General features: G+C 69.2%; 55 protein-coding genes (2 of these 55 only partly in view). 29 read left to right on the top strand and 26 right to left on the bottom strand.

Annotated features, from left to right (window positions below; translation table 11 throughout):
* Both ACQFZP_RS05730 and ACQFZP_RS05735 read right to left on the bottom strand, forming a co-directional pair.
* On the bottom strand, positions 1-815 hold the 5' portion of the coding sequence (locus ACQFZP_RS05730; RefSeq protein WP_211890575.1) for a hypothetical protein. The gene continues 325 nt to the left of window position 1, outside the view; only the first 815 of its 1,140 coding nucleotides appear in the window; its start codon is at positions 813-815; its stop codon lies off the left edge, out of view.
* A 1,101-nt stretch (positions 816-1,916) separates the two neighbouring features.
* Positions 1,917-2,459 carry a hypothetical protein gene (locus tag ACQFZP_RS05735; protein ID WP_307852751.1) on the bottom strand — a complete coding sequence of 181 codons (543 nt, stop codon included), beginning with the start codon at positions 2,457-2,459 and terminating at the stop codon, positions 1,917-1,919.
* Between the two features lie 275 nt (positions 2,460-2,734).
* Here ACQFZP_RS05735 and ACQFZP_RS05740 point away from each other — a divergent pair, with 275 nt between their 5' ends.
* Entirely contained in the window at positions 2,735-4,060 is a 1,326-nt protein-coding gene (locus ACQFZP_RS05740) for an alpha/beta hydrolase (protein ID WP_211890576.1), read from the top strand.
* Between the two features lie 276 nt (positions 4,061-4,336).
* Here ACQFZP_RS05740 and ACQFZP_RS05745 read toward each other — a convergent pair whose 3' ends face one another.
* From ACQFZP_RS05745 to ACQFZP_RS05770, 6 genes are all read right to left on the bottom strand, one after another.
* Positions 4,337-5,683, bottom strand: coding sequence for an alpha-L-fucosidase (locus tag ACQFZP_RS05745; RefSeq protein ID WP_211890577.1), 1,347 nt, complete (start codon positions 5,681-5,683; stop codon positions 4,337-4,339).
* A gap of 65 nt (positions 5,684-5,748) precedes the next feature.
* Positions 5,749-6,627, bottom strand: coding sequence for a carbohydrate ABC transporter permease (locus ACQFZP_RS05750; protein WP_104311755.1), 879 nt, complete (start codon positions 6,625-6,627; stop codon positions 5,749-5,751).
* Complete coding sequence (locus ACQFZP_RS05755) at positions 6,620-7,570, bottom strand: carbohydrate ABC transporter permease (RefSeq protein WP_211890578.1); 951 nt, start codon at positions 7,568-7,570, stop codon at positions 6,620-6,622. Before ACQFZP_RS05755 ends, ACQFZP_RS05750 begins: the two co-directional genes overlap by 8 nt.
* Positions 7,567-8,793: an ABC transporter substrate-binding protein gene (locus ACQFZP_RS05760; RefSeq protein ID WP_211890579.1), complete on the bottom strand. Its 1,227-nt coding sequence runs from the start codon at positions 8,791-8,793 to the stop codon at positions 7,567-7,569. The genes ACQFZP_RS05755 and ACQFZP_RS05760 overlap by 4 nt, the downstream gene beginning before the upstream one ends.
* Before the next feature lie 137 nt (positions 8,794-8,930).
* Positions 8,931-9,662, bottom strand: a complete 732-nt coding sequence (locus tag ACQFZP_RS05765) for an SDR family NAD(P)-dependent oxidoreductase (protein WP_211890580.1) — start codon at positions 9,660-9,662, stop codon at positions 8,931-8,933.
* Between the two features lie 8 nt (positions 9,663-9,670).
* Positions 9,671-10,513, bottom strand: a complete 843-nt coding sequence (locus tag ACQFZP_RS05770; protein WP_211890581.1) for a fumarylacetoacetate hydrolase family protein — start codon at positions 10,511-10,513, stop codon at positions 9,671-9,673.
* Positions 10,514-10,626: 113 nt separating this feature from the next.
* Between ACQFZP_RS05770 and ACQFZP_RS05775 the strand changes: the two genes are divergently transcribed.
* Positions 10,627-11,925, top strand: coding sequence for an enolase C-terminal domain-like protein (locus ACQFZP_RS05775; protein WP_211890582.1), 1,299 nt, complete (start codon positions 10,627-10,629; stop codon positions 11,923-11,925).
* On the top strand, positions 11,922-12,881 hold the full coding sequence (locus tag ACQFZP_RS05780) for an aldo/keto reductase (RefSeq protein WP_211890583.1): 960 nt from the start codon (positions 11,922-11,924) through the stop codon (positions 12,879-12,881). The genes ACQFZP_RS05775 and ACQFZP_RS05780 overlap by 4 nt, the downstream gene beginning before the upstream one ends.
* Before the next feature lie 93 nt (positions 12,882-12,974).
* Here the strand turns inward: ACQFZP_RS05780 and ACQFZP_RS05785 are convergent, their stop codons facing one another.
* The 6 genes from ACQFZP_RS05785 to ACQFZP_RS05810 form a co-directional block, all read right to left on the bottom strand.
* Entirely contained in the window at positions 12,975-13,859 is an 885-nt protein-coding gene (locus ACQFZP_RS05785; protein ID WP_211890584.1) for an amidohydrolase family protein, read from the bottom strand.
* Position 13,860: 1 nt separating this feature from the next.
* The gene (locus ACQFZP_RS05790; RefSeq protein ID WP_211890585.1) at positions 13,861-14,193 is read right to left on the bottom strand and encodes an L-rhamnose mutarotase; all 333 of its coding nucleotides are present in this window, start codon (positions 14,191-14,193) and stop codon (positions 13,861-13,863) included.
* Positions 14,190-14,861 (bottom strand): FadR/GntR family transcriptional regulator, encoded by a 672-nt coding sequence (locus tag ACQFZP_RS05795; protein ID WP_211890586.1) that lies wholly within the window; start codon positions 14,859-14,861, stop codon positions 14,190-14,192. The genes ACQFZP_RS05790 and ACQFZP_RS05795 overlap by 4 nt, the downstream gene beginning before the upstream one ends.
* A 131-nt stretch (positions 14,862-14,992) precedes the next feature.
* On the bottom strand, positions 14,993-15,790 hold the full coding sequence (locus ACQFZP_RS05800; protein ID WP_211890587.1) for a tryptophan-rich sensory protein: 798 nt from the start codon (positions 15,788-15,790) through the stop codon (positions 14,993-14,995).
* A 123-nt stretch (positions 15,791-15,913) separates the two neighbouring features.
* Positions 15,914-16,438, bottom strand: a complete 525-nt coding sequence (locus ACQFZP_RS05805) for a pyridoxamine 5'-phosphate oxidase family protein (protein WP_211890588.1) — start codon at positions 16,436-16,438, stop codon at positions 15,914-15,916.
* A 169-nt stretch (positions 16,439-16,607) separates the two neighbouring features.
* Positions 16,608-17,651 carry an NUDIX domain-containing protein gene (locus tag ACQFZP_RS05810; RefSeq protein WP_307852752.1) on the bottom strand — a complete coding sequence of 348 codons (1,044 nt, stop codon included), beginning with the start codon at positions 17,649-17,651 and terminating at the stop codon, positions 16,608-16,610.
* Positions 17,652-17,880: 229 nt separating this feature from the next.
* On the opposite strand from ACQFZP_RS05810, the gene ACQFZP_RS05815 reads away from it, so the two are divergent.
* Positions 17,881-18,306 (top strand): hypothetical protein, encoded by a 426-nt coding sequence (locus tag ACQFZP_RS05815; protein WP_104311742.1) that lies wholly within the window; start codon positions 17,881-17,883, stop codon positions 18,304-18,306.
* Between the two features lie 35 nt (positions 18,307-18,341).
* On the opposite strand, the gene helR is transcribed toward ACQFZP_RS05815, so the two are convergent.
* Positions 18,342-20,507 (bottom strand): RNA polymerase recycling motor ATPase HelR, encoded by a 2,166-nt coding sequence (gene helR / locus ACQFZP_RS05820; RefSeq protein WP_307852753.1) that lies wholly within the window; start codon positions 20,505-20,507, stop codon positions 18,342-18,344.
* A 52-nt stretch (positions 20,508-20,559) separates the two neighbouring features.
* The gene (locus ACQFZP_RS05825; protein ID WP_211890589.1) at positions 20,560-21,759 is read right to left on the bottom strand and encodes an FUSC family protein; all 1,200 of its coding nucleotides are present in this window, start codon (positions 21,757-21,759) and stop codon (positions 20,560-20,562) included.
* Positions 21,760-22,017: 258 nt separating this feature from the next.
* Here ACQFZP_RS05825 and ACQFZP_RS05830 point away from each other — a divergent pair, with 258 nt between their 5' ends.
* The 8 genes from ACQFZP_RS05830 to ACQFZP_RS05865 all read left to right on the top strand — a co-directional run bounded on the left by ACQFZP_RS05830 (position 22,018) and on the right by ACQFZP_RS05865 (position 30,035).
* Complete coding sequence (locus ACQFZP_RS05830; protein ID WP_211890590.1) at positions 22,018-23,034, top strand: siderophore ABC transporter substrate-binding protein; 1,017 nt, start codon at positions 22,018-22,020, stop codon at positions 23,032-23,034.
* Positions 23,035-23,166: 132 nt separating this feature from the next.
* Positions 23,167-24,180, top strand: coding sequence for an ABC transporter permease (locus ACQFZP_RS05835; protein WP_211890591.1), 1,014 nt, complete (start codon positions 23,167-23,169; stop codon positions 24,178-24,180).
* Positions 24,173-25,222, top strand: coding sequence for an iron chelate uptake ABC transporter family permease subunit (locus ACQFZP_RS05840; protein WP_211890592.1), 1,050 nt, complete (start codon positions 24,173-24,175; stop codon positions 25,220-25,222). Before ACQFZP_RS05835 ends, ACQFZP_RS05840 begins: the two co-directional genes overlap by 8 nt.
* Before the next feature lie 34 nt (positions 25,223-25,256).
* Entirely contained in the window at positions 25,257-26,015 is a 759-nt protein-coding gene (locus ACQFZP_RS05845) for an ABC transporter ATP-binding protein (protein WP_211890593.1), read from the top strand.
* A 76-nt stretch (positions 26,016-26,091) separates the two neighbouring features.
* Complete coding sequence (locus tag ACQFZP_RS05850; RefSeq protein WP_211890594.1) at positions 26,092-27,036, top strand: ABC transporter substrate-binding protein; 945 nt, start codon at positions 26,092-26,094, stop codon at positions 27,034-27,036.
* Positions 27,033-28,079, top strand: coding sequence for a FecCD family ABC transporter permease (locus ACQFZP_RS05855; protein ID WP_307852754.1), 1,047 nt, complete (start codon positions 27,033-27,035; stop codon positions 28,077-28,079). The genes ACQFZP_RS05850 and ACQFZP_RS05855 overlap by 4 nt, the downstream gene beginning before the upstream one ends.
* Positions 28,076-29,140: a FecCD family ABC transporter permease gene (locus tag ACQFZP_RS05860; protein ID WP_307852755.1), complete on the top strand. Its 1,065-nt coding sequence runs from the start codon at positions 28,076-28,078 to the stop codon at positions 29,138-29,140. The genes ACQFZP_RS05855 and ACQFZP_RS05860 overlap by 4 nt, the downstream gene beginning before the upstream one ends.
* A gap of 55 nt (positions 29,141-29,195) precedes the next feature.
* Positions 29,196-30,035 (top strand): ABC transporter ATP-binding protein, encoded by an 840-nt coding sequence (locus ACQFZP_RS05865; RefSeq protein ID WP_211890774.1) that lies wholly within the window; start codon positions 29,196-29,198, stop codon positions 30,033-30,035.
* Here the strand turns inward: ACQFZP_RS05865 and ACQFZP_RS05870 are convergent.
* A complete protein-coding gene (locus ACQFZP_RS05870; RefSeq protein WP_307852756.1) occupies positions 30,032-30,736 on the bottom strand; it encodes a glutamine amidotransferase in 705 nt (234 codons plus the stop codon). The two genes, ACQFZP_RS05865 and ACQFZP_RS05870, sit on opposite strands and share 4 nt — an antisense overlap.
* An 83-nt stretch (positions 30,737-30,819) precedes the next feature.
* Complete coding sequence (locus ACQFZP_RS05875) at positions 30,820-31,488, bottom strand: GntR family transcriptional regulator (RefSeq protein ID WP_104311734.1); 669 nt, start codon at positions 31,486-31,488, stop codon at positions 30,820-30,822.
* Between the two features lie 181 nt (positions 31,489-31,669).
* Here ACQFZP_RS05875 and ACQFZP_RS05880 point away from each other — a divergent pair, with 181 nt between their 5' ends.
* The 5 genes from ACQFZP_RS05880 (at position 31,670) to ACQFZP_RS05900 (ending at position 37,706) form a co-directional block, all read left to right on the top strand.
* The gene (locus ACQFZP_RS05880; RefSeq protein WP_211890596.1) at positions 31,670-32,962 is read left to right on the top strand and encodes an NRAMP family divalent metal transporter; all 1,293 of its coding nucleotides are present in this window, start codon (positions 31,670-31,672) and stop codon (positions 32,960-32,962) included.
* A 29-nt stretch (positions 32,963-32,991) separates the two neighbouring features.
* Entirely contained in the window at positions 32,992-33,804 is an 813-nt protein-coding gene (locus ACQFZP_RS05885; RefSeq protein WP_211890597.1) for a LamB/YcsF family protein, read from the top strand.
* 9 nt (positions 33,805-33,813) lie between these two features.
* Positions 33,814-35,463 (top strand): 5-oxoprolinase/urea amidolyase family protein, encoded by a 1,650-nt coding sequence (locus ACQFZP_RS05890; protein ID WP_211890598.1) that lies wholly within the window; start codon positions 33,814-33,816, stop codon positions 35,461-35,463.
* Positions 35,460-37,247 (top strand): acetyl/propionyl/methylcrotonyl-CoA carboxylase subunit alpha, encoded by a 1,788-nt coding sequence (locus ACQFZP_RS05895; protein WP_249312042.1) that lies wholly within the window; start codon positions 35,460-35,462, stop codon positions 37,245-37,247. Before ACQFZP_RS05890 ends, ACQFZP_RS05895 begins: the two co-directional genes overlap by 4 nt.
* A 78-nt stretch (positions 37,248-37,325) precedes the next feature.
* Positions 37,326-37,706 (top strand): VOC family protein, encoded by a 381-nt coding sequence (locus ACQFZP_RS05900; RefSeq protein WP_211890599.1) that lies wholly within the window; start codon positions 37,326-37,328, stop codon positions 37,704-37,706.
* A 51-nt stretch (positions 37,707-37,757) separates the two neighbouring features.
* Here ACQFZP_RS05900 and ACQFZP_RS05905 read toward each other — a convergent pair whose 3' ends face one another.
* A complete protein-coding gene (locus tag ACQFZP_RS05905) occupies positions 37,758-38,753 on the bottom strand; it encodes a Gfo/Idh/MocA family protein (RefSeq protein WP_211890600.1) in 996 nt (331 codons plus the stop codon).
* Between the two features lie 172 nt (positions 38,754-38,925).
* Here ACQFZP_RS05905 and ACQFZP_RS05910 point away from each other — a divergent pair, with 172 nt between their 5' ends.
* Positions 38,926-39,492 carry a dihydrofolate reductase family protein gene (locus ACQFZP_RS05910; protein WP_211890601.1) on the top strand — a complete coding sequence of 189 codons (567 nt, stop codon included), beginning with the start codon at positions 38,926-38,928 and terminating at the stop codon, positions 39,490-39,492.
* Between the two features lie 22 nt (positions 39,493-39,514).
* Here the strand turns inward: ACQFZP_RS05910 and ACQFZP_RS05915 are convergent, their stop codons facing one another.
* Positions 39,515-40,156 carry a response regulator transcription factor gene (locus tag ACQFZP_RS05915; protein ID WP_211890777.1) on the bottom strand — a complete coding sequence of 214 codons (642 nt, stop codon included), beginning with the start codon at positions 40,154-40,156 and terminating at the stop codon, positions 39,515-39,517.
* Between the two features lie 89 nt (positions 40,157-40,245).
* Positions 40,246-41,451: a sensor histidine kinase gene (locus ACQFZP_RS05920; RefSeq protein ID WP_211890602.1), complete on the bottom strand. Its 1,206-nt coding sequence runs from the start codon at positions 41,449-41,451 to the stop codon at positions 40,246-40,248.
* A gap of 117 nt (positions 41,452-41,568) precedes the next feature.
* On the opposite strand from ACQFZP_RS05920, the gene ACQFZP_RS05925 reads away from it, so the two are divergent.
* Positions 41,569-42,366 (top strand): GAP family protein, encoded by a 798-nt coding sequence (locus ACQFZP_RS05925; protein WP_211890603.1) that lies wholly within the window; start codon positions 41,569-41,571, stop codon positions 42,364-42,366.
* Between the two features lie 60 nt (positions 42,367-42,426).
* On the opposite strand, the gene ACQFZP_RS05930 is transcribed toward ACQFZP_RS05925, so the two are convergent.
* Genes ACQFZP_RS05930 through ACQFZP_RS05940 form a run of 3 tightly spaced genes read right to left on the bottom strand, consistent with a single transcriptional unit; the run spans position 42,427 to position 43,855 of the window.
* Positions 42,427-42,867 (bottom strand): thioredoxin family protein, encoded by a 441-nt coding sequence (locus tag ACQFZP_RS05930; protein WP_211890604.1) that lies wholly within the window; start codon positions 42,865-42,867, stop codon positions 42,427-42,429.
* A 53-nt stretch (positions 42,868-42,920) separates the two neighbouring features.
* Positions 42,921-43,352 carry a thioredoxin family protein gene (locus ACQFZP_RS05935; protein ID WP_211890605.1) on the bottom strand — a complete coding sequence of 144 codons (432 nt, stop codon included), beginning with the start codon at positions 43,350-43,352 and terminating at the stop codon, positions 42,921-42,923.
* 11 nt (positions 43,353-43,363) lie between these two features.
* The gene (locus ACQFZP_RS05940) at positions 43,364-43,855 is read right to left on the bottom strand and encodes a DUF4395 domain-containing protein (RefSeq protein WP_211890606.1); all 492 of its coding nucleotides are present in this window, start codon (positions 43,853-43,855) and stop codon (positions 43,364-43,366) included.
* 194 nt (positions 43,856-44,049) lie between these two features.
* Here ACQFZP_RS05940 and ACQFZP_RS05945 point away from each other — a divergent pair, with 194 nt between their 5' ends.
* Positions 44,050-44,979, top strand: a complete 930-nt coding sequence (locus ACQFZP_RS05945) for an aldo/keto reductase (RefSeq protein WP_211890607.1) — start codon at positions 44,050-44,052, stop codon at positions 44,977-44,979.
* A gap of 229 nt (positions 44,980-45,208) precedes the next feature.
* Here ACQFZP_RS05945 and ACQFZP_RS05950 read toward each other — a convergent pair whose 3' ends face one another.
* Positions 45,209-46,672, bottom strand: a complete 1,464-nt coding sequence (locus ACQFZP_RS05950; protein WP_249312044.1) for an ABC transporter permease — start codon at positions 46,670-46,672, stop codon at positions 45,209-45,211.
* On the bottom strand, positions 46,669-47,418 hold the full coding sequence (locus ACQFZP_RS05955; protein WP_211890608.1) for an ABC transporter ATP-binding protein: 750 nt from the start codon (positions 47,416-47,418) through the stop codon (positions 46,669-46,671). Before ACQFZP_RS05955 ends, ACQFZP_RS05950 begins: the two co-directional genes overlap by 4 nt.
* A gap of 130 nt (positions 47,419-47,548) precedes the next feature.
* Here ACQFZP_RS05955 and ACQFZP_RS05960 point away from each other — a divergent pair, with 130 nt between their 5' ends.
* The 9 genes from ACQFZP_RS05960 to ACQFZP_RS06000 all read left to right on the top strand — a co-directional run.
* Positions 47,549-48,910, top strand: a complete 1,362-nt coding sequence (locus ACQFZP_RS05960; protein ID WP_211890609.1) for a cryptochrome/photolyase family protein — start codon at positions 47,549-47,551, stop codon at positions 48,908-48,910.
* Positions 48,911-49,033: 123 nt separating this feature from the next.
* Positions 49,034-49,453 (top strand): VOC family protein, encoded by a 420-nt coding sequence (locus ACQFZP_RS05965; protein ID WP_211890610.1) that lies wholly within the window; start codon positions 49,034-49,036, stop codon positions 49,451-49,453.
* Positions 49,454-49,507: 54 nt separating this feature from the next.
* On the top strand, positions 49,508-49,894 hold the full coding sequence (locus tag ACQFZP_RS05970; protein ID WP_104311719.1) for a DUF4342 domain-containing protein: 387 nt from the start codon (positions 49,508-49,510) through the stop codon (positions 49,892-49,894).
* Positions 49,895-50,010: 116 nt separating this feature from the next.
* On the top strand, positions 50,011-50,838 hold the full coding sequence (locus tag ACQFZP_RS05975) for an NAD-dependent epimerase/dehydratase family protein (protein ID WP_211890611.1): 828 nt from the start codon (positions 50,011-50,013) through the stop codon (positions 50,836-50,838).
* Between the two features lie 67 nt (positions 50,839-50,905).
* Positions 50,906-51,706, top strand: a complete 801-nt coding sequence (locus ACQFZP_RS05980; RefSeq protein ID WP_307852758.1) for a helix-turn-helix domain-containing protein — start codon at positions 50,906-50,908, stop codon at positions 51,704-51,706.
* Between the two features lie 266 nt (positions 51,707-51,972).
* Entirely contained in the window at positions 51,973-53,010 is a 1,038-nt protein-coding gene (locus ACQFZP_RS05985) for an iron-siderophore ABC transporter substrate-binding protein (protein ID WP_211890612.1), read from the top strand.
* The gene (locus tag ACQFZP_RS05990; RefSeq protein ID WP_104311717.1) at positions 53,007-54,053 is read left to right on the top strand and encodes a FecCD family ABC transporter permease; all 1,047 of its coding nucleotides are present in this window, start codon (positions 53,007-53,009) and stop codon (positions 54,051-54,053) included. Before ACQFZP_RS05985 ends, ACQFZP_RS05990 begins: the two co-directional genes overlap by 4 nt.
* A gap of 50 nt (positions 54,054-54,103) precedes the next feature.
* Positions 54,104-55,162, top strand: coding sequence for a FecCD family ABC transporter permease (locus ACQFZP_RS05995; RefSeq protein WP_249312223.1), 1,059 nt, complete (start codon positions 54,104-54,106; stop codon positions 55,160-55,162).
* Positions 55,159-55,497, top strand: partial view of an ABC transporter ATP-binding protein gene (locus tag ACQFZP_RS06000; protein WP_211890613.1) — the 5' portion only. The gene runs 522 nt beyond the window's last position; the window shows 339 of its 861 coding nt (coding positions 1-339); its start codon is at positions 55,159-55,161; its stop codon lies beyond the right edge, outside the window. Before ACQFZP_RS05995 ends, ACQFZP_RS06000 begins: the two co-directional genes overlap by 4 nt.

The raw sequence follows: 55,497 nt of genomic DNA on the forward strand, positions 1-55,497 counted from the left end.
TCGATGGAGGAGTAGTCTGCGCCCACTCGCAAGTAATGAAGGATCACAGGCAGTACAGCGACCGTCGCAGCCCCACCTAGAACGACCAGGCCTGACAGCCATGCTCCTCGCGATTCCTTGGCATTTCGTTCCGCGTCTTCGAGGAAGAGCGCATTGGTCGCGTCCGAAGTCGCCGTTGTGATAAGAAGACCGGCCTGTTTAGCACTAGTTTCGAGCTCCAGCGTTGCCTTGTTCATCGCAGCGCGTCCCTCTGCAGAGGCAACCTCGACGGACCTTTGCTGCTCTCGAATGGAGGCTAGGATCCTGTTCAATTCATTCGTACGATCCTGAGCATCGGCTACGAGCGCGGCCAGGTGGGTATCTGTCAGGGTATAAGGTAGCTTCATTTGAAGCATCATGATCTGCAGACCGAGTTCCGGTTGGCCGCTTTGGGCGATATTCCATCCCTGTCCAACCGCGTCCACACCAGAACTCCACGGCAACCCGAGCTCCGCTAGCTCAGGCAACCGCGAGGATAGCTGTGGATACGACGATAGATTCGATATCACATTGTTAAACGTCGTTGCGAGCTGGGCAGGGTGGCCCCGGTGGGCGGCGGTGATGGCCCAGGTAATGCTCTCCTCGAGAGCCGGATAGCCCTGCTGCATGAGCAACCACGAAAGTAGCGAGGCGGCCCACGCTTGTCCCTCGTCCGCACGAGGACGAATGAGATTTAGGGCGACGTCCTGGCTTCCCTGGTTCCAGTTCTGCTGCACCTGTTGGAGCAGAAGCACGTCCTGGGAGTCCGGAGCTGGGAGCGGCGAGTCAAAGTTCATGATTGAGAATCTACTGCTTTCTTCACGCCTCGTAACGGGACCTTGCGCCCTGGTGCTGCAGTCCAGTTATTGGGTCCATCAAGGATGTGTATGACCTCGAGGTCGGGAGTAGCGAAACCTAGCACTAGACGAGGTGAGGACTGCGCAGGTGAAGGCTCGTCGACGATGGCCTCCGTTTCCCAGCGGTCGCAGTCTTGCTGAGCAGGTCGTCCACCGCACTCTCCCTAGCACGCCCCAGGGCCGCGATCCCCTAGAGGGATCTTTCTTTCAACCGATCGCTGCCGCTAGTCCCAAGTGTCTAGGTGTTCGAACATTCGAACCGGCAGCTGCCGCTGCGATTCGTTCGCACACGTCAATCGCCGCATTCCGCTCGTAGTAGGACGTACCGCCCTGGCGAGGCCAGAGTATTCTTCGCGGAAGAGCACGGTGCCATCGCCGAAGAGATTTCATCAAATTCTGCCTCGAAGGTCGCATCAAGGCACCATTCCTCTGTGACGTCAGTAGCCTGGCATTCGCCACCCGTTGCTAGGCCGGCAGATTTTGCCCGGATGGTAGTGCAAGCCGCGGGGTCCTTAGTTTTGCCGCTCGAAGCCTAGCTCCCTCCTTTCGGTCAGTTCTCGTGCCAGACTTTTGGGTTAGGCGTTCTCCGAAGATCAACTGCCCCAATGTCCCGCAGTTGATCTGGAGCGCACAAGACACCGACCGAGCCCGATAGTCGCACCCCAGGGAATGGTCCACGCTGTTCAGCGGTGCCGCCCTCGCGGCGATGGACCGTGATCAGCACATCTGCCGGTCTGAGCTGCGCATACAGATCGAGGCAAGCTCCGGAACATTCCCGATGGGGCTCACGCTCCGACTGCGACCGGCTCGTAGAGTACATACTGCCGCGCCTCCGCTAGCGTCAAGCCAACACGAGCTTTACCAGGAGCGGAAACAGATCGACCCACTTTCAGCCGTAAGAGCCATGAGACGCACTCTGGCGCGCTGAGGAGCTGCTAGATCCCCACCTCCTGTTCGAGGCTCCACGCACGACCGTCGCGTATGAAAGCACTTCGGCACCTCGAGGTCTGATCCCCGACTTGGACGGGGCCAAAGCCCTAGTCAGCCGCCGCTACCCTGCACGCACCCCGCCGGCAGCGAGTTCCCGCTGATCGAGAAGTCGTCGCAGGTGAGGAAGTGGGCTTGGTTGAGGCCGAGCACGTAGGCGATGACGACGATGCCTCCAACGACGGCGACGATCAGCCAGCGGCGGCGCTTCGTGGTGGTGGCCGCGAAGTCCGGCCAGACGATGCGCAGCAGCACCCACAACGTGAACGGCACGCAGATGAGCACCACCAGCAGCGCCGCGAGGTCGACGAGCGCGGTAGCGACGTCATCCGAGTCGTCGTCGACGAGGAAGTTCAGGACCAACCACGCCGTCGGCACCAGCAGCACAGCCGCACGACCGATTCGGCCCCACACAGGTCGCCGCTCGAGCAGCACGAACACGAACGCCGCAGTCGACGCCGCCCAGAAGCCAAGGATGTCGTCGAAGAACACCTCACCCCACGCACCAAGCGTGAACGCCGGCCACCAGGCCACCGCCGCCATACCCACCATGACGACACCGAGCGGCACGTCCCGCTGACGATCGACCAGGGTCACTGCGACATTCTCGGGGGTGCTCACCCCCGAAACGTAGCGCCCAACCGGGCGACGCGGAAGCCTCCCAACGGCCCACGGCCCACGGCCCACGCCGAGCCGCCGTGCACAAGCCGCGCCGCACATCCGCCCGCCGCCACCCAGCCAGGCACCCCGCAACCGCGTGTAGCTTTCTCTCACCCCGTGTGAGAAGTTGAGTCGACCAGCGCCGCAGCTTCGCCGGAATCCCCCGTCACGCTTCGCCTGAAGGAGCACCCGATGTCGTTCCCCGCACGCGCATGAGCGCCATCCTCGAGTTGCCCATCATCAACTCGCCGGCGATGTGGATCATCTACCTCGTCGCCATCGCCTTCACGGTCACGCTGCTCATCCGCAAGAACAGCAAGAGCAAGCACGGCAAGACGAAGAGGTGGCTGCCGCGCGCGCTCATCGGCATCGTCGGCGGCGCCATCGTCGGGTTCCTCATCTACCTCGGCGGCAACGCCCTCGACCTGTTCGGCGTCGAGCTTCCAGGCCCCGTCGGCACGTGGGCCGCCGCCACCTTCGCCGGCATCGGCCTCGCCATCGCGTCCTTCCCCCGCTCGAAGCCCTGGCGCAAGATCGTCGCGGCCATCTCGATCCTCGCCTACCTCGTCGCCGGCGCAACCGGCATCAACGCGCTCTACGGCCTCAACCCAACCCTCGGCTCCGTGTTCGGCATCGTCGAAGAAGACCAGATCACGCTCCCCGACTTCAACGCCGACAACCGGCAAGCCCCGACGCAGCCCCTCGCTTCGACCTGGCAGGCCCCCGCAGATATGCCCTCGGTCGGCGAACGCGGCTCCGTCCCCATCCCCGGCACCGCATCGGGCTTCGTCGCCCGGGACGCGGGCATCTACCTGCCCCCGGCGGCCCTCGTCGAGAACGCACCCGCCCTCCCCGTCGTCATCATGATGATGGGCTACGTCGGCAACCCCGATCCCACGATCATCAGCGACGTCCTCGACCAGTTCGCCGCCGACCACAACGGCCTCGCACCCATCGTCGTCGTCGCCGACCAGCTCGGCGGCCAAGGTGACGTCGACCCTGCCTGCGCCGACTCCGCCAAGTACGGCAACGCCGAAACCTACGTCACGACCGACGTCGTCAACTGGGTCAACGCGAACCTCAACGTCATCCAGGACCCCAAGTACTGGACCGTCGCCGGCTACTCCAACGGCGGCGGATGCGCAGCGAAGTACGGCGCGAAGGACCCGGGCACGTTCAAGAACATCATCAGCGTCTCCGGCGAGCAGTACCCGGGCTCCGAAACCCCCGACGCTGTCCAAGCGGACATCTACGGCGGAGACGCCGCCGCCTTCGAATCGTCGAAGCCGGTCAACATCTTCCAGGCCGCCCCAGCCGGCACCTACGCGGGCATGACCGCGATCTTCACGGCAGGCAGCGAAGACCCCGACTTCGTGTCCATGGCCACCACCGTCTCCAACGCCACGCAAGCGCTCGGCATCAACACCACCCTCTTCATCGTGCAAGGCGCCGACCACGGCGGCGACGCCGTCAGCGGCGGCCTCACCGAAGGCTTCAACGTGCTCTACCCGGTGCTCGGACTGTCCTCGGGGAGCTGAGCAGGCATCCGCTGCGGTGCGAACCAGCATCGGCAGCTGCGCGAAAAGCGTGCCGACGGCTCCGAGCGAGCGTCCCGCTTGAAAAAGTGGTGGAGGACTCTGGAATCGCACCAGACAAGGCGTCTCAAGAACGCGTCCCCCAAGGGTTCTGAGTGTAGGGGCGGAGCACTCATCGTGGCAAGCATCAATCGTGGATCGGGCGCTTGAGGAGTATGAAGGCAGAAAGTCGCCCCGCGCGGACCAGAGATTTCCGCGCGGGGCGACCCTCGCATCCGCTCAGTCGCTGATGGGGAATGACACCCGGACCGGCCCGTCGACCGCATCCTCAGCGCGCACCAGCGTGACCGTGCCGCCGTCGACTCGAGCCGTCGCGCTGACGGCCGTGGCGCCCTCGAGGTCCAGACCACTCGCGAACCCTTCAAGCGCGACGGCCTCTCCGGCCGGCACATCGACGAACGCATGCGCCGTGTTTCCCGTGCGGGTCCAGCGCACCCACGGGTCCTCGCCCTCCGCACCCAACGAGTCGTCCAATGGCCGCGACCCGAAGATCGCCTCCCCGTGCACCGCGTTCCAGGCGCCGAGCGTCTCGAGTGTGCGGCGCTGCAGCTCGGGCACCTCCCCCGACGCGGTCAGCCCGATGTTGAGCAGGAAGTTGCCGCCACGAGACACGATGTCCACGAAGTTGCGAATGGCATCGACCCCACCGAGCGAGTTCGACTCGTCCTCGAGCGTGTTGTGGCCGAAGGAGAACCCGACTCCGCGGCAGTTCTCCCACGCGCCGTCGCCCTCCTGGGAACGCCCCTGCTCGTACTCGCTCGTGCGGAAGTCCCAGTGCGTCTCGCCCCAACGATCGTTGGAGACACCCTCCGGCCTGCTCGCGTAGAACTTCTCGAAGATGTTCACGAGGCTCTTCTCACCGGGCGCCTTGCCAGCATCCGGCCACTCGATATCACCCCACAGCACCTCCGGGTCGTACTTCTCAATGAGGTCCACGACATGGTCGTGGGCGTAATCGGCGTACTCCTTATCGACCGGGCGCCGGTCCCCCTCGATGGGACCATCGATGACGGCCGCATTCGTGAAGTGCCAGTCGAGGCCACCCGAGTAGTAGACGCCGAACTTCACGCAGCGAGCCTCAGCCGCTTCCTTGAACTCCGCGACGAGGTCGCGCTTCGGACCACGGCTGACCGTGTTTCGCTCCCCCGTCCCCGGCGCATCCCACAGGGTCACACCATCGTGGTGCTTCGTCGTCGGCACGAAGTACCGCGCTCCGGTCGACTTCACGAGATCCATGACGGCGCCCGCATCGAAGTTCTCCGCCTTCCACAGGTCGATGAACTCGTCATAGTGGGCCCCGCCGAAGACCTCCTGCTGGTGCTGATGCGCCGGGCTGCCCTCGATGCGCACCGTGTTGTAGTACCACTCGGCGTACGGATTGTGCCTGAACCAGTACTCCTCGTCGAAGGTGCCGAGCGGCCCGATCGGCTCGGCCCACGCGGGCACCGAGTACGCACCCCAGTGCACGAAGATGCCGAGCTTCGCATCCTGGTACCACTCCGGTGTCTCACGCTCGAACTTCTGGTAGGCCTCTGGGCGGACGGGTTCTGACTTGAACATTGCCATGGGCGGAGCTTCCTCTCTGAAGCGTTAGCGATTGCCTTGCGGAGATCTGCGGGAAAGGTTGGGACTCAGCGACCGCCCATGCCGGACGTCACGACGCCCCGCACGAGGTGCTTCTGCAGAGCCACGAGCAGCACGGTCGTCGGCAGCATCGAGATGACGGACGCCGCCATCAGCAGATGCCACTGCGTGCCCTGCTGGCCGAAGAACTGCTGCAGGCCGAGCGGAATGGTGCCGAGCGCGCTCACGTCATTCACGATGATGAGCGGCCACAGGAACGAGTTCCAGTAGGTGATGAAGGTGAAGACCGCGAGCACGGCCAGCGTCGACCGCGACAGGGGCAGCATGATCCGGAAGAAGATCGCCACGGTTCCTGCCCCATCGAGCCGGGCAGCATCCTCGAGCTCCTGCGGCACCGTCATGTAGAACTGGCGCAGCAGGAACGCCCCGAGCGCCGTGAACGCCCACGGGATGATGAGCGCCTCGTACGAGTTGACCCAGCCGAACGAGCGCATGAGCACGAACGCCGGCACGATGATGACCTCCTGCGGGAGCATCATCGTCGCGAGGAACACGGCGAACGTGGCGCCGCGTCCCTTCCACTTGAGCCGCGAGAAGGCGTAACCCGAGAGCGCCGCGACCGCGAGGGTCAGCGCGGTGCCGAGCACGGCGACGATCATGCCGTTCATGAGGTACTGGCCGAACGGCGCGTACTCGAAGACCTCGGCAAAGTTGCCCCATTCGAGCGTCGAGCCGAACAGGCTCGGCGGGGTCGAGAAGATCTCGTTCGGCTTCTTCAGCGACGAGCCGATCATCACGAGCAGCGGCGAGATGAAGATGAGTGTGACGATGCCGAGCAGCACGTACCCGATGGCAGAGCGGATGCGCTGCCCGGTTCGACTCGGCGGTGCGGACCGGCGCCTCGTCACGGCGGTATCGCTAGTCATAGTGCACCCACTTCTTCTGGCCGATGAACTGCACGGCGGTGATCACGAGGATCATGACGAACAGCACCCATCCGGCGGCCGCGGCGAGCCCGAGCTGCTGGAACGTGAAGCCCTGGTTGTAGATGAACTGCACGAGCGTCAGCGTCGACGTGCCAGGCCCGCCCTTCGTGAGGATGTACGGCTGGATGAACACCTGGAACGACGTGATGAGCGTCATGATCGTGGCGAAGAACAGAGACGGCGAGATGAGCGGCAGCTGGATGCGCCAGAAGATCGTCCACGGGTTCGCTCCGTCGAGCTGCGCCGCCTCGATCTGGTTCTCCGGCACGGAGTCGAGCGCCGCCGAGAACACGAGCATGTTGTAGCCGAAGCCCTGCCAGACGCTCATCACGACGATCGCCGCCATCGCCCAGTTCGGATCTGCCAGGAAGTTCGGCAGCTCGATTCCGAAGAGCGTCTGCGAGGTCGCGTCGAGCGTGCCACCCGGCTCGTAGATGAGGCGCCACACGACCGCGTTCGCGACAATCGGCGTGACCGTGGGCAGGAAGAACAGGACCCGGAAGAACTGCCTGCCCTTGATCCGCGGCGACAGCCACGCCGCCATGCCCATCGAGACGATGAGGTTCAGGGGGACGTAGAGGACGACGAAGAGCAGCGTGTTGCCGAGCGCCGCCCGGAACGTGTCATCGGCGAACAGCCGCTCGAAGTTGTCGAGGCCCGTGAACGTCGGGCTGCCGATCATCGGCCAGTCATGGAAGCTCATGACGAGGGCGATCACGATGGGCGTCAGTGTGAAGAGCCCAAGGCCGATCGCGTGGGGGGCGGCGAATGCCGGCCCCCACAGGTTCCGTCGCTGCCGACGCGGCGGAGGCGACGGCTTCTTCGCCTCGGTGGTGAGCGGAACCGCGGGCGAGGTCGCCGTGGGCTCGGAGGTCAGCGTCATGATCCGAGCTGCGTCGCGATCTCGGGCAGGATCTCGTCGGCCGGCTTGTCGCCATTCACCATCTGCGGTCCGTACTGCACGAGCAGCTGGTTGAACTGGTCACCCTTCGCGGAGCCCGGAAGCGGGGTCGCCGTCTCCAGCGCCGCATCCATCGCCTCCTGAAGTCCTTCGATGCCCGCGTTGTCGTACCAGACCTGCTGGGAGGCGGTCCGAGCCGGGAACGCGCGGCCCTGCTCGGCGAGCGACGTGAGCGTCTCCTCCGAGGTCATGCCGGCGATCGCCGCAAGCGCGGCTTCAGGATCGGAGCACTCCGACGAGATGCCGAAGCCGCTGCCCGCCGAGAAGGTGCCGCCACCGTTTGGGCCCGCCGGGAGCGTGGCGACGCCGATCTCGAAGTCTGACTTCGCGTTGAAGTCGAGGAGGAGCCACGGCCCACCGACGACGGATGCGGCCGAGCCGTTCATGAAGGCGTTGTCGTCGGCAGTGTTGTCCGGCCCGTTCGCGACCGTCGCGCGGCCATCCTGGACAGCGCTCGCGATCCACTCGACGCCCTCGCCGAAGGCCGGGTTGTCGAAGGTGAACTCACCGCTCTCGTCGAGCACACGTCCCCCGTTGTAGGCGAGCACGCTGCTCTCGAGGAACAGATCCTCGACCGTCGTCGCCATACCCACCTGGCCAGCGTCTTTGAGCTTCGCAGTAGCCGCGTCGAACTCGTCGGCCGTCCAGCCCGGCTCGGGGTCGGCGACGCCCGCCGCCGCGAACGCGTCCTTGTTGTAGTAGAGCACCATGGGGCCGGTGTCGTAGGGAATCGCGTACTGCTGGCCGTCGACCCGCATCGCGTCCAGCGCACCCTCATCGAACTCGGCGAGGTCGATGTCCGACCCTGCGATGAGGTCGTCGAGCGGGAGCAGTCCGTTGTTGAACTGGTTGATGCGGAGGCTCTGCATCGAGACGATGCACGGGGCCGAGGAGGTGCCGAGCTGCGTGGACAGCTTCGTCCAGTAGTCGGCGAAGGGCGCCCCCTGCAGGGTCACACCGACTCCGGCTGCTGCCGCCCCGGCTTCACCGACGGACTGCCAGGCCGTCTGGTCTTCGGTGGAACCGATCCACATGGACCAGACGAGGCCGTCGGCCGACTCCGCCGTTCCCCCGGACGCGCAGCCGGCGAGGGCCAGCGACCCGATCGCGAGGGCGGCAGCGGCGGTCTTCGTGCGTCTCTTCATCGTTATCTCCTTTGATGTTGCGATGTTGGGGATCAGACCCCGGATGCTTCGCCAGAAGCGATCTAATCATCCGATGTTTGAATGGTCAAGAGCGAGTTTCGAAGTTCAATCACGGTCGAATGGTCGTAAACATCGGTTCAACCGCGTGCCGACGGAAGGCGGAGTCCGGCCATGCCGCCATCCACTGCGAGGCTCGTGCCCGTCGTCGACCTCGCACCGGGGCCAGCCAGGTACGCGACCGCCTCAGCGACTTCTCCGGCACTCACAAGTCGCCCTGAGGGCTGCCGTGCCTCGAGCGCCTCTCGAGCGGCAGCCGGGTCCTCGGTCGCCGCGAGCAGGCGCTGCACCCACGGAGTGTCCGCCGTCCCCGGGTTCACCGCGTTGACGCGAACCCCGTCCGCGAGGTGATCGGCGGCCATCTGCAGCGTCAACGCGAAGAGAGCCCCTTTGGTCGCGCCGTAGACGGCACGCTGCGGCAGGCCCGCCGAGGCCGCGATCGAGCACGTGTTCACTACCGAAGCGCACGGCGAGCGGCGCAGGTGCGGCAGGGCGGCTCGCGTCACCCTCACCGCGCCGAGCACATTGATGTCGAATGCCCGATGCCATTCCTCGTCCGGGTTGTCCTCGATCGAGCCGACCGAGCTGATCCCGGCATTGTTGACGACGATGTCGAGGCGGCCGTGCTGCTCGACCACCTGGTCGACCGCCGCACGCACCGCCGCGTCGTCCCCGATGTCGACGACGAGCCCCTCCTCGCTCGACACGAGGTCGAAGGGGACGACGAACGCGCCATCTGCACGCAGGCGCTCGGTGATCGCGGCCCCGATCCCGGACGCGCCCCCGGTGACGACGGCGACCAGCCCCTCCATCGAGCCCCTCACACGATCACCTGGCGCTGGGACCCGAGGCCGTCGATCCCGAGCTCGACCACATCCCCGACCCTGAGGTACGGGAACCGGCCGGAGAGGGCGACCCCTTCCGGCGTCCCCGTCAGCACGACGTCGCCAGGCTCGAGGGCCAGGTACTGGCTCAGTGTCCAGATGATGTGCGGGACGTCGAAGATCATGTCGGCCGTCGACGAGTCCTGCCTCGGCTCGCCGTTCACCGTGCTCCACAGGCGCAGCGCCCGGAAATCGACTTCGTCCGGGGTCACGAGCTCCGGCCCAAGGGGAGAGAAGCGCGGGGCTGACTTCCCCTTGCTCCACTGTCCGCCAGGGGCTTCGAGCTGCCAGGCACGCTCGGACAGGTCGTTGCCGACCACGAACCCGGCCACCGCATCCATCGCCTCGTCAGCGCTCTCGAGGTAGCTGACTCGCTTCGAGATCACGACACCGAGTTCAACCTCCCAGTCGGACTTCTCAGACCCTTGAGGCAGCGGCACATCATCGAACGGCCCGGAGATGGTGTTGGGCGTCTTCAGGAAGACGATGACGTCGCTGGGTGGCGCCGCCCCTGACTCGGCGGCGTGTGCCGCGTAGTTCATGCCGACGCAGACGATCGCCGACGGACGCGCGACCGGCGCCCCGACCCTGAGACCTGCCGATCCGTCGAGCACCGGCAGCTCGCCGGCAGCATGAGCCGCCTTGGCGCGCGCGATGCCGTCCGTCTCGAAGAACTCGCCGTCGAGGTCCGCAGTGACCCCGCTCAGGTCGAAGTCGATGCCATGCACTCGCAGCACGGGAACCTCGGACCCTTCGTCACCCAATCGAAGAAAACGCATGCACCACGCTCCAAACATCTGAAGATTACGGCCGCTTTTGGCCTCGGACGCGGCCACTGTAGCACTTGACGCGGCATTGATCAGATGTTTACTGTTCTCAGCAAGGAGGAACAATGAGCAAAGTTCAGTCACTGACGACTGTCGACGTACGGTTCCCGACGTCGCTGACCGCTGATGGCACCGACGCGATGAATCTCGACCCCGACTACTCAGCGGCCTATGCGGTGATCGAGACCGACGCCGCTGATGGCCTCTCCGGCCACGCGTTCGCATTCACGATCGGGCGGGGCAACGACGTGCAGGTCGCCGCCATCCGGTCGCTCGAGCAGTACCTCATCGGGCGCGACGTCGAAGAGCTGCTCGCCGACATGGGGGCCACGTATCGGAGTTTCGTCTACGACTCGCAGCTGCGCTGGCTCGGCCCCGAGAAGGGCGTCATGCACATGGCGATCGGCGCCGTGGTCAACGCCCTCTGGGACCTCAAAGCCAAGCGCGCAGGCCAGCCGTTGTGGAAGGTCCTCTCCTCGATGTCACCCGAGGAGCTCGTCGACCTGGTCGACTTCCGCTACCTGTCCGACGCGCTGACGCGGGACGAAGCCCTGCAGCTGCTGGAGGCCGCGGTGCCGGGACGCGAAGCGCGAGAGGCTTCCCTGCTGCGCACGGGCTACCCGGCCTACACGACGACGCCGGGCTGGCTCGGCTACTCCGACGAGAAGCTCGCGCGCCTCTGCCGCGAGGCGCTCGCCGAGGGCTTCCCGCAGATCAAGCTCAAGGTCGGCGGCAGCATCGACGACGACATCAGACGGATGCGCATCGCCCGCGAGATCTGCGGGTCCGACTTCCCCATAGCCATCGACGCGAACCAGCGCTGGGACACCCAGGATGCGATCGAGTGGATCACCGCGCTCGCCCCCTTCGGCGTCGCCTGGGTCGAGGAGCCCACGAGCCCGGACGACGTGCTCGCCCACGCCGCCATCGCTCGCGCCATCGCCCCCATTCCGGTCGCCACCGGTGAACACGCGCACAGCCGGGTCATGTTCAAGCAGTTCCTGCAAGCTGGCGCCATGCAGGTCATGCAGATCGACGCGAGCCGAGTCGGCGGAGTCAATGAGAACATCGCGAACCTGCTGCTCGCCGCGAAGTTCGGCGTGCGCGTCTGCCCGCACGCCGGCGGGGTGGGCCTCTGCGAGGCGGTGCAGCACCTCTCGATGTTCGACTTCGTCGCCGTGAGCGGCACCATGGAGGACCGGATGATCGAATTCGTCGACCACCTGCACGAGCACTTCGTCACCCCGACAGTGCTCACGGGCGGGCACTACGTGACACCCCTCGCCCCAGGAGCCGGGACCGAGATGCTCGCGCAGACCCTCATCGACTACGCCTTCTCGTCTGAGCCGGTCGTGGTCGCATGATCGAACGGCTCGGCTTCGGGGCCGCCTCTATCGGCAACCTCTACCGTGAAGTCTCCGACGAGCAGGCCCGGGCCGCACTCGCAGCCGCGTGGGACGAAGGCGTCCGCGTGTACGACACGGCACCGCACTACGGCCTCGGGCTGTCCGAGCGTCGCCTCGGCGATTTCCTCACGAACCTCCCCGCCGAGGAGTACACGCTCTCGACGAAGGTCGGGCGACTCCTCGTCCCCAACCCTGACTTCACCGGCGGAACGGACGAAGCCGACGGCTTCGCCGTGCCCGACGAACTCGTCCGCCGCTACGATCCGTCGAAGTCCGGCGTCGAGCGAAGCCTCAGCGAATCCCTCGAGCGCATGGGCGTCGACGTCGTTGACGTCGCGTACCTCCACGACCCGGACGTCTACGACCTCGACGCCGGCATCTCGCAGGGGCTGCCGGCCCTCGTGACGCTGCGTGAGCAGGGCGTCATCTCCGAAGTCGGCATCGGCGTCAACAGCGTCGATGCTGCACTTCGGGCCGTGAACGAGAGCGACATCGACGTCGTCATGATCGCCGGACGCTACACCCTCCTCGAGCAGCCGGCGGCGGCGGAGTTGCTCCCCCGCTGCCTCGAACGTGGCGTCAGAGTGGTGACGGCCGCCGTCTTCAACTCCGGCTTGCTCGCCACAGCGACTCGTTCGGCCAGCGCGCACTACAACTACGGTGCGGTCCCGGATGCGGTCGCCGCGCGGGTCGACCGCCTCGCGCAGGTCTGCGGAGCGTACGACGTGACGCTCCCACAGGCCGCCATCCAGTTCCCCCTGCGGCACCCCGCCGTCTCAACGGTCGTGGTCGGGACGTCGCGCGCCGCCGCCGTTCGCGAGAACGCAGAGCACCTCCGGGCACCCATCCCCGAGGAGCTGTGGCAGGAGCTTGCAGCGCTCGAGCTGATTCCTGTGCCGGTGATAGCCCGGTAGGAGACGGCTGGGCCGTCGTGGGGCTTGGCCGTGGCAGCGTGCTCCGACGCCGTCGCGGTCGGCTCGGCGCTGGGCGCGCCCGCCGCCCGAGCGTCAGCGCTCGAGGCGGTAGACGCGCGCTGCCGTGCCGGAGCCGATCTCCATCCATTCGACGTCGGAGACCTGCCCTCGGACGAAGTCCAACCACTCGGCGGTCGACAGACCCGCGCCGCCGACCGCGCTGACCGGCCAATCGCTGCCGAACATGGCCCGCTCGGCGCCGAACACGTCAAGCGCCGTCTCGATGGCGTGCGCAGCCCGAGCCCGAAACGTGGGTCCCGCCTTCGCACCCGCGGACATTTCCGCGGACAACCCGCTGAGCTTCACGTGAGCACCGGGCAGGGCTCCGATCCTGCGCAGTCCGACCTCCCAACCCGCCCAGGCCTCCGACTTCACGTCGGAATCGAGCGGCGGCTTGCCGATGTGATCGAGCACCACCGTGAGCGGCGACGATCGCTCGAGTAGGCCGGCCAGCTCCTCGAGCTGCCACCAGCGCACGCAGGCATCGAAACTCGAGTCCCTCCGCGCCAGCGCATCGAGCCCGAGGACCAGAGCGTTAGAGCGCAGCACTCGCACATCGAAGTCCTGCAGGAGGTGACGCACACCCCGATACAGCGGCAGCTCCTCGAGCGCATCGAGGTGTGCGCCGAGTTCAACCGGAGGACTCAGAAGATCGGCGTCCGCGACGATGCCGGCCAGGGCTGGCCATCCCGGGGCCAGAGACTGAACCCACGTCGCCTCCGCCAACGCGTCCGCGGGCCTCGCACCCGCTTGGACGAACACCGCGGCACCAACTCTCCCACGCTGAGCGTCGTAGGCCCGTGGAAGGCGGGATGTCGCGAGCTCGGGCAGATCGTCGAGCCAGTCGAGACGCAGCAGCGACCGATCCCAGACGTGGACGTGGGCGTCCACCGGCGCGGGGGCAACGAAGCGCTCCACGTCAGCTGCGCCGCTTCTGTGCCTCGAGATCCCACATCAGCTCGAGCGGAGCATACCCCTCGCTACCATCCGAGTCTCGAAAGAGTTCGACGAAGCGTCCGATGTCTTGCTGCCAGCGGGCATTCGCCGGGTCCTCGTCGAGCGCCTCGTTCGCCGCATCCCAGTCGTCGCAGATCACATCGTGAAAGAGCCGGAGGCCCGACCGGAAGATCGTCCAGCTGCGAATGCCGACACGATCGAACGTGGCGACGAGCTCCTCCGGAATGACGGCGTGGCTCTCCCGGTACTGATCGACCGCACCAGCCTTGATCTCCGAATGGAGCGCGACCCTCATCGCGCGTCTCGCAGCCAGCGCTCGACACCGGACACGTGCGCGAGCGTGAGCGCGGCCGTGAGCTCCGCGTCCCCCGAACGCAGCGCATCCAGAATCGCTCTGTGCTCGTCGACCGTGCGAGACACTGCGCCGGCTTGTGTGATGCCGCGCCAGACGCGCGCCCGAACGGTCCGGCTCGAGAGCGAGTCGATGAGGCTCGTCAGATACTTGTTCCCGGTGCTCTCGACGATGTGCCTGTGGAACTTGAGGTCGTGCTCGATCAGCCCCTCGACCTCGGTGTCGTCGTCGATCTCGCTCAGGATCTCCTCGAGCTGCGTGAGCTGCTCGGGGGACGCCACACGCGCCGCGACCGCCGCCGCCTGTGGCTCCAGCATCCGTCGGACCGCCAAGATCTCGAGCACGCTGTCGTCCTGATGCAGGTCCACGACGAAGTTCATGGCCTCCAAGAGCAGGCGCGGCTCGAGGCTCGTCACATAGGTTCCGTCGCCTCGCCGGACGTCGAGGACCCGGATGACCTCCAGCGCCTTCACCGCCTCGCGCAACGAGCTCCTCGACAGACCGAGGCGCTCGCTCAGCTCCTTCTCGGGCGGAAGTTTCGAGCCAGGCACAAGATCGCCGGAGACGATCATCTCCTTGATTCGCAGGATAGCTCCATCGGTAACTGCCATGGCCACATGCTAGTGCAATCATCCGATGTCTGCGCGCTGCGAGACGAACGACGGGCGCGTTCGTTCAGCGCACCTCTCGAGCTCTGCAGGGTCAAAGCGCCGACTTGGACAGCGCTGCAACTCGCTGAGACTCAGGCGATCGCCTTCTTGGTGTCAGCGCTGCGCCAGTCGATCGACTTCGCGAGCACGCCGGTCACCGCGATGAGAATCGCAACCGCAAGCGCGGCGACACCGACCAGCGTCGACTCGGGTGCATCCGAGAGCCGCCCGAAGCCGACCCAGGCGACACCCCAGATGATGGCGGCCGAGACGGCGAGGTTCTTCCAACGCCAGATGTAGAACGTTGCGAGGCCGAGGACGGCGACCAGTGCGGCGGTCGTGGAGATCTCGCCGAGCGTGCTCTCGGCTTCGACACCTGTCGAGACGATGGCGGCGCCAAGGTTCGCGAGCGTGGCGACCGACACCCAGCCCAGGTAGAGGCCGAACGTGGTGTCGACGGCGAGGCGCTCACCCCAGTTCTCGGCGGGATGCGCGGCGATGCGGCTCACGAGCACGATGCAGACAGCGAGCAGCGCGACGATGACGCCGACGCTCACCCAGATGAGGCCGAACTGGGTGACCAGCAGCCACCCCGCGTTGAGGAGCATGGAAAGGGCGGCCCACCAGCCGGTGGCCCGCGCCTTGGCGGAGTGCGCCTGCTTCGGCAGCCACTGCCAGACGACGTACGCGAACAGGCCCAGGTAGATGACCGACCAGATCGAGAACGCGGTGCCAGCGGGAGCGATGAGTGTGGCGTCGGCGGAGAGGTTGCCGCTCGACGACTGGTTGACCTCGGTGCCGCCGAACAGGCCCACCCCGAAGAGGGTCCCGACGACGCAGAGGATTCCAGAGACGGTCACGAACAGACGACGAAGCAGATCGGAGGACATGCAAAGAAGCTAAACGATCTAACTGAATGGGCCGTGGGTGTTGACGACCCCGTGCCCGCCGAGACGATTGGCCCGGCCCCGCTGAGCGCGGGACCGGGCCACCGAAGCCTGACCGAGTTCGACCTACAGCTCGACCTTGGCGTTGTCACCCTCGAGCGGCTCCCCGGACACCTTCGACTTGATGAAGCTGAAGGCAGTCGCGATGCGGCCGCCCGGGCTATCCCAGTACTCGGCGCCGCTCGCCGAGAACTTCAGCACGCCCACGTTCGGGTCCTCTGGTCCGTTCGGGAACCACGCCTCCGCCGCGGGGTTCCACAGCTCGCGCAGCTTCTCCGGCGCATTCACGAGTCCGGCAGTGCCCGACAGCGAGACCCACGAGTCGTTCGAGCTCAGCGACACCCCGGCACGCGAGTCCGCGCCCAGGTTCCGCACCGTGGTCGAGTCCTTCTGGATCAGGAACCACAGGTCGCCGTCGAACTCCGCCTCCTGGATCGTGAGCGGATGCGCGACCAGCGAACCCGAGCCCTCGATCGTCGTGAGCATGGCGAAGCGGAAGTCCTTAACGAGCTTCGCGATCTTCGCGACCTCATCGGACTGCGTCGCGTTCGAGTGCGCGCCGTGGCCGTCGTGCGTGGTGTGGTCAGTCATGTACTGCTCCTCGGGGTCGAATCCTGCACGCTGAGGCGCCCGCTCGGGGCGCTCCCGTTACCGGGACTCCGCGAACGTACGCACGCGGCATCCGAAGTCCCCTCGTGTCGCCCGAACGCCCGCCGTGCACTCCCGGCGTGCCACCTGGGAGGACCGCGCAGGGCGAGTGCTACGGCTCGAGGGAGCGACGGGCCCCGTAGCCGACCAGATCCCGCAGCCACCCCACGCCGCGCACGCTGGCACCGACCGCCACCGCACGTTCGCCCAGCTCCCGGTCGCTCGTCGCGACCGTCACGGACTCCCCCATCGCCAGGCGACGACGAGCCTCGTCGACGATCGCGTCGTCTCCGGATGCGGTGGCCCGGACCACGCTGACCGCGGCGTTCTTCACCGATTCGCTGGCCGCCGGGCAGCTGGCATCCCGCGCGGCACCTTCGACGACGACGGCGAACTCCGGGAACCACCGATCCCCGGTCAGTCCGAGGTCTGCCGCGGTGACGCCCGCGCTGGTGGCACTTCGGGAGGCGTGCGAGGGAGCGCCCGAGGTCGCCCCGGAGGCCGCGGTCGGGACGCTGGATACTGCGGCTCGCGCTCCGGCGAGCGCGAAAGCGTGCACCTTCGCGAGCAGACGCTCGGCAGCGCCGGCGCGGTCCCGCCACCAGCCATCCGGCACCGAGCCGACGACATTCGCCGCATCGACGATGACCACCGGCCGCACCGCGAGCGCGGACCGAAGCTCGGGCCAGGCGGCAGCGAACCCGTGATGGAGGGGCAGGTCGTCGACCTCGTCGATGGGGACCCACCGCAGCTCGAGGCTCTCCGCGTCGGCGATCACGGGCTCGAAGGGGTGGACGACGCGGGCGACGAGCGTCGTGTAGCGCCAGAAGCCGAGCTCCAGCACGCTGGTGAAGAGCGGAGTCATGGCCTCGGCAGGCACTCCGGCCTCCTCGGCGGCCTCGCGCAGCGCCCCGACGCTCGGCAGCTCACCCTCGTGGAGGGCGCCGCCCGGAATGCCCCAGGTGCCGCCGTGGTGGCTCCACTCTGCACGGTGCTGCAGGAGGATCCCGCGTTGCGGGTCCACGGCGACCAGACCTGCCGCGCCGAACCTGCCCCAGTAGCGCTGACCGGTGTCGGAGTACACCCACGCGTCACCCGGATCGCGTGGGCCGTGCAGGCGTCGCGAGACCTGTCTGCTGGCGGGGGAAGTCGTCACCCAGTCAGCTTCACACGGCGCGGCCACCCTGCCAAGGCCCGCGGGTGCTCGGCGTCACAGACCTCGGCGCCCGTCCGCCGTCTCGAGCCCGCCCCCACCTGCTTCCGCCCGAGCTCGCCACGCAGGCGCTCCGCTCGACTTCGCAGGCACGTGGGGTGTGGATGCGGGCCCGTGCACAGCGGGCGAGAAAGGCGGCCGCGTCCCGAGTCGCCGAGCTCAGACTCGTGCCATGACAGCGATCCCAGCCCCGATGACCGACCCCATCACCACCGACGAGGACGTCCTGCGTCATGTGACCGCTCTTGTCGGACAGGCCTACCGGCGCCAGCTCTGGCTCATGTTCCTCGACGCCGACGATCACGCGCTCCCCGTGCTCATGCCGATCGAGGCCTACCCGCAACGCCCGACCCACCCGCAGCTCGAGCGGATCGCCAGCGTCATCTCCCGCATGATCGACGAGCTGCAGGCCGCGAGCGTCATGCTCACGTGGGAGAGACCCGGGCCCGGCGACTCGACTTCAGATGAGCGTCTCTGGGCTGCCGCGCTCGGCATCGTCTGCGAGGTGAGAGAACTGTCCGTGCGGGCGCAGCTCCTCGCGTCCAGGGAGGGCGTGCGCCTGTTCGAGAAGGCCGAGTACTTCGCCGTCGCCGCGTGAGCTCCGCCCGGCAAGCACGACCCGTCGCGGCACCGTCATTCCGTGGTCAGCACCACCAGCTGCTGCGTCGCCCTCGTCATCGCGACGTAGCGGTCGACGGCACCCTCGATGCCTGTTCCGAAGCGGTCAGGGTCGATGAGCACCACGAGATCGAACTCGAGGCCCTTCGCGGTCTCCGGAGTGAGCGAGCGCACCCGCCCGCGGTTGTCGTAGGCGAGGGACCGGTCGCTGCCCACCGCGGTGATGACGCACGCGATCCCGTCGAGGTGCTCGTCGAGCCACGCGTCCAGCACGCCCTGCAGGTCAGCGACACCGCCGTACACGACCGGGAGACCGCTGCTGCGCACCGAGACCGGCACGTTCGCGTCGGGAAGGGCCTCGAGGATGACGGGTGCGGCCTCGAGCATGACCTCCTCCGGCGTGCGGTAGTTGATCGTGAGCTGGGCGACCTCGACCTTCGGCAGACCGACGCGCGCCAGACGCTCCTCCCAGGTCTCTCGGAACCCGTGACGCGCCTGCGCCCGGTCGCCGACGATCGTGAAACTCCTCGACGGGCACCTCGCCAGCAGCATCGCCCACTCCGCGTCCGTCAGCTCCTGCGCCTCGTCGATCACCACGTGCGCGAACGGCCCCGCGAGCTCGTCGAAGTCGACGGGCGGCAGGGAATCCTCGTCGATGAGCGACTGCTGCGCATCCTCGACCCGCAGCATCGTGACCAGCCCCTCCCCGTCGTCATCGCCCTCGATGAGGTTGTCGACAACGTGCGACATGTTCTCCTGCTGCGACGCCAGCGCCTCAGCCCGTCGCGCCCGCTGCCGGAACTCGTTCGGGTCGCCCGTGAGGCGCCTCGCCACGTCGATGAGCGGGAGGTCCGAGACAGTCCAGGCACGAGCATCCGGGCGCTGCAGCCTGCGCACCTCATCGGCACCCAGCTCGGGAGCGCACCACTGCAGGTACGCCGGCACCGACCACAGATCGGCGATCACCGAGGCCGGATCGAGCAGCGGCCACGCCTTCGCGAACGCAACCCGCAGCCGCTCGTCGCGCATGAGCGTCGCCCGCACCGAGTGCTCCGACGCGCTCGGCGAGCGCTTGTCGACGAGCAGTCGCAGCACCTCCTCCCACACCTGCTCTCGAGCCTCGTTGTGGGTGAGCCCAGGCTCGTAGGCCACGAACGCCTCCGCCCAGTCGGCCGCGTCGAGCGTCAGCTCCTGCGAGTCCGTCGTCGTCACCGTGAACGGTGCCCGCGGCGGACGCTGGTGGTAGCGCACCGCCTTGCCCACGGCGCGCACCAGATCGAGCGACGACTTCAGGCGGGCGACGGATGCGTCGGCCTCGTCACGCGCATCCGCCCCCTCGGGCAGCAGGTCGCGCAGCGTGCACAGCTGCACGCTGTCCTCCCCGAGGCTCGGCAGCACGTTCGCCACGTAGTTCAGGTAGGGGCGGCTCGGCCCCACGAAGAGCACCCCGCCGCGGCCCTGCTTGAAGCGCGGGTCGGAGTAAAGCAGGAACGCCGTGCGGTGCAGGGCGACCACCGTCTTGCCGGTTCCCGGCCCGCCTTCCACGACCAGGGCGCCACGCGAACCCGCCCGGATGATCGCATCCTGATCGGCCTGGATCGTGCCGAGCACATCCCGCATCTCGCCAGACCGCGCGGAGCCGAGGCTCGCGATGAACGAAGACTGGTCGTCGAGCGCCACCCGCCCCGCCATCTCTTCGGGCACGAACACCTCGTCCCAGTAGTCGACGACCCGCTCCACGTTCCACCGGTACCGCCGCCGACTCGCCAGGCCAAGCGGATTCGCGTGCGTCGCCGCGAAGAACGGCTCAGCCGCCGGCACCCGCCAGTCGATCAGGAGGCGCCGCCCGTCCTCATCCGCGAGTCCGAAACGCCCCACGTAGATATCCGGAGACCCGTCCGCCGGCGTCATACGCCCAAGGCACGCGTCCACCCCGAACCGCTCGAGCCCGCGAAGCTGCCGCGACAGGCGGTGGATCTCCGTATCGCGGTCGAGCGCCTGCTGCCCCGCCCCTCCATCGGTGAGCCGAAGCTCGTCGAGCCGCGACGCCAGCTCACGCTTCTGGCGCGACAGGGCCCCGGCAATCGCCGCGAACTGGCTGGCATCCTCGCCGACGAGTTCGGGGTCCGACTTGAACGACAGGTGCGGCGGCAGGGCAAAGACTTCAGCAGGAGATGTCACGATCGCTCATTCTGGTGCCTCGACGGGGTCTTGCGGCAAGCCCCCTGGTGATCTATACCTTGGAAGAGGCAGGCGACTGCCATCTGGGCCTCCACTCGAGCAGCACCGCGATGCCGATCGCGACCGCCACGCCGATGGCCGTCTCGACGCCGCGCTCCAGCAGCAGCTGGCCCGCAGAGACATCACCCGCCGGGCGGCCCATCACCAGCACCAGTGGCGTCAGGAACAGCAACCCGATCGTGTAGTTGCGCACGATGAACAGCTCCACCCCACCCTGCAGCGCGATCACCAGCAGCACCACGACCAAGCCGCCAGGCTCGAACGCCAGCAGCACCGCTGCCACGCCAAGACCCAGCACCGTGCCCACAAGTCGATGCGTCGCCCGCAGCACCCGATGGAACCCCGTCGCCGCCGACAGACCCGCGATCGCAGACACCATCGCCCAGTACGGATGCCCGATGCCGATCAGCAGCGGGATGGCACCGGCGATGAGCGTGCCGACTGCGAACATCGTCGCCCGACCGATCGCCGACGAACGCGCCGGGCGGACCGACCGAATCGACCCCGTCACCGGCGCAAGACCCGAACGCGCCGCGTCGGCACCCGAACCCGCGGCCCCAGCGCGTGCCGGATCGGTCCCAGCGGCAGCGGCGGCGGTCCCAGCGGCAGCGGCACTCGACGGCTGCGACGTCGCGGCTGCCCCGGTGCTCGCACGCGCCCGATCCACGACGACGCCGACAGCGCCGAACGCGAGCCCGAGCAGCAGCGACCATGCCGCCGTCACGACCGCGACGCCGATGCCGACCAGCAGCACCTCGCCACCCACCGCGAGCGCCGCGATGGCGGCCAGCGCGAAGATCTGGAACATCGGCCCTGGTGGAGCCCACCGCACACGGTCGCCGAGGAGCGACATGAGGAACGCCCACACCGCCGCGGCGGGCAGCACGAGCAGAGCCCGGCCAGGCGAGAGCGCGATGACGGCGCCCACGCCGACCGACGCGAGGAGCGAACCCGCCGCGATCGACTGCATCCGGAACCGACCGAACACGCTGAGCCCACGACCGTAGACGCTCGTGAACGCCCCGAAGACGGCGAAGATCGCGAGCGGCATCGACCCCGTCGCCCACAGGAGCACCAGCGGCACCCCGATCGCCAAGGCGACCCGCAGCGCCACCCAGTGATCTCGGCGGTAGGGGCCCATCGTCGTGAGGTCACGCCAACCGGGGATCATCGAAGGACGAGGAGAAGGCATTACCCCATTGTCTCGCGCCTGTCCCACGCCACGGGCCCTTCTCCCCCGAACTCCACTCGAGATCGCCCAACCCGACCCCGAAACTTAAGATAGGCTCGCCTTACTCGAAGCCGAGTCGCGCTGGATGATCAGCACGATTCGCAGGCTTGGCCCGTCCGCCCCCGAAGCGCCCGTGCGGCCCCTGCAGCGGCCTCACATCCGTGCCCGAAACATCACCTGTGCGCGAAGCACAGCCCATCCCCGAACCGAGGATCCGCCATGCCCAAAACGCTCACCGCCCCCACCCGGCGCACCGCCGCCCGCATCCAGGGAGCCGGCCTCCTCGCCATCTCGGCGCTCCTGCTCGCCGGATGCGCCCCGGCCGACTCCGCGCCTGCCGCCGATGCGGATGCCGCGGCAGCCGCGTCCGGAACCGTCACGATCACCGACAACCACGGCGAGATCGAAGTGCCCGTGAACCCGGAGCGCGTCGTCGCCCTCGACAACACCACGTTCCAGACCCTCAGCGACTGGGGCATCGACGTCGTCGCGGCCCCCAAGCCGCTCATGGAGAGCGTCTGGCCGGACCTCGCCGGTGGCGACGAGGTGCTCGACGTCGGCCTCCACCGCGAGCCCGACCTCGAGGCCGTCATCGAGGCCGACCCCGACCTCATCATCGGCGGCTACCGCTTCCAGGACTACTACGCGGACCTCAAGGCGATCCAGCCCACCACCATCGAGATCAACGCCCGCGACGGCGAAGAGGCGACGAGTGAGCTGAAGCGCCAGATCGAGATCCTCGGCCAGATCTTCGACAAGGAAGAAGAGGCCGCAGAGACGATCGCCGCCTTCGACACGGCCATCGCCGACGCGAAGAGCGCCTACAACGGCACCGACTCGGTTGTCGGGCTCATCACCTCCGGCGGCGAGATCGCCTACGCGGCACCGGGTGAGGGCCGCGGCGTCGGCCAGCTCTTCCCCACGATCGGCCTCACCCCGGCCATCGACCAGGCCGCTGAAGACGCCTCCCACGGCGACGACATCAGCGTCGAGGCCATCGCGCAGGCCAACCCCGAGTGGATGATCGTGCTCGACCGCGACGCCGGCACCGGCGAAGAGGGCGCAACCGCAGCTGCCGACCTCATCGCGGGCGCCGAGGCACTCCAGAACGTGCCAGCCGTGCAGAAGAACCAGATCGTCTACCTCGACCCGACGTTCTACCTCGACGAGGGCATCCAGGCCTACACCGGCCTCTACGCCGACGTCGCCGCGGCGTTCGCCGGCGCCAACAGCTAGGCAGCGCACCCGCCCTGTGCCCCGCCGCTCGGAAGGCGCCCCCACGTCGTCCGGGCAGCGGGGCACAGCGCAGCAGACGCAGCGCAGCAGACGCACTACAGCACCCAGCCGCCAGCCCATGACAGCGAGCGAATGACAGCAACAGCCCCACCCCCGGCCGCATCGGCGCCGCGGATCACCCCCGCGTACCGCGTGCCGCTCCTCAACCGCCGAGGCGCCCTCCCGGTTGGCATCGCCGTGGTGCTCGGCCTCGCCGTCCTCTCCCTCTTCGTCGGCGCCTACGACATCGCGGGCAACGAGTTCGGTGGCGAGATGATCTGGATCTCCCGCGTCCCCCGCACCGTCTCCCTCGTGCTGGCCGGATGCGCCATGAGCGTCTCCGGCCTCATCCTGCAGCTGCTCACCCAGAACCGCTTCGTCGAGCCCACGACGACGGGCACCACCGAGTGGTCCGCCCTCGGCCTGCTCGTCAGCTACATCGTCGTGCCTGCCGCCGGTCTCACGACCCGCATGGTCATGGCCAGCGCCTCCGCCTTCATCGGCACCATGGTGTTCCTCGCCGTGCTGCGCCGAGTCGCCCTCCGCTCGGCCCTCATCGTGCCCCTCATCGGCATCATGCTCGGCGCCGTCGTCTCCGCCTTCACCACCTGGCTCGCCATCGAGACGAACTACCTGCAGATGCTCGGCACCTGGTTCATGGGCAGCTTCACGAGCGTCGTGCGCGGCCGCTACGAGGTGCTGTGGATCGTCGCCATCATCGTCGTCATCGCCTACTTCGTCGCCGACCGCTTCACCGTCGCCGGCCTCGGCAAGGACATCGCCACGAACTTCGGCGTCAACTACAACCTCGTCATGTTCATCGGCACCGCGCTCGTCGCCATCGCGACCGGCGTCACGACCGTCGTCGTCGGCTTCCTGCCGTTCCTCGGGCTCATCGTGCCGAACCTCGTCTCCATGGCCCGCGGCGACAACCTCAGGTCGAACCTGCCATGGGTGTGCGTGCTCGGCGTGGGCATCATCATCGTCTGCGACATCATCGGCCGCGTCATCCGCATGCCCTTCGAGCTGCCCGTCTCGATGATCCTCGGCATGGTCGGCGCCGCCGTCTTCATCACCCTCCTGCTCCGGATGCGGCGCGATGGCTGACACCGTGCCCCGCTACCCGAGATCCACAGCCCGCCGCGTCGGCGACAAGGTCAGCGACGCGTCCAAGCCCGCCAAGCCGCCCCGCCTCTGGCTGCGCTTCAGCATCCTCGGCGCCCTCGTCGTCCTCTCGGCCGTCGGCGTGCTCACCTACGACATCGCCATGGAGCCCGGCAGTCGCGGCTTCTGGCTCGCCGTCAACCTGCGAGTCGTCACGGTCGCGACCGTCATCATCGTCGCCGCCTGCCAGGCCGTCGCCACGGTGCTCTTCCACACGGCGACGGGCAACCGCATCCTGACCCCATCGATCATGGGGTTCGACGCCATCTACGTCGTCTTCCAGACCGCCCTCGTGTTCTTCCTCGGCGGCGCGGCCCTCGCCTCGACCGACGGCCTCCCCAAGGTGTTCCTGCAGAGCTTCCTCATGGTGGGCTTCGCGACCGTGCTCTACACGTGGCTCTTCTCCGGCAAGCGCGGCAACCTGCACATCATGCTGCTCATCGGCGTCGTCTTCGGCGTGGGCTTCGGCTCGCTCTCGACCTTCATGCAGCGCCTCCTCACGCCGAGCGAGTTCGACGTGCTCTCGGCGAAGCTCTTCGGCAACCTCAGCAACTCGAACCCCGAGTACCTGCCGTGGGCCGCGCTCATCATCGCGGTCGTGCTCGCCTTCATCTGGCGCACCCGCAACACCCTCGACGTGCTCGCCCTCGGGCGCGACACCGCCGTGAACCTCGGCGTCGCCTACAAGCGCAAGGTCACGGTGCTCCTCATCCTGACGGCCGTGCTCATCTCCATCTCGACGACCCTCGTCGGTCCCATGACGTTCTTCGGGTTCATCGTCGCGACCCTCGCCTACCAGCTGACCGGGTCATCGCAGCACAAGCACGTCATCCCGTTCGCGATGCTCCTCGGCATGCTCACCCTGCTCGGCGGCTACTTCGTGCTCCGCCACGTGTTCTACGCGGCCGGCACCCTCTCGATCATCATCGAGTTCGTCGGCGGCCTCTTCTTCATCTGTTACCTATTACGTAAAGGTGCGCTGTGACTCCGCTTAGCTACCTGCTCCGAAAGGGCGCCCTGTGATCTCGCTCTCGAACGTCACCAAGACCTACGGCAAGGCGACCGTGCTCGGGCCCGTGACCCTCGACATCCCCGCAGGCGGCATCACGGCCCTCGTCGGCCCGAACGGCGCCGGCAAGTCGACGCTACTGACGATCGTCGGCAGGCTGACGGATGCGAGCACCGGCACGGTCACCGTCGGCGGCCACGACGTGACGAAGGCGAAGAGCCGCGATCTCGCGAAGGTCGTCTCCATCCTCCGGCAGGAGAACCACTTCGTCACCCGCCTCACGGTGCGGGAGCTCGTCGGCTTCGGCCGCTTCCCCCACTCGCAGGGGCGGCTCACGCCGGACGACAAGCAGCACATCGACCGGGCCATCGAGTTCCTCGACCTCACGACCCTCGAGCACCGCTACCTCGACCAGCTCTCCGGCGGGCAGCGGCAGCGGGCCTACGTCGCCATGGTGCTCGCGCAGGACACCGACTACATCCTCCTCGACGAGCCCCTCAACAACCTCGACATGAAGCACGCCGTCGCCATGATGGGCCAGCTTCGCCGGGCCGCGGACGAACTCGGCAAGACGTTCGTGATCGTCATCCACGACATCAACTTCGCCGCCGCCTACGCCGACAACATCATCGCCCTCACCGACGGGCAGCTCGCGCACTCCGGCAGCCCGAAGGACCTCATGACGACCGAGACCCTCGAGCACGTCTTCGGCACCCCGATCGAGGTGCGCCACGACGGCGACTACCCGCTCGCCGTCTACTACCGCTGAGTCGCGGCCCACCCAGGCAGCACTCGACACGCAGCACCCAGCGATCCACCATCCACCTCCACGGAAGTCGACTCCCATGCACTCATCCACGACACGGAGGGCATCGGCCCTCATCGCCTCCGCCGCACTCGCCGGCCTGCTCCTCGCCGGATGCGCGACCGGCGCCGCAGAGACCCCCGCAACCGGGGACAACGAGGGCGAAGCATCCGGCACCCGCTCCGTCGAGCACGCCAGAGGCACGGCCGAGGTCCCCGCCGACCCGCAGCGCGTCGTGGTCCTCGAGCCCGTCGAGCTCGACACGGCCGTCGCCCTCGGCGTGACCCCGGTCGGTGCGGCCGTCGCCAGCAACGTCGCGGGCATCCCCGAGTACCTCGGCGTCGACGGCATCGAGCCCGTCGGGACCGTCCCGGAACCCGACCTCGAGGCCATCGCGGCGCTGAAGCCCGACCTCATCCTGGGCACCGAATCCCGCCACTCGAAGCTCTACGACCAGCTCGGAGCCATCGCGCCGACCGTGTTCATGGCCACGCAGGCCGACCCGTGGCAGGAGAACGTGCTCCTCATCGGCGAGGCGCTCGGACAGCAGGACGAGGCCCAAGAACTCCTCACCGGCTTCAACGACCGCTGCGAGGAGATCAAGAGCCAGACCGGCTCGGCGGGGAAGACCGCCAACCTCATCCGGCCGCGCGACGAGACGACGCTCAGCCTCTACGGGCCCACGTCGTTCGCTGGCGGGGCACTTGAATGCGCCGGGCTCACCATTCCCGAGCAGCAGTGGGAGGACGGACTGCAGGCCGACATCTCGCCGGAGAACATCCTCGACGCCAAGGCCGACTACGTCTTCGTGACGACGGCAGACGTCGCGGACACGTCGACCGTGCCGACCGCGATCACCCAGAACGCCACAGAGTTCCCCTCCGTCACCCTCGTCGACACGAGCTACTGGGTCTCCGGCGTCGGACCCAAGGGCGGCGCCCTGGTGCTCGACGACATCGAGCGCTTCCTCGCAGCGCAGCAGTGACGCTCGCCCACGCCGGCCACGCGCCGACGCCGCTCCGGGTGAACGGGCGAGGCCGAGTATCCCTCGGCCTAGCCGCCCTCGCGGTGCTGCTCGTGATCTCGGTCGTGCTCTCGCTCATGGTCGGCTCGAACTCGCTCCCGCCGCACGTCGTCCTCGACGTGCTGCGGGGCGGTGGCTCCTCCGAGGCCCGCTACGTCGTCGGCGAGCTGCGTGTGCCCCGCACCGTGACGGGGATCATCGTGGGCGTCGCCCTCGGAGTCGCCGGCGCGTTGATCCAGGCGTTCACCCGCAACCCGCTCGCGGACCCCGGCATCCTCGGCGTCAACGCCGGAGCCGCGTTCGCCATCGCCATCGGCGTCGCGTTCTTCGGTCTCCGCGATATCTCCTCGTTCGTGTGGCTCGGGTTCCTCGGCGCGCTCGCTGTGACCCTCGCCGTCTCCCTCATCGGCTCCGCCGGACGCGGTCCCGCCGACCCCATCCGCCTCACCCTGGCCGGCGTCGCCATCGGCGCCGTCTTCTCCGGCATGACAACGGGCATGACCCTGAGCAACCCGGATGCGTTCGACCGGATGCGCTCGTGGAACGCTGGCTCGCTCCTCGGCAGGGGCTTCGACGTCCTCCTGCCGGTCCTCCCCTTCATCGTCCTCGCGCTGATCGGCGCGCTGCTGCTCGCCCCCGGGCTCAACGCGCTTGCGCTCGGCGAGGACGTCGCTCGCGCGCAGGGAGCGAACGTCGGCGCCATCCGCGTGGGCGTGATCGTCGCGGTCACGGTGCTCGCTGGGGTCGCGACGGCTCTGGCCGGGCCGATCGCCTTCGTCGGCCTCATGGTGCCGCACGTCGCGAGGTGGGTGTTCGGCGTCGACCAGCGCGTGATCCTCACGATCTCGGTTGTGCTCGCCCCGGTCATCGTGCTCCTCTCGGATGTGCTGGGTCGAGTCCTCATCGCGCCAGCCGAGATCCCCGTCGGCATCGTCACCGCGTTCGTGGGCGCACCCCTGCTCATCGCCCTCGCACGCCAGCGCAAGGCGAGCACCCTCTCGTGAGCACCACCCGCATCCCGAACCGCGTCGACGTCGGTTACCGGCAGCTGCTCCTCACGGCCGGGCCCCTCGCGATGCCCCTCCGCGTGCGGACCCTGATCGTCAGCGTGATCGCGGCCGCCGCCATCCTGATACTCGGCATCCTCGCCCTCGGCCTCGGCACCTACCCGCTGACCCCGAACGCCGTCGTGCGCGCCCTGCTCGGCGGCGGGGACGCCCTCGACCGCACGGTCGTCTTCGAATGGCGCCTGGCCAGGGTCGTGGCGGCCATCGTGCTCGGCGGATTCCTCGCGACCGCCGGAGCCCTCTTCCAGACCGTCACCAGGAACCCACTCGCGAGCCCCGACATCCTCGGCCTCTCCAACGGCGCCTTCACCGGGATGCTCGTGAGCGTCGTCGCCTTCTCAGCGTCCTGGCCGCTCATGACCGCGGGCGCCGTCCTCGGCGGACTTGTCACGGCCCTCCTCATCTGGGGGCTCGCGCGCGGGGGCGGCGCGCAGGGCTTCCGCCTCATCGTGATCGGCATCGGAATCTCTGCCATGCTCGCGTCCCTGAACACATGGATGCTGCTCGAGGTCGAACTCGAGACCGCAATGTTCGCCTCCGCATGGGGAGCTGGCACCCTCAACGGGGTGACAGCTCCGCCGCTCGTCGGCGCGATCGCGTGCGGCATCCCGCTCCTCGCGCTCCTCCTGCTGACGGCTCCCCAGCTGCGCCAGCTCGATCTCGGCGACGACATGGCGGCCGCGACGGGAACTCGGCCGCAGCTCGTGCGCGCCGTCGTCCTGCTCGCGGCGGTCGGCCTCGTGTCGATCTCCACCGCCGTCATCGGCCCCGTCGTCTTCGTCGCCCTCGCCGCCCCGCAGATCGCCCGCCGGATCGCGCGGACACCGTACCTCTCCCTTCCACTCTCGGCCCTCGTCGGAGCCCTGCTCCTCCTCGGCTCCGACCTGGTCGCGCAGCACGTGCTTCCCGTCACGCTGCCCGTGGGCGTCGTCACAGTGTCCGTCGGCGGCCTCTACCTCATCGTCACCATCGTTCAGGAGATCCGCCGCCGTGCTTAGACACCCCGCCCCCGCTCCCGGCAGCCGAGACGGGCGTCCACAGCCCGACGCCGTCATCCCGGCTCGGGGCGCGCCACGCCTCGAAGCGGTGGAGGTCACCTTGGGCTACGACGGCGCGCCCATCATCAAGCGGCTCAGCGCAGAGATCCCCGACGGATCCTTCACCGTCATCATCGGCCCGAACGCGTGCGGCAAGTCGACCCTGCTACGGGGCCTCTCGCGGCTCCTCACCCCTGAAGCCGGCCGGGTGGTGCTCGACGGCAAGGCCATCACGAGCATGCGTGCGAAGGACGTCGCCCGCCGCCTCGGCCTCCTGCCGCAGTCGGCGCTCGCCCCGGATGGCATCACCGTCGCCGACCTCGTCGGGCGCGGCAGGTTCGCCCACCAGCGCCTACTCCGCCAATGGTCGCCAGCCGACGAGCGTGCCGTCCGCGACGCGCTCGACGCGACGGGCACCCTGCCGCTCGCGGCGCGACGCGTCGACGAGCTCTCCGGCGGCCAGCGGCAGCGCGTCTGGGTTGCCATGGTCCTCGCGCAGCAGACCGACCTCCTCCTCCTCGACGAGCCGACGACGTTCCTCGACATCGCCCACCAGGTGGAGCTCATGGAGCTCTTCGCGCACCTCAACCGCAGCGGCCGCACCATCGTGGCCGTGCTCCACGACCTCAACCACGCCGCGCGCTACGCCGACCACATCATCGCGATGCGCGACGGCCGCATCCTCGCGTCGGGAACGCCACGCGAGGTGGTGACGAGCGAGCGGGTCGAGGAGATCTACGGCCTGCCGAACGTCGTCATCGACGACCCCATCACGGGCGGGCCGCTCGTGGTGCCGCGCGGGGTGCCGTTCTCCCGAGCAGGGAGCAACGCCGAAACGACCGGCGTGCCAGCCTAGGAGCGCGCGAGACCGTCGAGCCAGGCGCCGACGACCTCGCGGGCGGCGGCCGTCAGACGAGGCGCGAGCTCGAGCGCATCCGCCCTGATGTTCCGCGGGTCGAGCTCGTGCATCGCCAGCTCGTAGGCGTTCGCGATGAGCCACGTCTCGACCATCTGCGGGTCGACCTCGAGGTGGAACTGCAGGCCGAGCAGGTTCGGGCCCGCGGCGAACGCCTGGTTCGGGAAGCCCGGGGTCTCGGCCAGCCGCGCGGCGCCGGCGGGAATCTCGAACTGGTCGCCGTGCCAGTGCAGCACCGGCACGTCGCGCAGCCCCTCGAGCACCGAGCCCGCTCCGTCTTCCGTGAGCGTCAGCGGCGAGAAGCCGATCTCGACCCTGCCCGTCGGCGCAACGTCTGCGCCCATGGCTGCCGCCATGAGCTGGGCTCCGAGGCACACACCGAGCGTCGGGCGATCGGCCTCGACCCGAGCTCTCACCGCCGCGATCTCGGGCGCGAGGAACGGGTAGCGCTCCGCATCCCCCACCCCGATCGGTCCGCCGAGCACCACGACGAGGTCGGCCGCGAGCAGCTCGTCCGCGGTGATCTCGTCCTGCCCGGCTTCCAGGTAGCGGATGCCGTACCCGCGCGCGGTGAGCACCTCACGGAGCAGGCCGAGGTCCTCGAAGACCACGTGGCGGACGACGAGGGCGGTGAGCGACACGGCGGGCTCCTTCAAGGGGGCGGGTTGGGACGTCAGATGCGTGGCGATTGGATCGGCGCAGAACGTCGGATGCGGTCTTCGGATCAGATCGTCGGCTCAGGCGCGATGCGCGCGTAGGCCGCGAGCACGGTGCGCTCGGACCTCACGAGGTACTCGTCGAGCGCCTGGGCGGCGCCCTCGGTGTCGCCCGCGGTGTGGAGCGCGAGCACTCGCTGGTTGAGCTCGATGTACGGGGCGTGCAGGTACTCGAGGTCCTCGAGGAACCCGAAGGCGAGCCGGAGCTCGGCGGAGACGTTCGCGTAGACGCGGTCGAGCCGCTCGCTGTCCGCGAGCGCGACGATCGCCGTGTGGAACTCCATGTTCGCGGTGCCGACGGCGGCCCAGTCGCCGGCCTCGCGACCCTGGAGCGCGCGCTCGACGGCTTCTCGCATCCGCGTGCCTGCCGGGTGCCGACCGGGGGCCGCGCGCAACGCCTGCACCTCGATCATGCGTCGCACCCGGTAGATGTCGAGGATGGATGCGAGCGAGGGGACGGCGACGAAGACGCCGGCATTGGGGCGGCGGGTGAGCAGTCGCTCCGCCGTGAGCATGCGGAACGCCTCGCGAAGGGTGTTGCGCGAGACCTCGAGCCGCTCCGTCATGGCGCTCTCCGAGAGGCGCTGGCCGGGGACGATCTCGCCCGCGACGATCATCTGGCGGAGGCTCGAGGCCGCCCGCTCGGCCCTGTCGAGGGTCTCGTCGGCTGCGTTCACGCTTCGAACTCTACCGGCGGGCGTTTGCGGCGGCGCCGTCGATCGAATTCCGGAAACAACCCCGATACATCTTGTAACAAGACATTTACGCGTCTATCGTTGAACAATCTGTTGCTCAGCGTTGAACAACCGTAGGGTTGCCGCAATCACTCGCTGCTCCCCTACCGAACTGGAACGAGTCATGTCCTCTACACCTCCTCCCGCATCATCGGCCTCACCCGCCGGCAGCTCCGCCGCAGCCGACGAGGCGAGCACCCCCGAGAAGCTCAAGCAGTACGCGAGAGCCCGCCGCACCTCCCTGGTTGGCGCCCTCTTCCTCATGGCCACCTCGGCCATCGGCCCCGGCTTCATCACGCAGACGGCGACCTTCACCCAGCAGCTCGGCGCGGCGTTCGCCTTCGGCATCCTCATCTCGGTCCTCATCGACCTCGCCGTTCAGCTCAACATCTGGCGCATGATCACGCTCTCCGGGAAGCGCGCGAGCGCCCTCGCGAACGACGCTCTGCCGGGCAGCGGTTACGTCCTCGCCGTGCTCATCGTCGTCGGCGGCCTCGTCTTCAACATCGGGAACATCGGCGGCGCCGGGCTCGGCCTCAACGTGCTCCTCGGCCTCGACGTGAAGATCGGCGCAGTCATCAGCGCCGCGATCGCCATCGCGATCTTCCTCATCAAGCGCGCAGGCATCGTCATGGACCGCGTCGTCATCGTCGCGGGCGTCGCCATGATCCTCCTGACCGTCATCGTCGCGATCGTTGCCCAGCCGCCTATCGGCGACGCGCTGCGCCAGACGATCCTCCCCGACACCATCAACTTCGCCACCATCACGACCATCGTCGGTGGCACCGTCGGCGGCTACATCGTCTACTCGGGCGCGCACAAGCTCCTCGACTCCGGCAACGCCGGCCCCGAGCACATCAAGGAAGTCAACCGCGCGGCCGTGACCGGCATCCTCATCACGGGCGTCATGCGCTACGTGTTGTTTCTCGCCATCCTCGGCGTCGTCGCGAGCGGCGTCGTGCTCGACACGACCCTCAACCCCGCGGCCGACGCCTTCCAGGCAGCGGCCGGTGAGGCTGGCTTCCGCATCTTCGGCGCCATCTTCTGGCTCGCCGCCCTCACGAGCATCATCGGCGCCGCCTACACCTCGGTCTCGTTCCTCCCCGTGTTCTCGAAGCGCATCGCCGGCCGCGCCGCCGACTTCTGGACCGTGGGCTTCATCGTCTTCTCGCTCGCCGTCTACCTGTCCATCGGCACCCCGCCAGCCACCCTGCTCGTCTTCGTCGGCGGCTTCAACGGCCTCATCCTGCCCATCGGCCTCACGCTGTTCATGTACATCGGCTGGTTCCGCCCGTCGAAGCTGGGCGGTGCGAAGTACCCGAAGTGGCTGCTGATCATCGGCACGCTCGCGACGGTCATCACCTGGTACATGGCGGTCAACGCGGTCGGACCGATCTTCGACCTCCTCAACACCTGATCCGCATCCCCGAGCGAAAGGCTGACCACATGAACGCACGTGCCATCGACCTCAACAGCGACCTCGGCGAGGGCTTCGGCCGCTGGACCCTCGGCGACGACCAGGAGATGCTCGGCATCGTCACGAGCGCCAACGTCGCCTGCGGCTTCCACGCCGGCGACCCGCGCGCCATCCGCTCCACCGTCAGGGGCGCGGCGGATGCGGGGGCCGCGATCGGCGCGCACGTCGGTTACCGCGATCTGGCCGGCTTCGGGCGCCGCAACATCGACGTCGCCTCCGACGACCTCGTCGCCGACGTGATCTACCAGATCGGCGCGCTCCAGGCCCTCGCGGCCGCCGAGGGGACCAGCGTCAGCTACGTGAAGCCGCACGGCGCCCTCTACAACACGATCGTGCACGACGAGCGTCAGGCCGCCGACGTCGTCGAGGCCGTGCGCCTCGTCGACCCGAGCCTCGTGCTCCTCGGCCTGCCTGGCTCGGCCGTGCTGCGGCTCGCGACCGAGGCGGGCCTGGCCACCGCGATCGAGGCGTTCGCCGACCGCGCGTACACCCCGCAGGGCACCCTCGTCTCCCGCCGGGAGCCGGGTGCCGTGCTGCACGACGTCGACGAGGTCGCGAAGCGCATGGTGCGCCTCGCGACGGAAGGCCTCCTCGAGGCCATCGACGGCAGCACGCTCGAGCTGCGCGCCGACTCGATCTGCGTGCACGGCGACAGCCCCGGAGCCACCGACATGGCCAGGCAGGTGCGGCACGCGCTCACCGAGGCCGGCGTCGAGCTGCGCCCCTTCACGCCAGCAGCGGCGGCGACAGCGGCCACCACGTCCGCGACCGCGAGGAGCTGAGCCCACCCCATGAGAGTCCTCACCGCCCGCGACGACGCGGTCCTCATCGAGTGCGACAGCCTCGACGAGACGATCGCGCTCTTCGACGCCATGACCGCCCTGCGCATCCCCGGCGTCGGCGAGATGGTGCCGGGTGCCCGCACCCTGCTCGTCCCGTTCCGGCCTGCACGGGTCACCGCCGACGAGATCGAAGCCGCCGCCCGGGCGGCCGACCTCAGCGGCGTGCGTGCGGGAGAACCGCGGCGTCTCGAGATCCCGACGCGATACGACGGTGAGGACCTCGCGGAGGTCGCCGACCTCCTCGGCATCTCCGCCGACGAAGTCGTGCGCCGCCACACGAACTCGACCTTCACGGTCGGGTTCGTGGGCTTCGCGCCCGGCTTCGCCTACCTGACGGGCGACGACCCCGTGCTCGACGTGCCACGCCGGTCGACCCCGCGCACCCGCATCCCCGCAGGCTCGGTCGCCCTCGCCGGCACCTACAGCGGCGTCTACCCCCGCGAGAGCCCCGGCGGCTGGCAGCTCATCGGCACCACGGAGGTCCCCATGTGGGATCTCGACCGCGACCCTGCCGCCTTCATGGCGCCGGGCGACATCGTCACGTTCAGCGTCGACGCCGCGACCGAGCGGCCGCGCGCGACCGTGAGCGCTGTCCACGCCGAGGCGCCTCGAGAGGCCGAACCCGCGCACCCCGCGGGCGACGATGACCGTGCCTCAGCCCTCGAGGTGGTCTCCCCCGGCCTGCAGACGCTGTTCCAGGACCTCGGGCGCGACGGCTACGCCAGCATGGGCGTCTCGGCCTCCGGGGCACTGGACGCGCCCGCCCACCGGCACGCGAACCGCCTCGTCGGCAACAGCCCGGGCGGCCCCACCCTGGAGATCGCCTACGGCGGCCTGCGCCTGCGGGCACACGGCCCGCAGGTGGTGGCCGTCGCCGGCGCCGAGGTCGAGCTGACCGTGAACGGCGTCCTCCCTCGCACCGTGCCGTTCGGCGCGGCCTTCGCCCTCGACGACGGCGACGAGCTGCAGCTCGGCTCCCCCACGTTCGGCGTCCGCAGCTACCTCGCGGTGCGCGGCGGATTCGACGCACCGCCCGTGCTCGAGAGCCTCGCGACCGATCTCCTCGCGGGGCTCGGCCCCGACGCACTCACCGCGGGCGACGTCCTTGGCGTCCGCGAGCCCGCGGCGCCCCTCGCCCCGGCGATCTCCGTCGCCGACGCGGCGCAGCGGGACCTGCCTGCCGCGGGCGGCGACAGCGTCGAGCTGCGCATCGTGCTCGGACCGCGCGACGACTGGTTCTCCGCCGAGGAGATCACCCGCTTCACGAGCCAGGAGTGGCAGGTGACGCCGCAGTCGAACCGCGTCGGCGTGCGCCTCGAGGGCGACGCCCTCACTCGCGCGAAGGGCGGAGAGCTGCCGAGCGAGGGCTGCGTCAGCGGGGCCCTGCAGATGCCGCCCAGCGGGCAGCCCGTGCTCTTCCTCGCCGACCATCCCCTCACGGGCGGCTACCCCGTGCTCGGCGCCGTCATCACCGACGACCTGCCCCTCGCTGGCCAGCTGCCCGTCGGCGCCACCGTGCGATTCCGCATCGTCGAACCGCGCATCCACCAGCCACGCACCCAGACCCCACTCACCCAGACCCCAGGAGAACTCCGATGACCCGCATCAGCAAGGTCCTCATCGCGAACCGCGGTGAGATCGCAGGGCGCGTCGCCCGCGCCTGCGCCGACTACGGGGTCGTCTCCGTCGCCGTCTACTCCGACTCCGACGCCGACGCCCTGCACGTGCGCCTCGCCGACGAGGCCGTGCCGCTCGAGGGCGAGACGTCGAAGGAGACCTACCTCGACGCCGACAAGCTCCTCGCCGCAGCCAAGGCGACGGGCGCCGACGCCGTGCACCCCGGCTACGGCTTCCTCTCCGAGAACGCCGACTTCGCGCGGGCCGTCGAATCCGCTGGCCTCGTGTGGATCGGGCCGCCGCCAGCGGCCATCGAGCTCCTCGGCGACAAGATCTCTGCCCGCCGCCTGGCCGAGCGCGTCGGTGCGCCTCTCGTCGCCGGCACGAGCGGCCCCGTCGGCTCCCCCGCGGAGGCGAGCGCCTTCGCCGAGGAGCACGGCCTCCCCATCGCGATCAAGGCCGCGTTCGGCGGTGGCGGCCGCGGCCTCCGCGTCGCGCGCCGACTCGACGAGGTCGAGGAGCTCTTCGCGGCAGCAGGTCGCGAGGCCGTCGCCGCGTTCGGTCGCGGCGAGTGCTTCGTCGAGCAGTTCCTCGAGTCGCCTCGCCACATCGAAGCGCAGGTGATCGCCGACGAGCACGGCAACGTGGTGGTCGTCGGCACGCGCGACTGCTCGCTGCAGCGCCGCAACCAGAAGCTCGTCGAGGAGGCCCCCGCGCCGTTCCTGACCCCCGAGCAGCGGGAGCGCATCCACACCGCAGCCCGTGACATCTGCGCCGAGGCCGGCTACCGCAGCGCCGGCACGGTCGAGTTCCTCCTCGACGCGAACGGCATCATCTCCTTCCTCGAGGTCAACACGCGCCTGCAGGTCGAGCACCCCGTGACCGAGGAGACCGCGGGCGTCGACCTCGTGGTGCAGCAGCTGCGCATCGCCGACGGGCTCGCGCTCGAGGCGGCCGAGTTCGAGCCCCGCGGGCACGCGTTCGAGTTCCGCATCAACGCCGAGGACCCGGCGCGCGGCTTCCTGCCAGGGCCGGGCACCATCTCGCTGTTCCGCGCGCCGTCGGGTCCAGGCGTGCGCATCGACACCGGCGTCGAGACCGGCTCCGTGGTCTCCGGGCAGTTCGACTCGATGCTCGCGAAGCTCATCGTCACCGGGGCCACCCGTGAGGAGGCGCTCCGCCGCGCTCGCCGCGCGCTGGCCGAGTTCGAGGTCGAGGGCGTGCCGACCGTGCTGCCCTTCCACCGCGCGGTGCTCGACGACCCAGATTTCATCGGCGGCGAAGGCCCCGACGGTGAGCCGGGCTTCGGCGTGCACACGCAATGGATCGAGACGACCTTCGCCGAGCGCCTCCCGGAGCAGTCGCTCTCGGTCCAGCCGACGGACCCGTCGGTCGTGTCGACCTGGATCGAGCTCGACGGGCGACGCGTCGCCATGCGGCTCCCCGCGACGCTCTTCGCCGCGGGCGGCTCGGCTGCCGGAGTTTCGCCCGCCGGCGCGGCAGGTTCGGCGTCTTCTGCAGGGGCAGCGGATGCTGGCAGCGGGTCCGGCTCGTCGGTCGCGGCCCCCATGGCGGGCACGCTCCTGCGCTGGCTCGTCGATGACGGTGCAGAGGTCGAGGCGGGCACCGCGGTGGCCGTGGTCGAGGCCATGAAGATGGAGACGCCCGTGCAGGTGAAGGCCGCCGGCACCCTGCGCCACCGGGCCGAGGCGGGCAGCCCAATCGCGGCCGGTGAGGTGCTCGCGGAGGTCGCTCAGGCGAGCTGAGCTCCGAGCCGCCGCGCCCCGCGCTGGCTAGGTGCCACCCGGAGCCGATTGTCGGTGGGTGCGGGCAGACTGGTTCGCATGACAGAACCAGCTGCCCGCGCCCACCATTCGATCGACTACCTCGAGTTCGGCGTCACCGACCTCGCCGTGGCCAAGCAGTTCTACGGCGACGCCTTCGGGTGGACCTTCAACGACTACGGCCCCGGCCCCAACTACGTGGGCATCCGTCGACCGGGTGGCGAGGAGACCGACGAGGTGGGCGGCTTCCGCCTCGACCCGCAGGTCACTCCGGGAGGTGCCCTGGTGCTCCTCTACTCCGACGACCTCGAGGCGAGCATCACCCAGGTGCGTTCGGCGGGTGGGGAGATCGTCAGCGGACCGTACGAGTTCCCGGGCGGCCGGCGCTTCCACTTCACCGACCCGGCGGGCAACGAGCTCGGCGTCTGGTCGAGCTCCTAGCGCGTTCCGGTCGAGCCTCCGGCGGGTCTTGGTCCAGCCCGCGCGAGCTCGCTACACAGCTGCCGCCTGCGCGGCGATGCTGGCTCGCACCTCGTCGAGCACCGCCATGATGGCGACCGATTCGTCGAGCGGCATGCGCGGGCTCTCGAGTTCTCCGGCGTGCAGGCAGCGCTCGACCTCGAGCGCCTGGAACTGCATGCCCCGGCCGACGTGCTGGGGCTTGTCGAAGCGCAGCAGCTCACGCTGCGGCCTGCCGCCGTCGTAGACCGTGAACGAGGTCGACGCGTAGAAGACGGCATCGATGTCAATCCACCCGTCGGACCCGACGATGGCTGCACGGTTCGAGCCCGGCGCGTCCATGCGCGTGAGCGTCGCCGAGCTGCGGCCTGCGCCGTGCCGCATCAGCACGGAAGCGGAGAGGTCGACACCGAGCTCGGACGCCTCGCCGTCGACGAGGATCGTCGTGGCGGGCCCGAGCAGCTGTGAGGCCATCGAGATGCCGTACACGCCGAGATCGGCCATCACCCCGCCGCCGAGCGAGGGGTCGCCGTGCCGGCTCGTCGGAGACACGTCGAGGTTCTGGAAGTGCGAGCTCGTGAAGCTCACGAGCTCACCGATCGCCCCGCGCTCCAGCACGTCGCCGATCGCGTCCGCCGTCGGCAGGAAGCGGGTCCACATGGCCTCCATCGCGAAGACGCCCTTGGCGCGGGCGGCCGCGACGACGCGCTCCGCCTCGGCGGCGGTGCTCGTGAAGGACTTCTCGACGAGCACGTGCTTGCCTGCTTCGATTGCGAGCAGCGCCTGCTCGGCATGCCGTGTCTGCGGCGTCGCGATGTAGACCACATCCACGTGCGGGTCGGCGACGAGGTCCTCGTAGCTGCTGTGGGAGGCGGGGATGGAGAACTCGGCGGCGAACTCGGCCGCCTTCGACGCATCCCGCGATCCGACAGCCGCGACCTCGAGCCCCTGGGCCAGCAGGTCGGACACGAAGGTCTCCGCGATGTTGCCTGCCCCGAGAACTCCCCATCGAACGCGTTGTGTCGTCACGGGAAAAACTCTAGCGACGCGACTGACGAATCCGCCACAGCTTGAGCCGCGATGCCAGCCGCGAGAGTCGTGCGTGACGCTCTCCTGCTGGCCTCCGACCTAGCCGCAAGTGATCTAGCATTTCCTACGGTTCGCGGGGAGCGAATCAACCGCACGCCGTCAGGAGAACCCCATGCGCCAGCTCATCGTCACCGCCTTCGTCTCTGCCGACGGGGTTATGGAGGCCCCCGGAGGTGAAGAGGGCTACCGCAACTCAGGGTGGACCTGGCAGGACATCGAGTTCGATCCGGCCGCCTACACGATCAAGGGCACCGAGCAGCTCGAAGCCGGCGCGCTGCTTCTCGGCCGCACGAGCTACGAGGCCTTCGCGCCGGTCTGGCCCGGCATGACCGAGGAGTTCCCGAAGTACAACACCATGCCCCGCTACGTCGTCTCGACGACGCTCGAGACCGACGACCCGCGGTGGCCCGCCACTGTCCTGCGCTCCATCGACGACGTCGCCGCCCTCAAGGACGGCGACGGCGACCCGATCATCGTGCACGGAAGCGCCGAGCTCGGCCAGGCGCTCGCCGACGCCGGACTCGTCGACCGCTACAACCTGCTCGTCTTCCCGCTGCTCCTCGGTGCAGGCAAGCGGCTCTTCAGCGAGACCGACAAGGCCACCCAGCACCTCAAGCTCGTCGAGCACGAGGTCTACTCGAACGGCATCCAGAAGCAGGTCTTCGACGTCATCCGCTAGGGCAGGCGGATGCGGGGACGCATCAGTCCGCGAGTCCCGCGCGCCTCGCGAGCACCGCGGCCTCCATGCGCGAGGTGACCCCGAGCTTCGCGAGCACCCGGGAGACGTGGGTCTTCGCGGTCGACCCGCTGATGTGCATCCGCTGGCCGATGCCCACGTTCGAGAGCCCCTCGCCGAGGGCGGTGAGCACCTCCCGCTCCCGTGCCGTGAGCTGCTCGATGCCGGGCACCGCCGGCGTTGCCGTGGGCGCTTCCTCTCGTGTCTCGGCGAAGCGGTCGAGGAGGCGGCGCGTCACCTCAGGCGAGAGCGCGCCGTCCCCCCTCGCCACTGCCTGCACCGCCGCCTGCAGGGCGGGCCCGGTCGTTGACTTGAGCAGGAACCCGGCCGCACCCGCGCGAACCGCGCCGAAGACGTACTCGTCGAGGTCGAACGTCGTCAGCACGAGCACCTGCGAGAGCGACTCGGCGATGATCGCCCGTGTGGCCGCGATGCCGTCCGTACCGGGCATGCGAACGTCCATGAGCACGACGTCCGGTCGAAGCGCCCGCGCGTTGCCGATCGCCGCCGCACCGTCAGCGGCCTCACCCACGACCTCGATGTCGTGTGCCTCCAGCAGGAGCCGCAGCCCCGCCCTGATCGCGGCGTGATCGTCGGCGATGAGCACGCGCACTCGTGGCCGGGCAGCACCGACCGCCCCGGTTGCCTTGCCTCTCAGGTGGGCCTGGTCCGCCTCGCCTGCTTGATCGGCTCCGTTCACGATGCCCTCTCGGTTCGGCGACCGGCTCCGCGCTCCGCGCCTCCCCCGGTCCGCGGCACTCGCGCGCTGACGCGCCACCCTCCACCGTCCGCGATGGGCCCCGCCTCGAGGCGCCCGCCGAGACGCTCGGCTCGCTCGCGGATCAGCCCGAGCCCGTTCCCGGTGCCCGGGGCGCCGTCGACGGGCGTGCCGCCCACGGACGTGACGAGCACGGAGATCGACTCGGTGTCCTCCTCGAAGCGCACCTCGACGTCGGCCCCGGGAGAATGGCGCTCGCTGTTCGCGAGAGCCTCCGCCACGACCCGCGCGAGCGCTTGCTCGGAGGCGGCGGATGCGCTCGGCACCTCGCCGACGACCGTCACGTCGACCGCGCGCGTGTCCGCGACGATCTGGGCCACCTGAGCGAGCCGCGGTGGTGCGGCCAGCTCCTGGCTGTCGCTCTCACCGTGACGCAGGATGAGGATCATCGACCGCATCTCGTCGAGTCCCTCGAGGGCGGAGGCGCGGATGGCTTGGAGGGCGCCGGCCTCCCGGGGAGCGACCGCTGGCCCCGCGAGCGCCGCCTCGGAGGTGATCGCGATCGCCGAGAGGTTCGCAGCGACGACGTCGTGGAGGTCGCGGGCCATGCGCTCTCGTTCAGCGCGCACCGCTTCTTCGCGTTCCAGCACGAGCAGGCGCTCGGCGTCGTCGGCGCGCGCCTCCTGCACACGAGCCAGCTCCGCGCTCTGGCGCACCGAGCCCGCCCACCACAGCGGGGTGCAGAAGATGGCGAGGGCCTGCAGGCAGAAGAAGACCGCTTCCCGGAGTGTCGCCCCGAGCAGCAGGGGCGCGACGAACGCTGTCAGCACGGCCGCGACGACGACCCACTCCACGACCCGGAGCGCACGCCTCGAAGCGAACCTCCCCACGACATACAGCGCGTCGAGGACCAGCACGATCACGCCGAGCGCGCCGCCGACGACGAGCGTCAGCGCGGCCAGTGCGACGCAGACGGTGAGCACGGCCACCGGGAACCTTCGCTTCTGCGTGAGCGCTGCCGCGCCGATCGCGATCGCCACGAGCGTCGGACCGAGCTGCTCAGCGGAGTCGAAGAGCGCCAGCACGACGGCGATGGTCACGACGACGACGGTCGACGTCGTGTCCTCGTCGAGGTCCCGGATGCGCGTCTTCGCTGCCGCGAGCGTCCCACCGGGTTCCGTCATGCGACCATCCCAGCACACAGACGCAAGCAAGGTGTCCGCCGAAGGATGTAGCCCGGCGGCCGTGTCGACGCCCTTTGGCGGACGCGGGCCCGCGCTCACGCGCCTGAGGCTTGCCCCATGACCACAGAACTGCTGCTCTCGCTCCTCGGACTCGCGCTCGTCGACAGCCTGAGTGCGGGCACGCTGCTCATCCCGATCTTCTTCCTGCTCGCGCCCGGCCGCATCCGCCTCGGGCGCATGCTCACCTACCTGGGCACGATCGCCGGCTTCTACTTCCTCGTCGGTCTCGCCCTCACGGCTGGCGCGTCCGTGCTGCTGGACAGTGCCGCCGCGGTGCTCGAGACGCCCGCGGCCTACGCCGTGCAGCTGGTCCTCGGGGCGGTCCTGCTCGCCGTCGCCATCCTCATGCCGACGAAGAAGAAGGACCCGCAGCTCTCGACCGCTGAGGTCGCCCCGGCCGGAAGCGGCGTTCCCCCCGCACGCCGGAACCCGCAGTCCGAACCGGCACCGGCCGCTCCCGGTCGCCTCGGTCGCTGGCGCGAGCGGGCGCTCGGCGGTGGCTCCCCGGCGACCGTCATCGTGCTCGCCCTGGCCGCGGGTCTCGTCGAGCTCGCGACGATGATCCCCTATCTCGCGGCCGTGGGCCTACTCACGAACTCGGGGCTCGGCGTCGCCGGATCAGCTCCGCTGCTCGCCGCGTACTGCGTCGTCATGATCGTCCCGGCGCTGCTGCTCCTGCTCGGACGGGTCGCGGCACGCCGCACCGTCGAACCCCGCCTCCGTCGTCTCTCGGACTGGCTGAGCCGGAACGCCGCCGAGAACACGGCCTGGATCATCGGCATCGTCGGCTTCCTGCTGCTCCGCGACGCGCTCTCGCATTCCGCGGGCTTCGAGTTCTGGCCCTTCAACTCCTGATCGGCGTCGAGCGCCACGCGAGGCCCGCGCAGCTCTGGGACAGCGGAGGCAGCCGCCCGGTCAGCGCACGCTGAGCTCGATGAGCTGCGCCTCCACCGACTCGCGCAGCGGCGCCCCGTCGAAGCGGCCGGCGCGGTTGCCGTCGGCGTCGAGCAGCAGCACCGTGGGAGTGACGACGATGTCGTACGGCAGCACGAGCTCCGGGCGGATACTCGTGTCCACCTCGGCGAGCACGACCCCCGCCGAGGTGGCGGCGACGTCCTGCAGCATCCACCTCGTGACGGCGCATTCGGGACTGTCCGGGGCGGTGAAGAGCACGATGGTCGCGCGGCGACCCGGCAGCACGCCCTCTGGCAGCAGTTCGAGGTCGATCTCCGACTGCTCGGGCTCCGGCTCCCCCTCGCCGTCGAAACGGCTCACACCGCGCCTCGCGACCCAGCCGACCACGGCCACGATGAGCACGAGTGCCAAGATCACGAGCAACACCACTGATGCGTCCACGCGGACAGCCTCGCATATCCGGGGGTCGAACGGTGAGGTCTGTGGCGCCGGGATCAGGCGCTCAGCTGCTGGAGCTGCGCCTGCAGCTCGGCTCGCCTCGGCGGCCCGCCGATGCGAGCGACCCGCGTGCCCGCGTCGTCGAGCACCAGAACCGTGGGCGTCTGCCTCACGTCGTAGCTGCGCGCGAGGTCCTGACGATCGGTGAGGTCGACTTCGGCGACGACCACGCCGGGCGTCTGGGCCGCGAGGTCCTCGAGCATCCGCTTGGTCGCGGGGCATCTGGCGCAGAACGCGGTGGAGAAGAGGATGAGCGTTGCGCGCTTCCCCTGCGGCGGCCCGTCGGCGAGCAGGTCCAGGTCCGGGGCACCGTCGAGCTGCTGAGCTGCGCGCTTCAGGCGCCCGCTCGTGCGCTGCATCGCCACTCCGACCACGGTGGCGATCACGACGAGCGCACCGACGAGCAGCGCAGCGGTGGTGGCGTCCATGCTGGTGCGGCTCAGCCCTGCGCAGCCCGGCGGCGGATGATCCCGCCGCGCAAGAGCAGCACGTACAGCTGGCAGCCGAGGCAGTAGCCGAAGACGGCGTTCAGGAACGCCGCGATGAACGCGGCCCCCGCGGCGACCGGCACGGCGAGCGGCACCCCGAGGAGGTGCAGGACGACGCCGACCAGCGTGACCGCGAAGCCGACCCCCTGCGCGAACGTCGGCGGGGCCGCGTCCTCCGCCTCGACCGGAGGGGCGAGACGCGGCCGGATGAAGCGGGCGAAGAAGCGGCCGTACGGGTGGCGCTGGATGCCCGCAAACGCACCCCACGCGAACAGCGCCGACAGCGCGACCAGGAGGAGGAACCCTGGCTGCACGACCCGGTCGGGGAACGAGGCCCCGGCCGGTGCCACGAGGCCGAGATACACCGTCACGAGAAGGAGCAGCGCCGAGATGGCCGCGCCGAAGCGCGGCCCCCGGGGGTCGATTCGAGTCTGTGCCGACATGATGCTCCGTCGTGGGGTGGCTTCTGGAGGATGCTCCTGGAACGCCCCGGAAGGGTGCGCTCCTCTCGACGGCGGATGCCGTGCCGAAAGGCTAGGCGTGTGCGGCGAGCGGGGGAACGACTGTGACGCTCCGCGACGCCCGAAGTCCTCGATGCAGCCAGGTTCCTCGGCAGCGGAGTTGAGATGATGCCAGCATGAAGACCTTCACACTCCCGCAGACCGACGTGCGTGCATCCAGCATCGTGCTCGGCCAGATGCGCATCATGGACCTCGACGACGAGCAGCTGCGCACCCTGGTCGGCACGGCCCTCGACGCCGGCGTCAACGTCATCGACCACGCCGACATCTACGGCGGGGAACGCCACGCCTGCGAGCGCCGCTTCGGCGAGGCCATCCGCTTCTCCCCCGCCGAGCGCGAGAACGTGCTCATCCAGTCGAAGGTCGGCATCCGCGAGGGCTACTTCGACTTCTCGGCCGAGCACATCATGCGCACCGTCGACGAGTCGCTGGAGGCCCTCGGCACGGAGTACCTCGACGTGCTCCTCCTCCACCGCCCCGACACGCTCGTCGAGCCAGACGAGGTCGCCACGGCCTTCAGCGAGCTCCACAACCGCGGCAAGGTCCGCCACTTCGGTGTCTCCAACCACACGCCGGGCCAGGTCGACCTGCTGAAGTCGGTCGTCGCGCAGCCGCTCATCATCAACCAGGTGCAGCTGAGCGTCACGCACGCCCCGATCATCGCGTCGGGCATCGCCGCCAACATGGTGGGCCTCGACCAGTCCATCGACCGAGACAACGGCATGCTCGACTACGCGCGCCTGAACGGCATCACCCTGCAGGCCTGGTCGCCATTCCAGAAGGCGTTCTTCGACGGCGTCTTCATCGGCGACCGCGAGAACTTCGCCGATCTCAACGACGTCCTTGACGCGCTCGCCGAGAAGTATGGGGTCACGCCGACGGGCATCGCGACGGCCTGGATCACCCGCCACCCCGCGAACATCCAGGTGGTGCTCGGCACGACGACCCCGTCGCGCGTCGCAGAGTCGGCGGCTGGCTCGGACGTGCATCTCACGCGCGAGGAGTACTACCGCATCTTCACGGCGGCCGGCCACACGCTGCCGTAGCCAGCGCTGCCGGCGCGAGGCCGCCGCTGGCCACCTGGCGCCGCTGACGCCTCGCAGAGTTGTGGCCCGTTGCTGTTCCCGAGTTCGGGAACAGCAACGGGCCACAACTCTGAGATGCGGGAGCGAGGTGCGCGCGGGACCGGAGCGCGGACCGCGAGCGTAGACCGGAGCGCGGACCGCGAGCGTAGACCGGAGCGCGGACCGCGAGCGTAGGCCGGAGCGCAGGCCGTCAGTCGACGGCGAGGGCCGCGACCGGGGAGACGCGTGTCGCACGGCGGGCGGGCAGCAGCGACGCCGCGACGGTGATGAGCAACGTCACGAGCAACACGGCGGCGACCGTCACCCACGGGATGCTCGGCAGCATGATGCGCCCCACCATTGATCCGAAGGTGGCCTGCGCGCCCACCCACCCGTAGAAGACGCCGAGCAGCAGGCCGAACAGCGCTGACGACGCGATCATGGCGACGGCCTCGGTCACGATCATCCGCCGCACCTGCCCCGCCGTGAACCCGAGGGCCCGCAGCAGGCCGAGCTCGCGCCTGCGCTGCATGACGCTCAACGACAGCGTGTTGACCATGCCGACCGCGGCGAGCAGCACCGAGAAGCCCAGGAGCACGCTCATGATGGCCGTCGTGACGTCGATGACCTGCTCGAACGCGGCGTACATCTCGGGCTCCATCTGCCCGAATTCGAGGGTGATGGTGCGGAACGTCTCCGTGGCGACGGCGAACATCGTGACGAGCGTGATGCCGATGACGAGGCCGATCACCGCCCGGCTGCTGCGTGCCGGGTTGCGCACGGCGTTGGCAGCCGCGAGCCGCGTCACGGGGCCGCGCCCGAGGGCCCTCCCGGCGAGGCTCATGAGGGGCGGGAGGATGACGGGCGATCCGATGACGACACCGACGAACGACAGCATGCCGCCGACGACGCTCATGAGCACACCGGTCGGGCTGGAGAGGCCCAGGTAGACACCGCCGACGAGCATGGCGACGCCCAGTGCGATGAGGATGACGGCCGTGATGCTGCGCCCGCGCCCCGCCCGCAGCTCCTGCATGGTCGGCTCGGCCGTGGACGAGGTCGCCGCGATCGGGGACACCGAGAGGACCCGGCGCGAACCGACCCAGGACGCGATGATCGTCGCGGCGGTCACCGCGATGACGGGGGCGAGCACCGCGGGATGCACGATAGGGAACGTGAACGGCTCGAGTGCCCCGTTCATGATCGCGAGCTGCGCACCGAGGGCGGTCAGCCCGACGCCGAGGACTGCTCCCGCGAGCGCGCCGGATGCTCCCTGCACGAGTCCCTCGCGGACGGTGCGGGCTCGGAGCGACTTCCCTGAGGCTCCGATGAGGCGCAGCAGCGCGATCTCCTTCGTGCGCCCGGCGATGACGGTCGCGACCGAATTGGAGGTGACGACGGCGCCCACGAAGAGGGCGATCGTGAAGAACAGGGCCGCGACGGTGCCGAGCACCGTGGCGAGCTGGCCGATCTCGCTGAGGCCCATCGCGTCGAAGTAGGCGGCGAGGTCGGCGACGATCATGATGAGCACCGTGCCGAAGGCGGCCGAGAGGGCAGACACCAGCACAACTGCCGCGCCGCCGCTGTTCTGCTGCGACTCCGGGGCGCGGCGCGGCTTGCCGGCGCTCCTGGTCCCCGCACTGCTCGTGGCGGTCGCGGTTCCGGCGGCGCTCATGCTGCAGTCTCCATGGAGAGCATGAGGTTGGAGATCTCGGCGGCACTCGTGCGGGTCCGGTCGGCGACGACCTTGCCGTCGGCGAGGAACACGACGCGGTCGGCGTGGCTCGCGGCGATCGGGTCGTGGGTCACCATCGCGATCGACTGGCCGTACTGACTGCTCGCGGTCGAGAGCAGCGAGAGCACCTCGCGGCCCGTCTTGGAGTCGAGGTTTCCCGTCGGCTCGTCGGCGAAGATCAGCTTGGGCCGTGTCGCGAGGGCTCGCGCGATGGCGACGCGCTGCTGCTGCCCGCCCGAGAGCTCGTAGGGCCGGTGGGCGAGGCGCTGGGAGAGGCCGAGGGTCTGGATGAGGTGCGTGATCCACTGCTCCTCGTCGCGGGAGACGGACCGGCCGTCGAGGTCGAACGGCAGCATGATGTTGCCGCGCACATCCAGCGTGGGCACGAGGTTGAAGGCCTGGAAGATGAAGCCCACCGCTCGGCGCCGGAGCACGGTCAGCTCGGCGTCGTTCATGCCCGTGATCTCGGTGTCGCCGAGGAACACGCGGCCGGAGGTGGCACCGTCGAGCCCCGCCATGACATGCATGAGCGTCGACTTGCCGGAGCCGCTCGGGCCCATGATCGCCGTGAACTCGCCGCTTCGGATGCCCAGGCTGACGCCATCGAGGGCCGCGACGCTGCCGTGGGTGCCGTAGATCTTTCGAACGTCGACGACGCTCGCGACAAGGGAGGGTGTGGTGTTCATGTCCACGACGCTACGGATGCGCCCCGCTCGGCCGCGTCCGCCCCTGGTCGCCCGCGCATGGTCCTCTGGGATGACACTGCCGCGCCTCGCGTCCAGCCTCCGGCCGAGGTTCGAGCAATAGCCTTGGCGCATGGCCTCCCCTACGCTCGTCTGGTTCCGTGACGACCTGCGCCTCCACGACCACCCGGCGCTGCACGTCGCGCTCGAACGCGGCGGGCCCGTCATCGCGCTGTTCGTGCTGGATGAGGAGTCCCCCGGCGTGCGTGCGCTCGGAGGGGCAGCGAAGTGGTGGTTGCACCACAGCCTCGATGCCCTGCGCGCGAGCCTGGACGAGATCGGCGGCTCGCTGGTGCTGCGGCGCGGGCGCGCGGAGGAGATCGTGCCGAGCGTCGCCGAAGAGGCTGGCGCGGGGCTCGTCGTCTGGAACCGCCGCTACGGCGGGGCCGAGCGCGACATCGACGCACGCATCAAGCAGGGCCTCATCGATGGCGGTGCCGAGGCCCACAGCCTCCCCGGCTCGCTCCTCACGGAGCCGTGGCAGATCCAGACCGGGCAGGGTGAGGCGTACCGCGTGTACACGCCCTTCGCCAACGCCTGCCAGAGCCGCTTCGACCATGAGCCCCCGCGGTTGCCCCTGCCGGCACCGGACGCGCTCCCCCGCGGCTCGAAGGCGACCTCGCTCGACTCCGACGCGCTCGACTCCTGGCAGCTGCTGCCGACGAGGCCAGACTGGGCCGAGGGACTTCGGGAGGAGTGGACGCCCGGAGAGCGGGGCGCTCACGACCGGCTCGAGGAGTTCCTCGACGGGGTCGTCACCGACTACAAAGCGGACCGCGACCGACCGGACCTCGTGGGCACGAGCCGGCTCAGCCCGCACCTCCGCTGGGGTGAGATCTCCTCCGCGCAGGCCTGGCACGCCCTCGATGGGCGCACCGGAGAAGGCGCCGCGACCTTCCGTCGCGAGCTCCTCTGGCGCGAGTTCGCCTGGCACACGCTCTACAGCTTCCCCGAACTCCACACGCGCCCCTGGCGCGCGTCCTACGAAGACTTCCCGTGGCCGGAACTCGACCGCGACGCGCTCGAGGCGTGGCAGCGGGGCACCACCGGGATCCCCATCGTGGATGCGGGCATGCGGGAGCTGTGGCGCACCGGCAGCATGCACAACCGCATCCGCATGGTCACCGCCTCTTTCCTCACCAAGCACCTGCTGACCGACTGGCGGCGCGGCGAGGAGTGGTTCTGGGACACGCTCGTCGACGCCGACCAGGCTTCGAACCCGTTCAACTGGCAGTGGGTCGCGGGTTCCGGAGTGGATGCCGCCCCGTACTTCCGTGTCTTCAACCCGGAGCGCCAGGCCGAGCGATTCGACCCGCACGGGGCATACGTGCAGCGCTGGGTGCCTGAGGCGGGAACCGACGAGTATCCGGCACCGATCGTCGGCCTGAAGGAAGGTCGCGAGGCTGCGCTCGCGGCTTGGCGGGAGGTTCGGTGACCTTCATGCCGCCGCAAGGCCCGTGACTGTCCGAACTGTCGGTGGCCGGTGCTACATTGCCCGCACGTTCGAGTCGCAGGGGACTCGAGCGCCGCAGGACTCATGCACGAAAAGGGGAACACCATGGTTGAGTACCGCATCGAACTCGTCGGCCTCCCGGTCGCCGACGTCGACCGCTCGCGAGCCTTCTACGGCGAGACGCTGGGCTGGCCGGTCGACAACGACCAGGTGGTGAGCGACGAGATCCGCTTCGTGCAGGTCACCCCACCCGGCTCCGCCTGCTCCATCGCCTTCGGCAACGGCATCAGCGACATGCAGGCTGGTTCGCTGCGCGCCCTCCAATGCGTGGTCACCTCCATCGAGGAAGCGCACGCCGATCTCACGCGCCGCGGCGTCGAGGTCAGCCCCATCGACGACCAGCCCTGGGGGCGCTTCGTGTACTTCGCGGACCCGGACGGCAACACCTGGTCGATCCAGGAGCTGCCCGACTACTCGAAGATGGCCGAATGGCAGGAGGGGCAGGGCGCTGACGCTCCCAGCTGACCGGCCTCCACGCAACCCAGCAGTCCCACCACAACCGAAAGAAGGACGCAGAACATGACTGAGAAGAAGAACGGCTACGAGGAGTTCAAGGTCTCCGGCGAGAACCTGCTCGGCAAGGTCAAGGAGCTCATCCACGAGGGCAACGTGCGTCGCGTGTTCATCAAGAACGACGACGGCACCACCCTCCTCGAGATCCCGCTGACCGCGGGCCTCGCGGTCACCGTCGTGGCGGCCGCGCTCGCCCCCGTCCTGGTCGCCGTCGGCGCCATCGCGGCGCTCGTGACGCAGGTGACGGTGGGCGTCGACCGACGTGAACCCGGATCCGCGTCTGACGCGGACGAGAGCCCCGTGGGCGCCGATGGTGTCCCCAAGACCGACTCCGTCGCGCCCGCACCGACGGCGCAGGCAACCGACCCCGACCTGGGCCCGACGACGTCCTAGCCCACTGGGCCCTCGGGAACAGACCACGACCGCGGGCTCTGCGACGACCCGGAATGCCGACGGCATCCGGGTCGTTGCACCCCGCAGTCCACTTCGACACGACGGAAGGCGACCACATGAAGGTGTTCCTCACCGGGGCGACCGGTTATATCGGCTCTGCAGTGCTTCGGGCGCTCCTCGCGAATGGTCACACCGTGACCGCCGCGGTGCGCACCGAGGAGAAGGCGGCAGCCGTGCGGGAGGCGGGCGCGCGGGCCGTCGTCGTCGACCTCACCGACCGCGTCGCCCTGGCGCCGCTGCTCCGCCAGGCGGAGGGCGTCATCCACACGGCGTCGGCGCCAGACGTCGACCCGGTCTTCGTGCCCATCGTGCTCAACGAGCTCGTGCACTCCCCCACCCAGTTCGTGCACACGAGCGGCATCTGGCTGTTCGGGAACAACCCGGCCATCACTGAGGAGTCCGAGCCTGAGCCGCCCGAGATCGTGTCGTGGCGCGTGCCTCTCGACCGACAGGTCATCAACAGCAACGTCAACACGGCCATCGTCGCGCCCGCGGTCGTCTACGGGGGGCAAGGTGGTGTCACGCAGCTCCTCGCCGGGAACGGGTCGGCTCCGACAGCTCTGGTCGGCGACGGCGGCCAGCGGTGGACGCTGGTGCACGTCGACGATCTGGCTGAGCTCTACGTGCGCGTCCTCGAGAAGGGCGCCGCCGTCGGCTACGTCATCGGTGCGAGCGGGGAGAACCCCACAGTCCGGGAGATCGCCGAGTCGGCTGGCCCTGGCACCCAGGTGCTGGAGGAGGCTCCGGATGCGAGCCGCGAGCGCCTGGGCGCACCCTTCGCCGATGCGCTCCTGCAGGACCAGGCCGCGACTGGCGCGTACGCGAAGGCGGCCTACGACTGGGTGCCATCGCACGGCGACTGGCTGAAGACGGAGCGTGCCTGACCTCGCCAGGAACGGCCGGACACGCGCCCGCACCCGCACCCGCAGGTCGACTCCGTAGGCTTGCCCCGTGTTCCCCCTGAAGCCAGTGGATGTCCCCGACGTCGACCGGCGCAGTCTTCCCGTCTTCGAGGCGGGCTCCATCGACGTGCCGTACGTCATCGACGGCATGGACGAGGCCATCAGTCGGAACACGTTCTGGGAAGAGCATTCGCATCCGACGCACGAGCTCATCTGGAACACGCGGGGCGCTTCCTCACTGACGGTCGGCTCCCGCACCTGGACGATCACGCCGACTGTGGGCCTCTGGATCCCGGCTGGCGTCCGCCACACGGCTTGGACGCCAGCCGGCACCTGGTACCGGACCGCCATGTTCAGCGTGCAGAGCGCCGCCCCCATCGCAGACGGCCCGGTCGCCGTCGACGTGACCGACCTGCTGCGCCTCCTCCTCGACCGACTGGCCGAGCCGAGCCTCCAGGGCAGTTCGCGGGCGACGACCGAGGCGATGGTGCTCGACGTGCTCGCCCCATCCCCGCACGAGCTGCTCCTGCGCATCCCCGACTCCGAGCTCTTGGCTCCCATCGTCGAGGCGGTCCGCGCGGATGTGCGGGATGCCGGCACGCTCGAAGCGTGGTCGGCGCGGCTCGGGGTGAGCTCGCGCACCATTACCCGTCAGTTCCGAGCCGAGACGGGTCTCGGCTTCAGTCGCTGGGTGGCCGCGTTCCGAATCCAACGCGCGATCGTGCTGCTCGCGGACGGCGACAGCATCGACGAGGTGGCGATGACGGTGGGGTTCCGCTCGGCGAGTTCCTTCGGGACGGCGTTCAGACGGGTGACCGGGACGAGCCCCGGTCAGTTCCGCGTGCGGTGACGTCGCGCGCCGAAACGCGCACGGTAGTCACCCGCACCTTCATGCGGCAGCCTCACCGGATCGTGTCTGTTTCGCGAAGATTCGTGTCGTTTTGGCTCGATTGCAAAGCAGACCCGCGTCGCCTAGCTTTGGTAAGGCACGCCTAACCGGACCCGCTCTCGGGTCGAGGCTGCCACCGACTTCGACGACCCGTCCGCCGTCGCTGCCGTACTGCGGCGGCGATCGTTGTGCGGGAAGCTCCTCAGGTCCACCCCCGAAAGGACACCATGCCCCGCGCCCCCAAGCTCGTCGCGCTCGCTGCGACCGCGTTGCTCACCGCAGGCCTCGCCGCCTGCTCGACCTCCCCTGCCGCCGACACCGGCGCGGAGCCCGGTTCGGCGAGCGGCGACTTCACGCCGATCACCATCGAGCACGCGCTCGGCACGACCGAGATCACCGAGAAGCCGGAGCGTATCGCGACCGTCAACTGGGCGAACCAGGAAGTCCCCCTCGCGCTCGGCGTCGTCCCCGTCGGCATGGCCCGCGCGGACTTCGGCGACGACAACGGCGACGGCATCCTCCCCTGGGTGAGCGAGAAGCTCGACGAGCTCGGCGGCGAGACGCCCGTGCTCTTCGACGAGACCGACGGCGTCGACTTCGAGGCCGTCGCCGACACGAACCCCGACGTCATCCTCGCCGCCTACTCGGGCCTCACGCAGGAGGACTACGACACGCTCTCCGAGATCGCGCCGGTCGTCGCCTACCCGGAGACGGCCTGGGCGACCTCGTGGCGCGACATGATCCGCCTCAACAGCCAGGGCATGGGCCTCCAGGCCGAGGGTGACGCGCTCATCACCGAGCTCGAGGGCGAGATCGAGGCCACGGCCGCGAAGTACCCGTCCATCCAGGGCAAGAAGACGATGTTCCTCACGCACGTGGACGAGACCGACCTCAGCCAGGTCAGCTTCTACACGACGCACGACACGCGCAGCGCCTTCTTCGAGGACCTCGGCATGACCTTCCCGCAGAGCCTCGTCGATGCCTCCGCGAGCACCGACCAGTTCTCGCAGACCATCAGTGCCGAGCAGACCGACACGCTCGCCGACGTCGAGATCATCGTCACCTACGGCGGCGAGGAGCTCGTCCAGACCCTCCAGGGCGACCCGGTCCTCTCGCAGATCCCCGCCGTCGCGAACGGCTCGATCGTCAACCTGCCGGGCACCGAGCCCCTCGGTACGGCCGCGAACCCCACGCCGCTCTCCATCTCCTGGATCCTCGACGACTACGTCGCACTCCTCTCGCAGGCAGCCGACAAGGTCCAGTGACCCTCACCGCTCCTCCCGCAGCCGCCGGGGGTGTCGCCACCGTGCGACGCCCCCGGCGGCTGCGGGCGCTGTGGTTCGTCCTCGCGCTGGCCTCGTTGGGGGCGCTTGTCGTCGTCTCCGTCATGATCGGCTCGCGCGACGTCAGCTGGGCGGATGCGGTGGCCGCGCTCGGCGGTTCGACCGACGGCTTCGACGAGGCCGCGGTCGCGAAACGCATCCCGCGTACCTTCCTCGCCGTCGCGGTGGGCGCCGCACTCGGTGTGTCCGGCGCTGTCATGCAGGGCGTGACGCGCAACCCGCTCGCCGACCCGGGCATCCTCGGCGTCAACATGGGAGCATCCCTCGCCGTCGTCACCGGCATCGCCTACTTCGGTCTGACCTCCGCGTCCAGCTTCATCTGGGTCGCCATCACGGGCGCCGCCATCGCGGCCGTCTTCGTCTACGTGGTCGGCTCGCTCGGCAGAGGCGGCGCGACACCGCTCAAGCTCGCACTCGCGGGCGCGGCGACCTCCGCGGCGCTCGCCTCGTTCGTGACGGCCATCATCCTGCCCCGCGGCGACATCAGCCAGAGCGCCAGGTCGTGGCAGATCGGCGGCGTCGGCGGCGGAACCTGGGACAGCATCTCGCAGGTGCTCCCCTTCCTCGTCGTCGGGTTCCTCATCAGCCTCCTCTCCGCGAAGGGGCTCAACTCGCTCGCGCTCGGCGACGACCTCGCGGCGGGCCTCGGCGAGAAGGTCGCGCTCACTCGAGGTGCCGCGGCCCTCGGCGCCGTCATCCTCTGCGGTGCCGCCACCGCCGTCACGGGACCCATCGCGTTCGTCGGCCTCGTCGTGCCGCACGCCTGCCGCCTCATGTTCGGCGTCGACCACCGCTGGGTGCTGCCGTTCTCCGCCGTCGTCGGCGCGTCGCTGCTGACGGGGGCCGACGTGCTCGGCCGCATCCTCACGCGCCCCTCCGAGATCGACGTCGGCATTATCACCGCCATCATCGGAGCCCCCATCTTCATCTGGATCGTCCGCCGCTCGAAGGTGCGTGCCCTGTGACCGCAACGCGTGCATCCGGGCAGCGCTCTCCCGCCTCGTCCCCGAAGTCCCTGGCACCGTCCTCGCCGAATTCGGCGATCAAGGCGACAGCCCGCGCCGTCGCCGCCAGCCGCGGCCGACGCGCGGCGCGCCGCCGCCTGCTCATGCTCGTGCTGGTCACGCTCATCGCAGCCGTCTTCGTGTTCTCGCTCATGTACGGGCAGACGTTCTACGGCATCGACCAGGTCGTCGCCGTCATCCTGGGCCAGGACGTGCAGGGCGCGACCTTCACGATCGGGCGCCTCCGGCTCCCCCGCGCCGTGCTCGCGATCCTCGCCGGCCTCTCGTTCGGGCTCGCCGGCGTCACCTTCCAGACCATGCTGCGCAACCCGCTCGCGAGCCCCGACATCATCGGCATCTCCTCCGGCGCGAGCGCTGCGGCCGCGTTCGGCATCATCACCCTGTCGCTCGGCGCGAGCGAGGTGTCGTTCTTCGCGATCTTCGTCGGGCTCGGCGTCGCGATCCTCATCTACGTGCTGTCCTTCAAGGGCGGCGTCACCGGCACGAGGCTCATCCTCATCGGCATCGGCATCGCGGCCATGCTCGACAGCATCACCAACTACGTGCTCTCGCAGGCCGCGCAGTGGGATCTGCAGGAGGCGCTGCGCTGGCTCAACGGCAGCCTGAACGGCGCATCCTGGAACGCCATCACACCGGTGGCCATAGCGATCGTCGTGCTCGTGCCCATCCTCCTCGCGCAGAGCCGCAGCCTCGCCGCGACGCAGCTCGGCGACGATACGGCGGCCGCCCTCGGGGTGCGCGTCAACCGCACGAGGCTCGTCGTCATCGTCACCGCGGTCGGCGTGCTGTCGTTCGCGACGGCCGCTGCCGGCCCCATCGCGTTCGTCGCCTTCCTGGCCGGCCCCATCGCCGCGCGCCTCTTCGGCGGGGGCGGGTCGCTCCTCATCCCCGCCGGGCTCGTCGGCGCGCTGCTGGTGCTCGTCGCCGACCTCGTCGGCCAGTTCCTCCTCGGCACCCGCTACCCCGTCGGCGTCGTGACCGGCGTGCTCGGCGCACCGTTCCTCATTTACCTGATCATCCGCACGAACCGCGCGGGAGGTTCACTATGACCGCAGACCACACCCTCCTCGTCGAAAAGCTCACCCTCGGCTACGGCGACCGAGTCGTCATCGATGAGCTCGACCTCCTCGTGCCGCCAGGCAAGGTCACGGCCATCGTCGGCGCGAACGCGTGCGGCAAGTCGACGCTGCTGCGCTCCATGTCGCGGCTCCTCTCGCCGCGAGACGGGCACGTGCTCCTCGACGGCAAGGAAGTGCACAAGACGCCGGCGAAGCAGCTGGCACGGATACTCGGGCTCCTGCCGCAGTCGCCGATCGCCCCGGAGGGCATCACGGTCGCCGACCTCGTGGGCCGCGGCCGCCACCCGCACCAGAACCTCCTCTCC

The sequence above is a fragment of the Pseudoclavibacter sp. Marseille-Q434 genome, assembly GCF_050315415.1.
Classification (GTDB): Bacteria; Actinomycetota; Actinomycetes; order Actinomycetales; family Microbacteriaceae; genus Pseudoclavibacter.

What these genes read in the sequence shown, in the direction of transcription:
- ACQFZP_RS05940 (WP_211890606.1), bottom strand. Translation starts at nt 43,855, where the DNA reads ATGTCGGCACAGACTCGAATCGACCCCCGGGGGCCGCGCTTCGGCGCG.
- ACQFZP_RS05835 (WP_211890591.1), top strand. Translation starts at nt 23,167, where the DNA reads ATGACAGCAACAGCCCCACCCCCGGCCGCATCGGCGCCGCGGATCACC.
- ACQFZP_RS05900 (WP_211890599.1), top strand. Translation starts at nt 37,326, where the DNA reads ATGACAGAACCAGCTGCCCGCGCCCACCATTCGATCGACTACCTCGAG.
- ACQFZP_RS05950 (WP_249312044.1), bottom strand. Translation starts at nt 46,672, where the DNA reads ATGAGCGCCGCCGGAACCGCGACCGCCACGAGCAGTGCGGGGACCAGG.
- ACQFZP_RS05770 (WP_211890581.1), bottom strand. Translation starts at nt 10,513, where the DNA reads ATGCGTTTTCTTCGATTGGGTGACGAAGGGTCCGAGGTTCCCGTGCTG.
- ACQFZP_RS05960 (WP_211890609.1), top strand. Translation starts at nt 47,549, where the DNA reads ATGGCCTCCCCTACGCTCGTCTGGTTCCGTGACGACCTGCGCCTCCAC.
- ACQFZP_RS05975 (WP_211890611.1), top strand. Translation starts at nt 50,011, where the DNA reads ATGAAGGTGTTCCTCACCGGGGCGACCGGTTATATCGGCTCTGCAGTG.
- ACQFZP_RS05880 (WP_211890596.1), top strand. Translation starts at nt 31,670, where the DNA reads ATGTCCTCTACACCTCCTCCCGCATCATCGGCCTCACCCGCCGGCAGC.
- ACQFZP_RS05895 (WP_249312042.1), top strand. Translation starts at nt 35,460, where the DNA reads ATGACCCGCATCAGCAAGGTCCTCATCGCGAACCGCGGTGAGATCGCA.
- ACQFZP_RS05985 (WP_211890612.1), top strand. Translation starts at nt 51,973, where the DNA reads ATGCCCCGCGCCCCCAAGCTCGTCGCGCTCGCTGCGACCGCGTTGCTC.
- ACQFZP_RS05935 (WP_211890605.1), bottom strand. Translation starts at nt 43,352, where the DNA reads ATGGACGCCACCACCGCTGCGCTGCTCGTCGGTGCGCTCGTCGTGATC.
- ACQFZP_RS05750 (WP_104311755.1), bottom strand. Translation starts at nt 6,627, where the DNA reads ATGACTAGCGATACCGCCGTGACGAGGCGCCGGTCCGCACCGCCGAGT.
- ACQFZP_RS05825 (WP_211890589.1), bottom strand. Translation starts at nt 21,759, where the DNA reads ATGCCTTCTCCTCGTCCTTCGATGATCCCCGGTTGGCGTGACCTCACG.
- ACQFZP_RS05970 (WP_104311719.1), top strand. Translation starts at nt 49,508, where the DNA reads ATGACTGAGAAGAAGAACGGCTACGAGGAGTTCAAGGTCTCCGGCGAG.
- ACQFZP_RS05945 (WP_211890607.1), top strand. Translation starts at nt 44,050, where the DNA reads ATGAAGACCTTCACACTCCCGCAGACCGACGTGCGTGCATCCAGCATC.
- ACQFZP_RS05760 (WP_211890579.1), bottom strand. Translation starts at nt 8,793, where the DNA reads ATGAAGAGACGCACGAAGACCGCCGCTGCCGCCCTCGCGATCGGGTCG.
- ACQFZP_RS05955 (WP_211890608.1), bottom strand. Translation starts at nt 47,418, where the DNA reads ATGAACACCACACCCTCCCTTGTCGCGAGCGTCGTCGACGTTCGAAAG.
- ACQFZP_RS05830 (WP_211890590.1), top strand. Translation starts at nt 22,018, where the DNA reads ATGCCCAAAACGCTCACCGCCCCCACCCGGCGCACCGCCGCCCGCATC.
- ACQFZP_RS05795 (WP_211890586.1), bottom strand. Translation starts at nt 14,861, where the DNA reads ATGGCAGTTACCGATGGAGCTATCCTGCGAATCAAGGAGATGATCGTC.
- ACQFZP_RS05800 (WP_211890587.1), bottom strand. Translation starts at nt 15,790, where the DNA reads ATGTCCTCCGATCTGCTTCGTCGTCTGTTCGTGACCGTCTCTGGAATC.
- ACQFZP_RS05965 (WP_211890610.1), top strand. Translation starts at nt 49,034, where the DNA reads ATGGTTGAGTACCGCATCGAACTCGTCGGCCTCCCGGTCGCCGACGTC.
- ACQFZP_RS05920 (WP_211890602.1), bottom strand. Translation starts at nt 41,451, where the DNA reads ATGACGGAACCCGGTGGGACGCTCGCGGCAGCGAAGACGCGCATCCGG.
- ACQFZP_RS05885 (WP_211890597.1), top strand. Translation starts at nt 32,992, where the DNA reads ATGAACGCACGTGCCATCGACCTCAACAGCGACCTCGGCGAGGGCTTC.
- ACQFZP_RS05910 (WP_211890601.1), top strand. Translation starts at nt 38,926, where the DNA reads ATGCGCCAGCTCATCGTCACCGCCTTCGTCTCTGCCGACGGGGTTATG.
- ACQFZP_RS05815 (WP_104311742.1), top strand. Translation starts at nt 17,881, where the DNA reads ATGACAGCGATCCCAGCCCCGATGACCGACCCCATCACCACCGACGAG.
- ACQFZP_RS05745 (WP_211890577.1), bottom strand. Translation starts at nt 5,683, where the DNA reads ATGGCAATGTTCAAGTCAGAACCCGTCCGCCCAGAGGCCTACCAGAAG.
- ACQFZP_RS05890 (WP_211890598.1), top strand. Translation starts at nt 33,814, where the DNA reads ATGAGAGTCCTCACCGCCCGCGACGACGCGGTCCTCATCGAGTGCGAC.
- ACQFZP_RS05755 (WP_211890578.1), bottom strand. Translation starts at nt 7,570, where the DNA reads ATGACGCTGACCTCCGAGCCCACGGCGACCTCGCCCGCGGTTCCGCTC.
- ACQFZP_RS05765 (WP_211890580.1), bottom strand. Translation starts at nt 9,662, where the DNA reads ATGGAGGGGCTGGTCGCCGTCGTCACCGGGGGCGCGTCCGGGATCGGG.
- ACQFZP_RS05775 (WP_211890582.1), top strand. Translation starts at nt 10,627, where the DNA reads ATGAGCAAAGTTCAGTCACTGACGACTGTCGACGTACGGTTCCCGACG.
- ACQFZP_RS05790 (WP_211890585.1), bottom strand. Translation starts at nt 14,193, where the DNA reads ATGAGGGTCGCGCTCCATTCGGAGATCAAGGCTGGTGCGGTCGATCAG.
- ACQFZP_RS05740 (WP_211890576.1), top strand. Translation starts at nt 2,735, where the DNA reads ATGAGCGCCATCCTCGAGTTGCCCATCATCAACTCGCCGGCGATGTGG.
- ACQFZP_RS05840 (WP_211890592.1), top strand. Translation starts at nt 24,173, where the DNA reads ATGGCTGACACCGTGCCCCGCTACCCGAGATCCACAGCCCGCCGCGTC.
- ACQFZP_RS05805 (WP_211890588.1), bottom strand. Translation starts at nt 16,438, where the DNA reads ATGACTGACCACACCACGCACGACGGCCACGGCGCGCACTCGAACGCG.
- ACQFZP_RS05780 (WP_211890583.1), top strand. Translation starts at nt 11,922, where the DNA reads ATGATCGAACGGCTCGGCTTCGGGGCCGCCTCTATCGGCAACCTCTAC.
- ACQFZP_RS05925 (WP_211890603.1), top strand. Translation starts at nt 41,569, where the DNA reads ATGACCACAGAACTGCTGCTCTCGCTCCTCGGACTCGCGCTCGTCGAC.
- ACQFZP_RS05850 (WP_211890594.1), top strand. Translation starts at nt 26,092, where the DNA reads ATGCACTCATCCACGACACGGAGGGCATCGGCCCTCATCGCCTCCGCC.